This is a genomic window from Staphylococcus sp. GDX8P54P (assembly GCF_017893165.1).
In the GTDB taxonomy this organism is placed as follows: domain Bacteria; phylum Bacillota; class Bacilli; order Staphylococcales; family Staphylococcaceae; genus Staphylococcus; species Staphylococcus borealis.
The window spans coordinates 1-55638 of sequence record NZ_JAESMM010000001.1; the positions used below are offsets into that span (position 1 = coordinate 1).

General features: G+C 33.0%; 54 protein-coding genes. 14 read left to right on the forward strand and 40 right to left on the reverse strand.

Annotation, left to right across the window (positions count from 1 at the left end):
* Positions 1-635: 635 nt before the first annotated feature.
* The 3 genes from perR to bcp form a co-directional block, all read right to left on the reverse strand.
* The gene (perR, locus tag KA909_RS00005) at positions 636-1088 is read right to left on the reverse strand and encodes a peroxide-responsive transcriptional repressor PerR (protein WP_053030348.1); all 453 of its coding nucleotides are present in this window, start codon (positions 1086-1088) and stop codon (positions 636-638) included.
* 93 nt (positions 1089-1181) lie between these two features.
* Positions 1182-2132, reverse strand: a complete 951-nt coding sequence (locus KA909_RS00010) for an NAD(P)-dependent oxidoreductase (protein ID WP_210129863.1) — start codon at positions 2130-2132, stop codon at positions 1182-1184.
* Positions 2133-2136: 4 nt separating this feature from the next.
* A complete protein-coding gene (gene bcp, locus KA909_RS00015) occupies positions 2137-2592 on the reverse strand; it encodes a thioredoxin-dependent thiol peroxidase (RefSeq protein ID WP_053030350.1) in 456 nt (151 codons plus the stop codon).
* Between the two features lie 81 nt (positions 2593-2673).
* On the opposite strand from bcp, the gene KA909_RS00020 reads away from it, so the two are divergent.
* Both KA909_RS00020 and KA909_RS00025 read left to right on the forward strand, forming a co-directional pair.
* Complete coding sequence (locus KA909_RS00020; protein ID WP_193839164.1) at positions 2674-3963, forward strand: glutamate-1-semialdehyde 2,1-aminomutase; 1290 nt, start codon at positions 2674-2676, stop codon at positions 3961-3963.
* A 153-nt stretch (positions 3964-4116) separates the two neighbouring features.
* Entirely contained in the window at positions 4117-5211 is a 1095-nt protein-coding gene (locus KA909_RS00025; RefSeq protein ID WP_053030352.1) for an FUSC family protein, read from the forward strand.
* A gap of 49 nt (positions 5212-5260) precedes the next feature.
* On the opposite strand, the gene KA909_RS00030 is transcribed toward KA909_RS00025, so the two are convergent.
* The 3 genes from KA909_RS00030 to mutY form a co-directional block, all read right to left on the reverse strand.
* Positions 5261-6997: an ABC transporter ATP-binding protein gene (locus tag KA909_RS00030; RefSeq protein ID WP_075108594.1), complete on the reverse strand. Its 1737-nt coding sequence runs from the start codon at positions 6995-6997 to the stop codon at positions 5261-5263.
* A gap of 163 nt (positions 6998-7160) precedes the next feature.
* Positions 7161-7703 (reverse strand): nucleoside tri-diphosphate phosphatase, encoded by a 543-nt coding sequence (gene ntdP, locus KA909_RS00035; protein ID WP_053030354.1) that lies wholly within the window; start codon positions 7701-7703, stop codon positions 7161-7163.
* Positions 7704-7816: 113 nt separating this feature from the next.
* Positions 7817-8863, reverse strand: a complete 1047-nt coding sequence (gene mutY / locus KA909_RS00040) for an A/G-specific adenine glycosylase (RefSeq protein WP_193839163.1) — start codon at positions 8861-8863, stop codon at positions 7817-7819.
* Between the two features lie 144 nt (positions 8864-9007).
* Between mutY and KA909_RS00045 the strand changes: the two genes are divergently transcribed.
* A complete protein-coding gene (locus tag KA909_RS00045; protein WP_053030356.1) occupies positions 9008-9985 on the forward strand; it encodes a metal-dependent hydrolase in 978 nt (325 codons plus the stop codon).
* A 57-nt stretch (positions 9986-10042) separates the two neighbouring features.
* Here KA909_RS00045 and KA909_RS00050 read toward each other — a convergent pair whose 3' ends face one another.
* From KA909_RS00050 to KA909_RS00080, 7 genes are all read right to left on the reverse strand, one after another.
* Positions 10043-10834 carry a teichoic acid transporter gene (locus KA909_RS00050; protein WP_193839162.1) on the reverse strand — a complete coding sequence of 264 codons (792 nt, stop codon included), beginning with the start codon at positions 10832-10834 and terminating at the stop codon, positions 10043-10045.
* Between the two features lie 8 nt (positions 10835-10842).
* Entirely contained in the window at positions 10843-12354 is a 1512-nt protein-coding gene (locus KA909_RS00055; protein ID WP_193839161.1) for an ATP-binding cassette domain-containing protein, read from the reverse strand.
* 15 nt (positions 12355-12369) lie between these two features.
* A complete protein-coding gene (locus tag KA909_RS00060) occupies positions 12370-12684 on the reverse strand; it encodes a YfhH family protein (RefSeq protein ID WP_075108589.1) in 315 nt (104 codons plus the stop codon).
* The gene (gene recX, locus KA909_RS00065; RefSeq protein ID WP_193839160.1) at positions 12677-13480 is read right to left on the reverse strand and encodes a recombination regulator RecX; all 804 of its coding nucleotides are present in this window, start codon (positions 13478-13480) and stop codon (positions 12677-12679) included. The genes KA909_RS00060 and recX overlap by 8 nt, the downstream gene beginning before the upstream one ends.
* A gap of 168 nt (positions 13481-13648) precedes the next feature.
* Complete coding sequence (gene sgtB / locus KA909_RS00070; RefSeq protein ID WP_193839159.1) at positions 13649-14461, reverse strand: monofunctional peptidoglycan glycosyltransferase SgtB; 813 nt, start codon at positions 14459-14461, stop codon at positions 13649-13651.
* Positions 14462-14733: 272 nt separating this feature from the next.
* Positions 14734-15252, reverse strand: coding sequence for a type 1 glutamine amidotransferase domain-containing protein (locus KA909_RS00075; RefSeq protein ID WP_070854230.1), 519 nt, complete (start codon positions 15250-15252; stop codon positions 14734-14736).
* Between the two features lie 88 nt (positions 15253-15340).
* Positions 15341-15502, reverse strand: coding sequence for an SE1561 family protein (locus KA909_RS00080; RefSeq protein WP_107630250.1), 162 nt, complete (start codon positions 15500-15502; stop codon positions 15341-15343).
* Between the two features lie 156 nt (positions 15503-15658).
* Here KA909_RS00080 and yfkAB point away from each other — a divergent pair, with 156 nt between their 5' ends.
* Positions 15659-16798, forward strand: coding sequence for a radical SAM/CxCxxxxC motif protein YfkAB (yfkAB, locus tag KA909_RS00085; RefSeq protein WP_210129867.1), 1140 nt, complete (start codon positions 15659-15661; stop codon positions 16796-16798).
* Between the two features lie 122 nt (positions 16799-16920).
* Here yfkAB and KA909_RS00090 read toward each other — a convergent pair whose 3' ends face one another.
* From KA909_RS00090 to KA909_RS00100, 3 genes are read right to left on the reverse strand one after another with little or no spacing between them, the layout of a single operon-like run.
* On the reverse strand, positions 16921-17454 hold the full coding sequence (locus KA909_RS00090; RefSeq protein WP_053030364.1) for an acyl-CoA thioesterase: 534 nt from the start codon (positions 17452-17454) through the stop codon (positions 16921-16923).
* Between the two features lie 32 nt (positions 17455-17486).
* Positions 17487-18734, reverse strand: coding sequence for an aminopeptidase (locus tag KA909_RS00095; RefSeq protein ID WP_193839158.1), 1248 nt, complete (start codon positions 18732-18734; stop codon positions 17487-17489).
* A gap of 13 nt (positions 18735-18747) precedes the next feature.
* Positions 18748-18957, reverse strand: coding sequence for a DUF1128 domain-containing protein (locus tag KA909_RS00100; RefSeq protein WP_210129864.1), 210 nt, complete (start codon positions 18955-18957; stop codon positions 18748-18750).
* Positions 18958-19098: 141 nt separating this feature from the next.
* Between KA909_RS00100 and KA909_RS00105 the strand changes: the two genes are divergently transcribed.
* The 3 genes from KA909_RS00105 (at position 19099) to KA909_RS00115 (ending at position 21253) form a co-directional block, all read left to right on the forward strand.
* Positions 19099-19563 carry a low molecular weight protein-tyrosine-phosphatase gene (locus tag KA909_RS00105; RefSeq protein ID WP_193839157.1) on the forward strand — a complete coding sequence of 155 codons (465 nt, stop codon included), beginning with the start codon at positions 19099-19101 and terminating at the stop codon, positions 19561-19563.
* A 5-nt stretch (positions 19564-19568) separates the two neighbouring features.
* Positions 19569-19853 carry a YtxH domain-containing protein gene (locus KA909_RS00110; RefSeq protein WP_053030367.1) on the forward strand — a complete coding sequence of 95 codons (285 nt, stop codon included), beginning with the start codon at positions 19569-19571 and terminating at the stop codon, positions 19851-19853.
* Between the two features lie 188 nt (positions 19854-20041).
* Positions 20042-21253, forward strand: a complete 1212-nt coding sequence (locus KA909_RS00115; protein ID WP_193839156.1) for a YihY/virulence factor BrkB family protein — start codon at positions 20042-20044, stop codon at positions 21251-21253.
* 716 nt (positions 21254-21969) lie between these two features.
* Here KA909_RS00115 and vraR read toward each other — a convergent pair.
* Genes vraR through KA909_RS00135 form a run of 4 tightly spaced genes read right to left on the reverse strand, consistent with a single transcriptional unit; the run spans position 21970 to position 24744 of the window.
* Positions 21970-22599, reverse strand: coding sequence for a response regulator transcription factor VraR (gene vraR, locus KA909_RS00120; RefSeq protein ID WP_070855030.1), 630 nt, complete (start codon positions 22597-22599; stop codon positions 21970-21972).
* Positions 22589-23635: a sensor histidine kinase VraS gene (vraS, locus tag KA909_RS00125; RefSeq protein WP_075108581.1), complete on the reverse strand. Its 1047-nt coding sequence runs from the start codon at positions 23633-23635 to the stop codon at positions 22589-22591. Before vraS ends, vraR begins: the two co-directional genes overlap by 11 nt.
* Positions 23632-24333: a cell wall-active antibiotics response protein VraT gene (vraT, locus tag KA909_RS00130; RefSeq protein ID WP_053030371.1), complete on the reverse strand. Its 702-nt coding sequence runs from the start codon at positions 24331-24333 to the stop codon at positions 23632-23634. The genes vraS and vraT overlap by 4 nt, the downstream gene beginning before the upstream one ends.
* Positions 24334-24357: 24 nt before the next feature.
* Positions 24358-24744, reverse strand: coding sequence for a hypothetical protein (locus tag KA909_RS00135; protein ID WP_075108579.1), 387 nt, complete (start codon positions 24742-24744; stop codon positions 24358-24360).
* A gap of 187 nt (positions 24745-24931) precedes the next feature.
* Between KA909_RS00135 and KA909_RS00140 the strand changes: the two genes are divergently transcribed.
* Positions 24932-25942 (forward strand): HoxN/HupN/NixA family nickel/cobalt transporter, encoded by a 1011-nt coding sequence (locus KA909_RS00140; RefSeq protein ID WP_193839154.1) that lies wholly within the window; start codon positions 24932-24934, stop codon positions 25940-25942.
* Positions 25943-26324: 382 nt separating this feature from the next.
* Here KA909_RS00140 and map read toward each other — a convergent pair whose 3' ends face one another.
* Positions 26325-27077, reverse strand: coding sequence for a type I methionyl aminopeptidase (gene map, locus KA909_RS00145; protein WP_193839153.1), 753 nt, complete (start codon positions 27075-27077; stop codon positions 26325-26327).
* Between the two features lie 147 nt (positions 27078-27224).
* On the opposite strand from map, the gene KA909_RS00150 reads away from it, so the two are divergent.
* Positions 27225-28214, forward strand: a complete 990-nt coding sequence (locus KA909_RS00150) for an FUSC family protein (RefSeq protein ID WP_075108577.1) — start codon at positions 27225-27227, stop codon at positions 28212-28214.
* Positions 28215-28277: 63 nt separating this feature from the next.
* On the opposite strand, the gene gatD is transcribed toward KA909_RS00150, so the two are convergent.
* Positions 28278-29000 (reverse strand): lipid II isoglutaminyl synthase subunit GatD, encoded by a 723-nt coding sequence (gene gatD, locus KA909_RS00155; protein ID WP_053030376.1) that lies wholly within the window; start codon positions 28998-29000, stop codon positions 28278-28280.
* A 2-nt stretch (positions 29001-29002) separates the two neighbouring features.
* On the reverse strand, positions 29003-30313 hold the full coding sequence (gene murT, locus KA909_RS00160; RefSeq protein WP_070855033.1) for a lipid II isoglutaminyl synthase subunit MurT: 1311 nt from the start codon (positions 30311-30313) through the stop codon (positions 29003-29005).
* A gap of 194 nt (positions 30314-30507) precedes the next feature.
* Between murT and ftnA the strand changes: the two genes are divergently transcribed.
* Together ftnA and KA909_RS00170 are read left to right on the forward strand one after the other, a co-directional pair.
* The gene (ftnA, locus tag KA909_RS00165; RefSeq protein WP_053030378.1) at positions 30508-31008 is read left to right on the forward strand and encodes an H-type ferritin FtnA; all 501 of its coding nucleotides are present in this window, start codon (positions 30508-30510) and stop codon (positions 31006-31008) included.
* Positions 31009-31363: 355 nt separating this feature from the next.
* Positions 31364-31915 carry a 3'-5' exonuclease gene (locus tag KA909_RS00170; RefSeq protein ID WP_193839152.1) on the forward strand — a complete coding sequence of 184 codons (552 nt, stop codon included), beginning with the start codon at positions 31364-31366 and terminating at the stop codon, positions 31913-31915.
* 61 nt (positions 31916-31976) lie between these two features.
* Here KA909_RS00170 and dinB read toward each other — a convergent pair whose 3' ends face one another.
* The 7 genes from dinB to gatC form a co-directional block, all read right to left on the reverse strand.
* Positions 31977-33047: a DNA polymerase IV gene (dinB, locus tag KA909_RS00175; RefSeq protein WP_193839151.1), complete on the reverse strand. Its 1071-nt coding sequence runs from the start codon at positions 33045-33047 to the stop codon at positions 31977-31979.
* 101 nt (positions 33048-33148) lie between these two features.
* On the reverse strand, positions 33149-33697 hold the full coding sequence (locus KA909_RS00180) for a DUF3267 domain-containing protein (RefSeq protein ID WP_053030381.1): 549 nt from the start codon (positions 33695-33697) through the stop codon (positions 33149-33151).
* A 129-nt stretch (positions 33698-33826) separates the two neighbouring features.
* Positions 33827-35188: a 23S rRNA (uracil(1939)-C(5))-methyltransferase RlmD gene (gene rlmD, locus KA909_RS00185; RefSeq protein WP_193839150.1), complete on the reverse strand. Its 1362-nt coding sequence runs from the start codon at positions 35186-35188 to the stop codon at positions 33827-33829.
* Positions 35189-35289: 101 nt separating this feature from the next.
* Positions 35290-36282, reverse strand: a complete 993-nt coding sequence (locus KA909_RS00190) for a diacylglycerol kinase (RefSeq protein WP_053030383.1) — start codon at positions 36280-36282, stop codon at positions 35290-35292.
* Positions 36283-36642: 360 nt separating this feature from the next.
* Positions 36643-38070, reverse strand: a complete 1428-nt coding sequence (gatB, locus tag KA909_RS00195) for an Asp-tRNA(Asn)/Glu-tRNA(Gln) amidotransferase subunit GatB (RefSeq protein WP_070855034.1) — start codon at positions 38068-38070, stop codon at positions 36643-36645.
* Between the two features lie 12 nt (positions 38071-38082).
* Positions 38083-39540 (reverse strand): Asp-tRNA(Asn)/Glu-tRNA(Gln) amidotransferase subunit GatA, encoded by a 1458-nt coding sequence (gene gatA / locus KA909_RS00200; protein ID WP_210129865.1) that lies wholly within the window; start codon positions 39538-39540, stop codon positions 38083-38085.
* A 1-nt stretch (position 39541) separates the two neighbouring features.
* Positions 39542-39844 carry an Asp-tRNA(Asn)/Glu-tRNA(Gln) amidotransferase subunit GatC gene (gene gatC / locus KA909_RS00205; RefSeq protein WP_011275356.1) on the reverse strand — a complete coding sequence of 101 codons (303 nt, stop codon included), beginning with the start codon at positions 39842-39844 and terminating at the stop codon, positions 39542-39544.
* Positions 39845-40308: 464 nt separating this feature from the next.
* On the opposite strand from gatC, the gene putP reads away from it, so the two are divergent.
* A complete protein-coding gene (gene putP / locus KA909_RS00210) occupies positions 40309-41847 on the forward strand; it encodes a sodium/proline symporter PutP (RefSeq protein ID WP_075108572.1) in 1539 nt (512 codons plus the stop codon).
* Between the two features lie 60 nt (positions 41848-41907).
* Here putP and KA909_RS00215 read toward each other — a convergent pair whose 3' ends face one another.
* The 10 genes from KA909_RS00215 to KA909_RS00260 all read right to left on the reverse strand — a co-directional run bounded on the left by KA909_RS00215 (position 41908) and on the right by KA909_RS00260 (position 53381).
* On the reverse strand, positions 41908-43113 hold the full coding sequence (locus tag KA909_RS00215; protein WP_210129866.1) for a CamS family sex pheromone protein: 1206 nt from the start codon (positions 43111-43113) through the stop codon (positions 41908-41910).
* A 12-nt stretch (positions 43114-43125) separates the two neighbouring features.
* On the reverse strand, positions 43126-45129 hold the full coding sequence (gene ligA, locus KA909_RS00220) for an NAD-dependent DNA ligase LigA (protein WP_075108570.1): 2004 nt from the start codon (positions 45127-45129) through the stop codon (positions 43126-43128).
* A gap of 3 nt (positions 45130-45132) precedes the next feature.
* Complete coding sequence (gene pcrA / locus KA909_RS00225) at positions 45133-47325, reverse strand: DNA helicase PcrA (RefSeq protein WP_053030389.1); 2193 nt, start codon at positions 47323-47325, stop codon at positions 45133-45135.
* Positions 47322-48017: a heptaprenylglyceryl phosphate synthase gene (gene pcrB / locus KA909_RS00230; protein ID WP_193839148.1), complete on the reverse strand. Its 696-nt coding sequence runs from the start codon at positions 48015-48017 to the stop codon at positions 47322-47324. The genes pcrA and pcrB overlap by 4 nt, the downstream gene beginning before the upstream one ends.
* A gap of 280 nt (positions 48018-48297) precedes the next feature.
* Complete coding sequence (locus KA909_RS00235) at positions 48298-48600, reverse strand: YerC/YecD family TrpR-related protein (RefSeq protein ID WP_011275350.1); 303 nt, start codon at positions 48598-48600, stop codon at positions 48298-48300.
* 93 nt (positions 48601-48693) lie between these two features.
* A complete protein-coding gene (gene purB / locus KA909_RS00240) occupies positions 48694-49989 on the reverse strand; it encodes an adenylosuccinate lyase (RefSeq protein ID WP_193839147.1) in 1296 nt (431 codons plus the stop codon).
* Between the two features lie 269 nt (positions 49990-50258).
* Complete coding sequence (locus tag KA909_RS00245) at positions 50259-50429, reverse strand: NETI motif-containing protein (protein ID WP_070855045.1); 171 nt, start codon at positions 50427-50429, stop codon at positions 50259-50261.
* A complete protein-coding gene (locus tag KA909_RS00250) occupies positions 50410-51015 on the reverse strand; it encodes a DUF2179 domain-containing protein (RefSeq protein ID WP_053030392.1) in 606 nt (201 codons plus the stop codon). Before KA909_RS00250 ends, KA909_RS00245 begins: the two co-directional genes overlap by 20 nt.
* 82 nt (positions 51016-51097) lie before the next feature.
* Positions 51098-51919 (reverse strand): ammonia-dependent NAD(+) synthetase, encoded by an 822-nt coding sequence (gene nadE, locus KA909_RS00255; RefSeq protein WP_075108567.1) that lies wholly within the window; start codon positions 51917-51919, stop codon positions 51098-51100.
* Positions 51912-53381 (reverse strand): nicotinate phosphoribosyltransferase, encoded by a 1470-nt coding sequence (locus KA909_RS00260; RefSeq protein WP_075108566.1) that lies wholly within the window; start codon positions 53379-53381, stop codon positions 51912-51914. The genes nadE and KA909_RS00260 overlap by 8 nt, the downstream gene beginning before the upstream one ends.
* Before the next feature lie 178 nt (positions 53382-53559).
* Between KA909_RS00260 and KA909_RS00265 the strand changes: the two genes are divergently transcribed.
* Entirely contained in the window at positions 53560-54627 is a 1068-nt protein-coding gene (locus tag KA909_RS00265; RefSeq protein ID WP_193839963.1) for a nitric oxide synthase oxygenase, read from the forward strand.
* 29 nt (positions 54628-54656) lie between these two features.
* Complete coding sequence (locus tag KA909_RS00270) at positions 54657-55457, forward strand: prephenate dehydratase (RefSeq protein ID WP_075108564.1); 801 nt, start codon at positions 54657-54659, stop codon at positions 55455-55457.
* The last annotated feature ends 181 nt before the right edge of the window (positions 55458-55638 follow it).

Genomic DNA, 55638 nt, shown 5'->3' on the forward strand with positions numbered 1-55638 from the left:
AGTTTTCAATGTTCATTTAAAGCAATTACATTTATTAATTATATCAACAATCAATATCTAATGTCAAGAACTTTTTTAAATTTATTTTTTAAAATTTTCTGTTCAAAACTTAATTGATTATTTCAACAAATAATATCTTATAATGTCTTGCTAAGTTTTTCAATAGTCAAAATTACACTTTCTTAACATTAAATTAATGATATTAATTTGCCGGAAAAGAAAGTTTACATTCGTTTTTGACGACTTTTATATAATATCAAGTTTAGAAATGAACGTCAATCATTTCCTCATAAGAATAATGACTAATTTTTCACATCTAATGTATTGTTTTGAATTAAGGGTATAATTTACGCATTTTATTGTTAATTTCATATCTAATATTCAACTATAATGCCAATACTTCATTATATTCACTATATATTAAGGTAGCTACTTTGAAATTGCTACTACATATTTAGATCAATATAAGAAAGAGGCTGGGACATAATAAAATGTTCCAGCCTCTTTAACATTTAGGTAGTAGATAACTAATTTGAAAAGTGCTTATATCAAACTTTTGCACTCTTAGTCATCTTTACTAGGAGTAAACAACAAGTTTAATTCTTTCTGACCTACTCCATTTAAACTTCTACTTATTATTCTTCTTTATCTTTGCATTCTTTACAGATACCATATATTTCCATACGGTGATGTGTTACGTCGAACTCTGTAATGTGTTGAGCAAGTTGTTCAACTTCATCAAGTTGTGGATAGTGGAAGTCTACTATCTTGCCACATTTCTCACAGATAACGTGATAATGATTATGAGTATTAAAATCAAATCGACTTGATGCATCTCCATATGTTAATTCTTTAACTATGCCAATACTTTTAAACACTCTTAAATTATTATATATTGTCGCAACACTAATATTTGGAAAATCAGGTGAAAGTGCTTGATAAATTTCATCCGCCGTCGGATGTGAATGAGATGCAATAAGATAACGAATGATAGCTTGACGTTGTGGTGTAATTCTAACACCAGCTCTTCTAAGGGCTGCAATTGATTCTTCTAGTTCATGATCAATGGACTCTACTTCTGCACTCATTGTTTTCACCACTTTCTAGTTAATAATAATTATTACTTGATATTAATATAACTGTTTAGAAAGTATAATGTCAATAAGTACGAACCTTTTCCATTAATAACCATGATATAAATCGACTTTATTCTCAATTACATCATTCTTATTGAGAAAATGGTCTAAATTCTTCTTAAAAAGTTTCGTTGCGTCTCTTTTAATGTTTTTATCATTACCACTGATATGCGTAGTTAGCGTTACATTATCTAACTTGTACAGCGCATTGTCTGGTTTCAATGGTTCATTTTCAAATACATCAATATAAGCATGTCGAATTTGATTCTGTGATAAAGCCTTTATGAGTGTTTTTTCATTTACAACAGTTCCCCTACCTACATTAATAAATAAACATTCATCATTCATAAGCTCAAAATGTTTCTCTAATAGTAAATGATATGTTTCATTAGTTTCAGGTAAGGTGTTAATGATGATATCAGCTTTATTTAGATGTTTTTCAAGTTCTTCTATTTTATAAATACAGTCAAATCCTTCTTTGGATTTACCTGACCTACTAATTCCAACTAGAGTCATATCAAATGGCTTAAGTAATTTAACGGTCTGTTGTGCTAATGATCCTGTCCCTAATATTAAAACACGTTCTCCACTCAATCGCTTGCCAGTTAGTCTAGAGTCATATACTTTATTGATTTGATTAATGTATGATGTACGCATTTTCTTATAGTCATCAAGTATGAATGCAAGAACAAACTCTGAAACTTGTTTTGCTTGCACGCCTCTACTATTGGTTAAAATAATGTTTCTTTTCTTAATTGTTTCTAAGGGTAAACTATTTACGCCTGTTGCGTACCAAGCAATCCATTTTAAATTTGGGCACTCATTAATGAAGTTTGCATCTACCCCACCATCATAACCAATCAATATATTCAATTCTTCCTTTAATGCTTTAGGTATGTCTTCGGCTTTTTTGAAAAAGTAAAATTCTAATTCTGGATAGTCACTTTTAAGTACTGATTCTATTTCTCCAAGTCGCTTTAAACTAACTATTTTCATTTTTTCACCCCAAAATTCGATTTAATTCTTCCATTTGTGTTTTAACTTTAACTTTTTCAATAACATCAATGATGATACCTTCTTCATCTATTATAAAAGTTGTTCGTACAATTCCCATGGATTCTTTACCGAATGACTTTTTCAATTGGTAAACACCAACTTTTTCAGATAATACATAATCTTCATCTACTAATAAGTCGAAATTAAGATTATGTTTAGCAATAAAGTTTTGATGCTTTTTCTTAGTATCTGCACTGACACCATAAACTTGTACATCTAATTCATTAAATCTATCTAAATTATCTCTAAAATCACATGCTTCAGTCGTACACGTTGGCGTATTATCACGTGGATAAAAATATAAAATTGTTTTGCTTCCTTTTATTGTTTCATTTGTAATACATTCTCCATTTTGATTCTCTAATTTGAATTCTGGAAATTTGTCACCTTTTTTAAACATCTTATCACCTATTTCTTAATCGTATTAATTATATGATACGATAGTAATGAATAATATTAAAATAAGAGAGGTTGAAATAAGATGAAATTCACTGAGAGTGAACGTCTGCAACAATTATCAAATGAATATATTTTAGGTGGCGTTAATTCACCATCACGTTCATATAAAGCGGTAGGTGGAGGTGCGCCTGTAGTTATGCGCGAAGGTCATGGTGCATACTTATATGATGTAGATGGCAATAAATTTATTGATTATTTACAAGCTTATGGCCCAATTATTACTGGTCATGCACACCCTCACATTACAAAAGCCATTCAAGATCAAGCAGCTAAAGGTGTATTGTATGGTACACCAACAGAGTTAGAGATTGAATTCAGTAAAAAATTACGTGAAGCAATCCCATCACTTGAAAAAATACGATTCGTTAACTCTGGTACTGAAGCAGTAATGACAACAATACGTGTTGCACGTGCTTATACAAAGAGAGATAAAATTATTAAGTTTGCGGGCTCTTATCATGGTCACTCAGACTTAGTATTAGTTGCTGCAGGAAGTGGTCCATCACAATTAGGCTCTCCTGACTCAGCGGGTGTTCCCGAAAGTGTTGCAAAAGAAGTAATAACAGTTCCATTTAATGATATTGAATCATATAAAGAAGCTATGAAACACTGGGGAAATGAAGTTGCAGCAGTATTAGTAGAACCTATTGTTGGTAACTTTGGTATGGTAGAACCACAACCTGGATTTTTAGAAGAAGTAAATAAAATCACACATGATTATGGTGCATTGGTGATTTATGACGAGGTTATTACAGCATTCCGTTTCCATTATGGTGCTGCACAAGACTTATTAAATGTATATCCTGATCTAACAGCTTTCGGAAAAATCATTGGCGGTGGTCTTCCAATTGGAGGCTATGGTGGTCGACAAGATATTATGGAACATGTTGCACCTTTAGGTCCTGCATACCAAGCAGGTACAATGGCCGGCAACCCACTTTCTATGAGAGCTGGTATTGCATTATTGGAAGTATTAGAGCAAGAAGGCGTTTATGAAAAATTAGACAAATTAGGGAAAAGACTTGAAGATGGCTTATTAAAATTGATAGAGAAACATCATATCACCGCTACTATAAATCGTGTATACGGTTCATTGACGCTTTATTTTACTAATGAAACGATTACGCACTATGAACAAGTTGAAAATTCAGATGGTGAAGCATTTGCTAAATTCTTTAAATTAATGCTAAATCAAGGTATTAATTTAGCACCTTCTAAATTTGAGGCATGGTTCTTAACTACAGAACACACTGAAGAAGATATTGATGAGACATTAAAAGCTGCTGATTATGCATTTAGTCAAATGAAATAATCAACTGATGGCCTACAATAAAGCTGTTCAAATTTGAAGAACAGTTTTATTGTAGTTTTTTTATTAGAAACAAAAACTTGTATCATTTCAGTCTTCAAGTGTATACTAGTTTAAAATATTATTATCAAAATTATATTTAAAGGAGCGTTATAGTTGAGGCTAGGAGCTCGTATACTAAAGACTGGTATTGCAATTATTCTCGCTTTGTTTATAGCTTCTTTTTTACCTGATAATGTCGGATTAAAATCTGTAGCGGGTATTAGTGCGATTGTTGCTATGCAACCTAATATATATCGTTCCATCAAAACGATTTCAGAACAGGCTACAGGTAATGTCATTGGTGCTTTATTAGCAGTCATCATGGTAACCATTTTCGGTAAAAATATTGTGATTATGGGCGTCACTGTTATTTTATTAATTGCTATTTTATATAAAATAAATTTAGCTCATGTTGCTACACTTGCAGGTGTCACTGCACTCATTATAATGGGGCAACATACAGGATCATTCTATGTAACAGCGGCTTTTAGATTCATTCTAGTAATGATTGGTGTCGTAAGTGCTTCTGTAGTTAACTTAATATTTTTACCACCTAAATTTGAAACCAAGATATATCACAACTCGGTAAATATTGCTTCTGATATATTTATTTGGTTTAAGCTTGTATTAAATGACGCTTCTGACTATCATCAGATAAAAGAAGATGGAGAACAAATTGAATCACGCATTTCAAAACTTGAACAGATTTTTAATTATTACAATGAAGAGAAAGCACTAACTAGAAAAGCAGCCTTCCAACAAAATAGAAAGAAAATTTTATTTAAAGAAGTTGTAGGTACAACCAGACAAGCATATGAAGTGCTTAATCGAATGGCTAGATATCAGAATGATCTTCATAACTTAAATTACAATTTGATATTTCAAATCAAATTAGAATTAGATTCTTTAACAGCGTATCATGAACAAATTCTAAAAAGTTTGTCGAAGAAGGCACGATATAATGTAGAACATTTTGATAATCAAATCATGAATCCTCAAAAGAAAGACCTAATGGATGCTTTTCAACAACAATTAATTCAAAATCCTTACCAAGTCGACTATTCTTATTCTAATATTATGCAAATTATTGCTACAATTGAAGAATATCGTTATTATCTAGAACATTTAGATCGTTTAAGATTAAGTTTCTTCACGTATCATCGAAATGATACTGAAATAGATATAGCCGATGAAGATTTTGACTTATAATAATAAGCGTTCACTGAATCAATAAAGTTCAGTGAACGCTTATTTATTATTATAAATTTTGTATACTATAGAGATGCTCATAAGCACCTTTTTTATCTATTAGTTCTTGGTGTGTGCCTGTTTCAACGATTTGACCGTTTTGCATTACAATTATCTTATCCGCATGTGTAATCGTTGAGAGTCTATGTGCAACAATAAGTGTTGTTCTATCTTTACTAAGCACATCCAACGCTTCTTGAATTATCGCTTCACTCTCTAAATCTAATGCTGAAGTAGCTTCATCTAAAATTAATATAGGTGGATTATTTAAAAAGATTCTTGCAATTGAAAGACGTTGTTTCTGTCCACCAGATAGTTTAACGCCACGTTCCCCTACTTCAGTATCATAGCCATCATGAAGATTCATAATAAAATCATGTGCATTGGCCATTTTAGCCGCTTCAATTATTTCTTCTTCACTAGCATCTGGGCGTCCTAATAATATATTTTCTCTAACTGTATCTGAGAAAAGAATATTATCTTGCTGTACTAAACCAATTTGATTTCTTAAACTACCGGTCAAAAAGTCTTTAACATTGTGATCATCTATTCTTATTTCACCTTCAGTTACATCGTAGAAGCGTGGTATCAAGTTAATTAAAGTTGATTTACCACCACCACTCATACCAACAAAAGCTACGGTATCTCCTTTGTTTATATTGAGATTGATATTTTTTAATATTGTTGATTCATCTTCATTATATTTGAAACTAACGTTTTTCAATTCTATATGACCTTGTTTAATTTCAATAGGCTGAGCGCCAATACCATTTTTTATATCATAATCTTCATCCATTAACTGAAACACCCTATCCATTGACGCAAAACTTTGAGTTAATGTTGTAAATGAAGCAACTAGTCTTCTTAACGGTCCAAATAATTGTTCCAAATAGCCAACAAAAGCTGCAAGTGTACCAACAGTAATTGAACCATTGATTGCTAAATATGATCCAAAGCCAATAACAATTATAGGTCCTAAATCTGTAACTGTATTAATCGCCGCAAATGAGTATGCATTCCATGACGTATGTTGAAATGCACGATTTAAGAAATGTTTATTTTTATGGTCGAAATTTTTAGCTTCATTATCCTCAATTGCAAAACTTTTAATTACTGACATCCCTTGTACACGTTCATGTAGAAATCCTTGTACTTCAGCTAATGCTTGCGAACGTTTACGCGTCAATTTTCTTAAGCGTCCAAAGAAGAAATAGACTGTGAGAATATAGAATGGGAAAATAATGATTGCCGCGAAAGTTAACTTCACATCTAGGAAGAACATAATAGATAGTGCAATGATGATTGTTATGCAATCTAGCCAAATGTTCATTAAACCAGTTAATATAAAGTCTTTCGTTTGCTCAACATCATTAATGACTCTCGATATCACTTGTCCAACTTGATTATTTGCATAAAATCTTGCACTTAGCGCTTGCAAATGATCATATAGACGTTTTCTAATATCATATAGAATTTTGTTACTCGTCCATTGTGCAAGATATTGTCGTAGATATTCTATTGGTGGTCTGACAATTAAGAAAATAAATAACGCTATGCCGATAGCTACACTTAAATGTTGAAACTTTTCATTCGTTGAAAGTGCACTATTATTAATAACGCCGTCAATTGCATATTTGATAAGTAGAGGAATTAACATAGGAATGCCGAATTTGATAATCCCAATAATTATCGTAGCTATTATTCGATATTTGTATGGTTTAACAAATTCTAAATAGCGTCGTATCATACTACTCCCCCCTATGATGATCACAATTATATTTTTAAAAAATTAATAGAGGTTGAAACTTTGATCCCAAACAATACATTTGTATCATCAAAGTAAATTCAACCTCTTGTTATTATCACTCAAGTACTATAAAACAAATATGTAACAATTACATCTTTTATGCTTAATAATTACGGATTTTTTTATATCGCTCTTTCCAAACTTTTATAAAATCTGGAGCGAATGGTCCTTTTTTCTGTTCAATCCACTGTTGTAAAATATCTACATTACGGCGTAAAATAACATCTATATCATGTGGATAATTCATCTGATTCATATGCTGTTCATACTCATCTTCATCTAATAAATGATATTTTCCATTAGGATATACCTTAATATCTAAATCATAATCAATGTATTTCAAAGCTTCTTCGTCACAAACGAAAGGCGATGATAGATTACAGTAGTAATAAATGCCATCCTCTCTAAACATACAAATGACATTAAACCAATATTCTGAATGAAAATACACGATAGCTGGTTCTCTCGTAATCCATGTACGACCGTCACTTTCAGTAACTAAAGTGTGATCATTCCCTCCAATAATCACATGGTCTGTGCCTTTTAAGATTGTTGTTTCAGACCATACTCTATGGATGTTACCGTCGTGTTTGTAACTTTGAATTTTTATATTTTCGCCTTCTTTAGGTATGGATTCTTTTACCATACTCCACACCACCCTTTTAGTAATTTTCGCACTTTAGATTATATCATATTTTTAAATAAGTCTTTACAGATGCGTTGTTATTTTCACTCAAGTTATACACAAATTAGAAAGTCTTAGCCGTTAATGTATTGGTATATCTTATCCATAGAAACTGGTAACGTATATGCTTGTCGCTGATTTAAATCCATCCATTCCAGATGGTTATCTTTCATAAATGATTCTGACAGTGTCACGGTCTCAATGGTACTATAGACACTAATATCCCAAGTCATATGTGTGAATTGGTGTTTAAGCTTAAATACAATTCCCTCAGCTATCGATAACGACAATCCCAATTTTTCTTGCAATTGTTCTAAAGCATTTGGTGTTTCAAACATTGGAAATTGCCACATGCCATTTAACAATCTTTCTTGACGTTGCTCCATTAAATATTGACCTTTGGCATTTCTAACTAAGAATACCGCTTGTTGAATAGTTTTTTTCTTAATGTTCTTCGTTTTTACTGGTAATTCAAATACAGTGCCTTCTTTAAAAGCACGACAGTTCTCTTGTACTGGACAAAATAAACATAGCGGTTTCTTAGGTGTACAAACTAGCGCACCTAATTCCATCATTGCTTGGTTAAATGTACCCGCCTCTTGATACACATAAGGCTGTAATTCTTGTTCATAACTTTTTCTCGTACTTTGCAACTTTATATCTCTTGAATCATTATTCAATCTAGACCATACTCTAAAGACATTGCCATCAACAGTTGCTAATGGCTGATTAAACGCGATGCTTAAAACTGCTGCTTGAGTATAAGGACCTACCCCTTTTAATTTCCCAAATTGTTCTGGTGTAGAAGGAACGACACCATGATATTCTGATGCTACTTCTTTCACAGCAGTATGAAAGTTACGTGCGCGACTATAATAGCCCAATCCTTCCCAATATTTAAGAACTTCTTCTTCATCTGCCTGACTTAATTCCTCTATTGTTGGAAAACGTTGAATAAATCTGTGATAATAGTCCACAACTGTTTTAACCTGTGTTTGTTGAAGCATAACTTCACTTAACCAGATATAATATGGATTCGAAGTTTCACGCCATGGCATTTCTCTCTGATTCTTATTAAACCATTGTATTAAATTCTTTTTAAAAGTAGAATCGTTTATCATAATTATTTCCTTTCAATACGCTTTATTTACTTCACTACGAGCACTTAATATTAAATGAACAGTATTTTAATATGTTTCTTAATTTCGTTATTCCAATTTTTAGATTATAATATATATTAAATTAACATGAAAAGAGTGAACGTTATGGATACAGCCACGCACATTGCAATCGGTGTTGGATTAACTGCTTTAGCAAGTCAAGACCCAGCTATGGCAAATACTATGGCAGCCACAGCCACGACCTTAATTGCAGGGTCGTTAATTCCAGATGGCGACACCGTTTTAAAATTAAAAAATAACGCCACATATATTTCACATCATCGTGGTATCACTCATTCTATACCATTTACAATTTTATGGCCGATATTGATTACATTTTTGATTTACGTAATCTTTCCAGGCGTAGATACTACGCATATATGGTTATGGGCACAGTTAGCGGTATTTTTACATGTCTTTGTAGATATATTTAATTCATATGGTACCCAAGCACTACGCCCACTAACAAACAAATGGATTCAACTAAGTGTTATTAATACCTTTGATCCAATCATTTTTATCATACTTTGTTTAGGTATTGTGATTTGGCTTCTAGGTGTTCATCCATTTGCAGTGTTCTTTCCAATTATAGGTGTACTCATCATTTATTACATTGTTCGTTTTAAAATGCAAAGTATTATAAAGAAACAAGCATTAAGTCAAATTAAAGAACAACACAATCCTGTTAAAATTTTTGTAGCACCAACTATGAAATTTATGGAATGGCGTGTTGCGATTCAAACTGAAGAACATGATTATGTAGGCCGATCATTTGGTAGAAATGTTGTTTTTAGTGATAAAGTTAAGCGACAACCATTTTCACCAGATACGTTATTGTGGCAAATCAAAGGTAATAAGGATATTAGAACATTTTTAAACTTTTCGTCTATTTATCGTTGGCAAACTCGAAAGCTAGACGATGATACTACAGAAGTTCGTCTGGTTGATTTACGTTATTTAAATAAAGGCCATTATAGCTTTGCAGCAATTGCACATGTCGATAATGACAATAATATTGATCATTCATACATTGGATGGGTTTTCACAGAAGAAAAATTACAAAAGAAATTATATTCTAAATAAACTTTTAAAAAGAGTGAACCAGAGTCATAATCTTATCTATGATTCTGGTTCACTCTTTTATTTATTTTTTGTTGCTATTGTTTGAGATGAATATTTATATTTTGAGTGTGCAACATATCTCATTAACATAAAATTAACCGCACCTATAATTACTAAAATAATAACAAAATAGATATGGTAAGTAATGTTGTACAAATTTACTACACCATATATTGCAGAAGTCGCAATACCGTCAATTAAATAAAATAGTGGATTCAATTTTAGAATTTGAATCATTAAATTCTCATTTGCAGATGGAATAAATATGACAGGTATAATGAAAAAGCAAATAATTCCAATTAAGAAATATAACTTTGTCATATTCTTGTTTATAATATCTAATAATCCTAAAGTAACGGATATAAATACAATAAATAAGACCATCATGATAAAAAATACGATAAATGCAATCAGTGACTCATCGAAATTCACTGGCTTAAACAGTACGACGATCAACGTTAATATACAACAAATAAAACTTCCAAGAAGTGCATTTGCAATGGCTGTAACCAATGGTGTTGCTTGGAATGATTTTGTTATTAAATAATCTTGGCTGTACGCTTTAAAAGATTTAAATATCGTTGCGAATAGAGTAATAAATGTCATCATAGCAATGAGTCGATATAGCCATCTTGCTTTGCTAATATCCTCAATCCCTATAAAAGATAATGTCATTAGTGCAATCACTAATACAACTAATTGCGCAATTAAAAGCATAGCAAACCATTTCCAAGTATCTATGATGCGTTGTTTTGTAAACTCAATTAGTGATGGAAAGCGTTTAATATATAATAAAAAGTTATCTATCATTTTTACACCTACAATTCAATGTATATCCACTTGCTATTTTTCATGTCTGCGATTAAATATCCATCCCCCGACTTAACAATCCATAAATCCTGTGTAATATGATATTTATCTTTGAGCTCATCTTTATTAACTATTGGAAAAACAAATCCAGTTAATTTATTTTGATCATTAAATAACATATCGATTGGTTGTTGTGTTACTTCAACAACATATCTTGAATCTTTATCTGGCACTAATGTTTTTTTAACTTGATCGTGTTTCTTATGTAAGTGGCTATTAAAATAATCTACATAATTACTGTAATTTGATTTCATATATGGAGATAGCGCTTTGAAAGAATGTGACTCATATAGTGCCGCTGGGTTAAAATATTCTAATTTATGTTTTGCTACCACATAATCTTTATCATCACTGCTGACGCGATAACTTTTTGAATTTTCACCTGTGATTGTTAAAAACGTATATTTAGGGACGTTGATATTAGAATCCCCTTTTAAAGTGATTGAATCATCTAACACAATGCCATATGCAAGCTTTTCTTCAAATGGGTCTTTATTCTCTACTTTCTTTTGCGCTTCAATAATTGGAACGTCAAAACGTCCTACATTATTAATCACTAATGCGCCTACAATGAATAAGCAAATTAAACTCGTAATTAAAATCGTCCAAAATCTTACAACAAAATCAGGTACTTTCGCATGTCTATATCGTTCAACTCTTTTGAAATTATAGCTCATTTCCGGAAGTCTACTACGGCTTTCTTTCCAATCTAAATCAAAATTAAGTTGTTCTTCATCATTTGCTATGCTCATTCTATCTTGCTCGTGCTCTTTAAATACAGGCAAGACTTGGTTTAGTGAGCCTTCCATACGTACTTGTCCATGTGAAATCCAAGCAACATAGTTACTCACTTTTTCAACTTTTGCCAAGTCATTATCTATAAATACTAATGACTTATTTTCACTAATATAGTCTTTTGATAATTTTTTTGCTTTTTCTAAAAAGGCTTCATCGAGATGTTCAATGATATGATTTAAAATGATTAAATCCTTTCGACATACGCGTGCAATACTTAAAATTAACTGTGCAAAATCTGAATGGCTAAGTGCATTAATATGAACCGAAGACTTATCATCTAAATGTGCGAACTTAATGATTTGATCAACATTATGAGAGGTTGTTTCATAAGTAAATAATCGTTGAACTTCAGTTACATACTGTCTTACAGTCATATGTATTAAATGTTTATCTTTTATATCACCATAATACGTAGAAACCGATTGATTAATCTTACCTCTATCTGGCTTAATGTCACCAGCCATAATTCTACCTATTAAAGTTTTTGAAGATCCTGGTTCACCAATGATAGCTAATGCTTCCCCTTGGTATATATGTAGCGATATATTGTTTAATTCTATGTCTTCAGCGGCATAGCCAAATGGTAGATACCACTTTCTGTTTTTTTTACTTCTATAATAATGCGTGACATTGAGCATTTTTAAGATTATTGAACTTCCCATTCGTGTTACTTCCTTCTAAATTTTTAATAAAGCGAGTGGCAATCCTTCTTCAGGGGTCTTACTATTAATTCTATAGCCCCATGCAAACACACCTTTTAATCGTTCAACTTTAAAGTATTGCTCGCTTCCATCATTAAGTTTATACATTCTACCAAGTACAACTTTGGTACGATCAACTAAGTAACTTTCTGCAATAATGACCTTACTTTGATAAACATCATATTCATTCATTATGCCGTTCATTTCAGCTTTACGCATCTTTTCTTTATATATCTGTATTTCATGTCTTAATTCCTGTTCAGACATTTCACTTAGCTTTTTATCATTCATCTGAAATACCACTTTCTTCTAATTTTGCTTTAATTTTATCATATTTATAGCCTTTTCTCATAAGCGACTCTATAGTTTTCATTACTAATTGTTGTCCATCATATTTACGTTGTTGCTTTGTATATATTTTTTCAAGATCTTTTTGTAACAGATCCTCCAACAAAGCTTCATCTTGTTCAAAATCTAATTCAGATATTGCTTGTTGTGCGATATCCATAGAATAGCCTTTTTGAATTAAGCTTTGAAGTACTTTTTGACGTACTTTAATTTCAGGACCTTTCTTCGTTCTCATAATTTTATTTGCAACATTTATAACCGCTTCAAATGGTTGTTCTTCTTCATAAATTTGAACATATGTATTAATAATCTTAGGTTCAATTCCAACTTGATATAATTTTTGTTTGTAAATTTCAGGACCTTTATCAGTAGTATGTATCATTGTATTTTTTAAGCTTTCAGCATAATCTTCATGATTAATATATGCCTCTTTATAACAATAATCTATAACTTGTTGAATCGCGGATGCACTAATCTCGTTTTTTTGTAAATGTTGTCGCACTTCTTTTTCAGTTCTCTTTTTATAAGATAAGTATTGTATAGCCATATTAATACCTAAACGGTAATGCTCATACTTCTGTATCTTCTCCATATCAGATGGCTCAAAAATTTGCCCTTTTTTTAAATTAAATTTTACAAGTGTATTAATATCGATTCCCATTTCAAAAGCGCCGTCCAAGAATAAGTTAAATCGCTCTTTATTGTTCTTCTGTACTTCTATTTTAGTAATTTTAGGCAATTCCTCCACCACCTTTACTTTGATTTATCTAACACACATTATTTTATATCACTTAACGCATTACACAAAATGTTTTACCCATAAAAAAACCTCATAAAGGTTATTATTAAAATGACTCCTTTATGAGGACTTACACAAATATAAAATTTATTTTTTCAAGATTTACAATCAATAGTTATTTAATTGACTTAACGCTTCTTGATATTGACTATCTGAAATATACGCCTGCTGTTTCATCTTTTCAAGATTGGTTTTAATTCTATTTTTAAAATTGTCAGACATATTACTTATATCATAAACACTCGGTGCATTGACTTTACTTGCTAGAATCGCACTTTGTAAGACAGTGATTTGAGGCATATTGCTATTATTCTTATTTACTGTTGTTCCATAATAATAGTTCGCAGCACCCTCAATTGTATATTGATCACTACCATAATAAATGTTATTTAAGTAGAAACTCAATATTTCATTTTTACTATATTGTTGTTCTACTTTATGTGCTACAAACAATTCCTTTAATTTCCGAGTAAAGGAACGCTCATTGTCGTAATAATAATTCTTCACAGTTTGTTGTGTAATTGTACTTCCGCCTTGAACGTCTCTATCACCTATCGTTGAGAATAATGCTCGTGTTGTTCCTTTGACGTCAAATCCATGGTGTTTATAAAAACGTTCATCTTCCATCGAAATAAAAGCACCTTTTACATAATCCGGCATATTGTCTGAAGAAACATAATTACTTTTGTTTTCAATTGTTTTAAGGTCATCAACATTTGCTCTCGAAGATAAGAAATACATTAACCCAATAAACAATGCAAATATGATGATAAATATAATAAATATTCTTAAAAATATACGTTTACTCTTTTTCTTTTTGGGTGGTTTACCTACAGGTTGATAATACGTATTGTAATGAGGTTCATTACGGTAATGTGAATGTCTCTCAGGCGAGTTGTTCATTCTTTGGCTTCTTTTCATGTGGTAGCTCCTTTACTAAAACTCACTCTATAACTGTGAGTTTAACAGTAGTTTTTAGATTAAGCTATACCTATCATGAAAAATCAGTCCCAAGGTGTATGAGGAAAGATTGTTTAAAGCCATTTTAAATCAATCGTTGACGAACATCCTAATCACAATAAAAAAGAACTGAGAGAAGCTTTACAGCCTCTTCTCAGTTCTATGACTTATACATTTGCTTTATAGCAACATGCATGTTTCAAATTAATTTTAAGTCTAAGAAACAATAAAATTTATGCTTGAAGTTGTTTAACAATTTCTCTATTAAAATCATCTAAGTCGTCTGGTGTACGACTTGTAACGATATTATTATCAACTACAACTGATTCGTCTACGACATTTGCACCTGCATTTGATAAATCTTTACGTACATTTAATACAGCAGTAAGTGTGCGTCCATTTAAGTCATCTGTATCTATTAAAATTTGAGGGCCGTGGCAAATCGCAAAGGCTGGCACATCATTTTTAGTGAAGTATTTAGCAAATGTGCCATAACGACCTTCTGCATCACCGCGAAGATGATCTGGTGAGAATCCACCAGGAATAAGTAGTCCATCGTAATCTTCTGGTTTTGCATCTGCAATACTTACATCAACAGTAACTTTTTCACCGTGTTTACCTACTACTTCTGCATTTGCAGTGTCACCAATAATTTCAGTTTCGAAACCAGCTTCTTCAATTGCTTCTTTAGGGCTAGTTAATTCGATATCTTCGAATTCATTTGATAAAATAATTGCTACTTTTTTAGCCATTAGTCAATCACCTTTCTTGTTCGAATTATACTAATTATATAGACGAAATTAAGTGATATTAAACATACATAGATTGAAGTATTTCAATTTATTTAGAAACTTGTTTAACTTTTTCTTCTAATTGGTCTAGTAATCCAATCCATTCATCTATATCTTCAACGCTTACTTCATCGGGATTTACATGGTCAATATCTTCTAAAAATTTTGATAATCTTGTTTTAATTTGTTCCATTGTTTGTTGTTCATTCATAACTATTTCTCCTCGTTAATTTATATATTTATTAAACTATACGTTAGTTTTATCCTAACAGAATTTGACAAAAAGCGATATAATCTTAATAATGTTTACTGTACTTTTGCAACGGATTAAGGAATATTTTTATGTTTAGGAGTAATAAATATGTGGATGACAAATCAGAAAAAACCCATTTCAATTAACAACGATCCATGGGAAGCATACAACGATGTTAAAACACACGGCCAGTTAACACTAAGTAATATAGAGTTTACTACTACTACATTATGTAATATGAGATGTAGTCACTGTGCTGTTGGCTATACTTTACAAACTAAAGATCCAGATGCTTTACCTATGGATATCATTTATCGTCGTTTAGATGAAATACCTCACTTACGAACTATGTCAATAACAGGTGGCGAACCAATGTTCTCAAAAAAATCAATTAAAAACATTGTTAAACCTCTGTTAAAATATGCACAAGATCGTGGTATATATGTTCAAATGAATTCTAATTTAACACTACCGCAAGATCGTTATTTAGATATAGCTGAATACATAGATGTTATGCATATCTCTCATAACTGGGGTACAATTCAAGAATTTACTGATGTAGGTTTCGGCGCAATGAAGAAGCAACCTCCTTTAAAAGCAAAATTAAAATTATATGAACAGATGTTAGAGAATGCAAGTACATTATCAAGTCAAGGTATGTTTGTTTCAGCTGAAACGATGTTAAATCAAAGTACATTACCTTATTTAGATAAAATTCACAATGAAATCGTTAATGACATGAAATGCAGTCGCCATGAAGTTCATCCAATGTATCCTGCAGATTTTGCAAGTCAATTAAATGTGCTTTCTTTAAAAGAAATGAAACAAGCGATTCATCATTTATTAGACATTAGAGATGAAAATATATGGATGTTATTTGGTACATTACCTATTTATCCATGTATAAATGATGAAAACGACCAAGCATTGTTACAGCGTTTAGGCAATGCTAAAAATGTTACGACACGTAATGATCCAGATGGACGTAGTCGCCTGAATGTTAATGTCTTTAGTGGGGATGTGATTGTGACTGATTTCGGAGATGAAAATGGTACAATTTCAAATATTAAAACTGACAAATTAACAGACGTATTTAATAAATGGCTTACATCAGATTTAGCGCAATCGCTCAATTGTCATTGTGAGGCGTTTCACTGTTTAGGTCCTAACGTTCTAGTTAAAAATATGTACTATCCAAACACTGATTTCAGAAAAAATGAGATTGAAATGCATACTGAAAATATTTTCAGTTAATTCATTTCAAGCAAATATAATAAGCACCACATAAAATAAATTTACGCTAATATTATTTTATGTGGTGCTTATTTATACTCTTTTAAACTATACTATCTATATTGCAAGCCGCTTCACACAGTTTAAATTTCTTCAATATGTTGCGCGTTTGATAAAAATTCGATAGTACTTTTACTTTCTTCTCTTCTATCTTTACGACGTTGAACACGTTTAGGTGCACTTTCATAAAACCATTTTTCTATTTTTGTTTCTGGATAAACATCTGGTACTTTGACTGGTTTCCCATTATCATCTAATGCAACGAAAGTAAGGAAACTTAAGGCTGCTAAATGCTTTTCTTTATTTAAAACATCTTCAATGATAATTTGTACACAAACTTCCATTGAACTCGTACCTGCATAACTGACCATTGCTTCATAAGAAGTTATATCTCCTGTTTTGATTGGTCTTAAAAAATCAACCGAATCTGTTGAAGCTGTTACTACTTGAGCGTTAGCATGTTTCATTGCTGTAATAGCTGCTATTTCATCTATATTAGCCATCAATGACCCACCAAACATTGTGTGATGATGATTGGTGTCTTGAGGAAATACTTGCTTAGCTTTAAAACTTTTCGATTCAGACATTGATTTTCGATTATCTTGAGAATTTGACATGCGTTATACCTCTTTTATATTAATTTCTATTTTTATTGTGCCCAATTACCATTTTTAAACACTAATTCTTTAGAGCCATCCTGTTTAATTCCATAAATTGTTAAATCAGCACTACCTATCATGAAATCAACGTGCACATTTGAGTCATTTAAGCCACTGGCAACTTTTTCTTCCGTCGTCATTTCTGTACCACCTTCAACATTAAAGCCATATGCCGAACCAATAGCTAAATGGCACGATGCATTCTCATCAAAAAGTGTATTGTAAAAAATAGTATTACGATTTGAAATTGGAGAATCGTCAGGTACTAAGGCAACTTCACCTAATCGTTTAGCCCCTTCATCTGTGTTAATCAGATCTCTAAGTACCTCTTCGCCTTTTTCCGCTTTGAAATCTACAATTTGTCCATCTTTAAACGTTAATGTAAAGCCATCAATAATTGTACCATTATAACTTAGTGGTAATTTATTCGTCACGTATCCATTGACATTATTACGATCAGGGGCTGTAAAGACTTCTTCAGTTGGTATATTCGCTATAAATGCTTGTTGATTACCATTTACATAGCTTGTAGCATCTTCCCATATATGCCCTTTAGGAAGACCAACGACTAAGTCTGTTCCATCTGATTGATAGTGTAAGGCTTTATAATTTTTGTCTTGCATTTGTTTAGCATGTACACTTAAGTTTTCGATATGATGCTTCCAATTTTCAATAGGATCATTTCCATCAATTCTTACGATATCAAATACTTCATCAATAAATTTCTCCAGTGCAGCTGTTTCGTCTAATTCTGGATAAACACGTTTCGCCCAATCTTTAGAAGGAAAGGCTGCAACTACCCATGGAAATTGATTCTTCTGACTTCCTTCCATATAACCTTTGAATGCATGACTATAACTCATTTGATATGCTTTCAGTTTTTCTGCATCTATACCGTTTAATAAGTTAGGGTCTCCGCTTAATAAGGCTAAATTAGCTGCACCACGATTAGCATAATCCATTCGTTCATCTACTTCATATGATTTTACAGCTTGATGTTCAAAATAATCGACCGATTCATATTCGAACTTAAGTCTATTTAATCTAGAATCAGCATATACAACTTTAACGTCAGAAGCTCCTGCTTTATATGATTCTTCAACAATTAATCGCGTCAACTCGATAGCATCCACTGAAGATCTAATAAACACAGGTTGTTTAGGTTGTACGTTCATGCCAATTTTCACTAATAATTCTGCATATTGTTGTAATTTCTCGTTATAACTTAATGAAGTCATATGCGCATCCTCCTTAATCTTGACGTAAGTTGCCTAATTCGTCAGCAATCGCTGTCACTTCACTTGGTGAAAAAGAATCTTTAGACATTACAAAATTGTATATTTCCTCTACATCTTGTTGATTGGCTTCTTCAAATTTATCAGGATTTAATAATCCTTGATTAACGATGTTTAACTTTTTTCTAATCCCTGCAATCATTTCTTTATTATTATTTTGAGTCACGTTATCACCTCTTTAATACAATATTTTATCAAAGTATGACGATTTAACAAACTTTTATCGAATAAAGTAATATTATGTCTTTATAAAATTTTAAAATAACTATAAAATGGTTTATATATAACAGATTAGGGGGAATAGAGTATGGTAGATATAGCATTTGTATGTCTTGGAAACATATGTCGCTCTCCTATGGCTGAAGCAATCATGCGTCAACGCTTGAAAGATAGACATGTTTCAGGTGTTAATGTTTATTCAAGAGGCACTGGCAAATGGAACCTTGGAGAACCGCCTCATGAAGGTACTCAAGATATTCTTAATCGCCATAATATACCTTTTGATGGTATGATTAGTGAGTTGTTTGAACCGAATGATGATTTTGATTATATTATTGCCATGGATCAAAGTAATGTTGATAATATCAAAAACATCAATCCTAACCTAAAAGGAAAATTGTTCAAATTACTTGAATTTAGTAATATGGAAGAGAGTGATGTACCAGATCCTTACTACACAAATAATTTTGATGGTGTATATGAAATGGTACAATCATCTTGTGATAATCTAATTGATTTCATCGTTAAAGATGCAAATTTGAAAGAGGGGTAAATGAAATGGAAAACAAATTAATTCCTGGTATTCTAATAGGTGCACTTGTTGGTGGTGCTGCTACGTTAGCAGACAAATCAACACGTAATGCATTAGTTCAATCTGTAAAAGATATTAAAGAAGGTAATCGTTCACGTAAACCTTCTAAATTTAATTCTATTAAAGACGAAGTTTTATATTGGAAAGATACAATTGAAGAAATTCGTCGTAATAATCCAGAATTAGAAAAATCAATTAAAGATGCGAAAGATACTTTCGTTAACCGTAAGAATAACCGCATTGGTCAATAATTGATTGCTTACGATTGCTACATCGTCTAACATGTTAGCGATCATAAGCAATAACTAAAAGTGAATCATATCAATTTTGATTTTCACTCATAGTAAAGCGGGACAATGAAATCTTCTAATATAACAGGTTTCTGTCCCGCTTCTTTTACTTTTTATTTATGTATGTGGTTAAAGCAAAGGAGATTGTTATGTCAAAAGAAAATAAATTGAACTCAAAATATCTTAACTCTATTAAAGAAGAACAAGAGAAGAATCAAGATAAAATAAATGTTGATCGTACATATGTCGAACCACAAGAATTTCAATCTAAAGAACCCAAAAAAGATAATCAAGTCTTTTTTGTATCACGATTAAATAAACCAGCTAAATATACAAAGAAATCTAATTTTCTCTCATATTTAATCTATCGTATAGGAAAAGATGATGCATCAGGTTTAGCTGCACAAATGACTTATCATTTTGTATTAGCTATGTTCCCTATGCTAATCTTTTTATTAACTTTATTACCACTATTCAACTTAGATCAAAGCCAAATTACTGGTTTACTAAGTAACGCACCCGCTGACACGTCTAGTCTAATTCAAGGTGTCATTAGCGATGTCACTAAAAATTCAAGTGGCGGTTTACTATCTATCGGGTTAATCTTAGCAATTTGGTCAGCTTCAAATGGTATGACTGCAATCATGAACTCATTTAATGTTGCTTATGATGTAGAAGATAATAGAAACGGTATTCTATTAAAGTTATTAAGTGTTGTATTTACAATTGTGTTAGGTGTAGTATTTTTAGTAGCTATGGCACTACCAACAATGGGTTCAGTTATCGCTCATTTCTTATTTGGTCCCCTAGGATTAGATGATCAAGTCAAATGGGTTTTCAGTTTAATTAGAATTGTACTTCCATTAATCATTATTTTGATTCTTTTTACAATTCTATACTCAGTAGCGCCAAATGTTAAAACGAAATTAAAATCTGTATTACCAGGGGCGATATTCACATCGGTTATCTGGTTAATTGGATCTTTCGCATTCGGTTTCTATATTTCTAATTTTGGAAACTATTCAAAAACATACGGCAGTATCGCAGGGATTATCATCCTTTTAATTTGGTTATATTTAACAAGTTTTATCATCATCATAGGTGCCGAAATTAATGCAATTATTCATCAAAGACATGTGATTAAAGGCCAAACGCCTGAAGAAGCAGCATTAGACCATGATGATAATAACCAAAACCACTACAACGAAGATACAACTTATGAATATAAACAAACAGCAACTGGTAAAGATGAAAACTACAAAGTTGATAAAGATCCAGAAGATAAAAATGAAGAAGACGCTTCATTAACTGAGAAAATCAAAGATAAATTCACTAACAACGACGATGATACTAAGAAGTAATATTCATTAAACAAAAAGAGACTGGGACATCATTCCTAGAGAAATAGCCAGTAAATGAGTTTTAACTAATTCATTTACTGGCTTATTTATTTACAATACTCTGAATTGTTGGCTCGCAAGGCTCGTGCCTGTAGTCCTCTAAAGAAATGCTTAGATGAACATTTACTCATTCTGTTGTGATGCTTGCCTAGGGGGCTGGGTCGAGCCTTGGTCTTGTAAAATAGTTCTTAGATAGATAAACACTCACATAAGTTACTTCGCGTTCCTGGGGTGCTGTCTCTAAAGTAGTTCTTAAATGAATTTTCATTTCACTTAAGTTGAGACGCTTGCCTAGGGGGCTGGGTCGAGCCTTGGTCTCGACACTCATCCTGCTCCCTCAGGCGTCGCTCAACTACGTTCCATTACCCATTTTAGAACTACTTACCTAAGTGCTATTGCGCTTAGGTTCATTAAAATTACTGCTCCCCTAGGAGTCTCCGCAACTCTGTTTCGTAATCTATCTTAGAACTATTTACGTAAGTGTGTAAACACTTAAGTTCCTCAACCCCAGCTTGCTTTGTTTGTATATTTTCATGTTGAAAATCTCTTTGCTGGGGCCCCGCACACAACGTCACTCGTAGTTCATCTTTAGCATTTCATACATAAGTGTGCTAGCACTTATGTTCATTAATAATCAACGCAAGCGTCTCGTTAAAATACTTTGTATTTATATGTTTTTATTGAATTAAATTATGTTGGAATGCATAAATTACAGCTTGCGTTCTATCTTGTACTTCTAATTTACTCAATATATTACTTACATGTGTTTTTACAGTTTTAATTGTTATATGAGAAGCACTTGCAATTTCTTGGTTAGAATAGCCTTTAGCAATTAATAATAAAATTTCCATTTCTCGTTCAGTCAACATTTCATATAGCTCTGCACGTTTTTTCATTCTATTACGCATTTTAACTAAAACTTCAGGTTCGAATACAGATTCTCCATTATACGTTTTACGTACTGCATCTGCAATATCGCTCGCACTGGTTGTTTTTAATATATAACTATCTACACCAGCATCTAAGGCTCTGTATACCTCTTTATCTTCAATAAAACTTGTTAGCATAACGACTTTAATATGTGGTAAATCTTTTTTTATTTGAGTAGTAGCTTCTACCCCATCCATGTCATCCATTAATAAATCCATGAGAATTAAATCCGGTTTAAGTTCATGCGCTTTCGCAATTGCATCTTTACCAGACGCCCCTTCTCCAACTATTTCAATGTCAGATTGTGTTGATAAATAACTTGATATCCCAATTCTAACCATTTCATGGTCATCTACGAACAAAACTTTAATCGCCATAATTATCATCCTCCTTATTTAATGGTGCCTTTACTTCTATTCTTGTTCCAGAATCTGGCAATGATACGATATGGAATGTCGCACCGATTTCTAATGCACGTTCTCTCATATTTTTCAATCCATAGCTTTGTTCTAATTTCTCATCAACATTAAAACCTTTACCATTGTCTTGAATTCGAAGTAATAAATAATCTTGTTGGTTAAATAATTCAACCGTCACTTTTGTACCGTTAGAATGTCTCAATGTATTAGAAATCGCTTCTTGCGTTATTCTAAACAAATGATCTTCTATGCCTTTAGGCACCTTGAAATCTTGTATATCGTGAATCACTTTCATAGGCACTTTCTTCTGTAAATCGATGACTAAGTCTTTAATACCTTCACCTAAAGATTTATCTTTTAAGCCTAAAGGTCTTAAATGAAGTAGCAGTGCACGCATTTCTAATTGTGATTCTTGAACCATTTTCTCTAAGACTGGAATCTGTTGGTCAAGTGGTGCCTCTAATTTTGTTTCTTTGATTGCAGATAACATCATACTTGCTGCGAAAAGTTGTTGACTAACGGAGTCATGTAACTCTCGAGCTAACCTTTGACGTTCATCTTCAATGATCTTTTTAACTTTAACATCATTCATATTGTAATTTTCATTAGTTAAATTTTGTGTTTTCATTCGTAAACGATGTAGTTCTTGGTTTAGCGGAACTAACGTTTGATAAATATCAATTGTTTCATTGTAAAGCTCAATATTTTGATCGTTAATACCTACCGTTTCACCTTCTATAGCATGTTCAATCTGTGATTTAATCCACGTATTTTGTTGATTAATTTTGTATGCGAGAATTGAACCTACGATGATACAAAGTAAAATGATAACTAAATTTAAAAATAAGAATACAGGTATACCAAAAATTTGTGTATAAAACATACCTTGAAAATAGATAATATTAACAAATACTTTATCTATAAATAAGAACGCGGTTAACATGCTATAGACGAGTATAAGCATTGAACCGATAGCTCTTAAATAGTGATTCATCGATAAATCACCTCAACATCTCCGATAAATGTTGAAACATAGATATTGACGTTATAATTTTCTTCTTTGGGCTTCTCTTCAACCTGGATATGGTTATTCTCAACTTTATAAGATTGGCCATTTAAGTATGCATTTCCATATAAAGCAGCCATGTGTAAGTTAATATTATAATTCAATGGTACCACTAACTGAATTTTCCCTAAAATATGTCTTACAACAATTGTATTATTTTCTTTAATATTCGCAGCTTTAGTCATATCAATGTGAATGTCCCCAACACCATGTTGAATTTGCACATCTTCCCATTTATAGACATACACTGGCGTGCGTTGCTCACCAAACCATTTTTGCTTTATAAACTGAGGTGATGTTACTTCATCCTCTGAAGCAATTACTTTCAATGGTTTAAATTTAAAAATAAGATATCTTATAATAACAATTACCAGAAAGACAAATAAAATAATAATAGTATATTTATTTGAAAGTAAAGTAAACGCTATAAGTAAGGCGCCAATCCAAAACGCTAAGAGACCCCTTACTTTATGAAAGTAAAGGTAGCCTACATAAACTAATATACATCCTAAAAGCAATACGAATAGATAACCTATTTTTTCAAAAAAGATGTAATAAAAATTTGCAATAATCATTAAAGCGGTAAATATGATTAATAATTCTGTCGAAATATATTTTCGAGTCAATGTGTCGCCTCCTATCCCTCTTAATTAAGCTACTACACTCATTTGTTCAATTATGTCACATTCGCCTTGAGTTGTAATTTTTTCTTTAGAACAGCGCTGTATATCTGCTTCAATTCTTGCACAATACGCTTCGAATAAATCCAGTTGTTTTTTAAGGCTTTCAATTTCATAATTATTAATTTCCTGAGCATGTTTAATGTTATAAGTATTAGTTATATCAATATATTTATTTTCTAATGTTGCAGATAAACTGTCAATCAACTTATTCATTTGCGTTTTCTTAGCTTTTAAATATTCAATATAATTTTCAATGTTTTTTAATTTTTCATCTAAACTAATTTGATAATCACTAATGTTTCGTTTAATAATCACTTTAAGAAAATGTTTTAAATATAAGTCCATATAATTCATAGAACCACCTTGTCCTTGATTAAGGTTAATTATAGTTCAAAGTGGTATAAACGCCCATAGGCTATGGGACCATCTTGTTCTCATACTTTAGTACGATGTTTCTTCATTTCATTATAAACTTAATTTTATTTTTACCATTTTTAAGTGTATGATTAAGTATATTTATTCTAGAAAGAAGGTAACATCAATGACTCAAGCACATCATCGTCTGAATTGGCTCCCCTACATTCTTATCGTTATTTTTCTGCACATTTTAGGTTTCAGTTTCCTTTGGTTAGCAAATTCTAACCATCTACTTCTAGGTATGGGTATCCTTGCATATACGCTGGGATTGCGTCATGCATTTGATGCCGATCACATTGCTGCGATAGACAATACTGTACGTAAATTATTACAGCAACAACGTAGTCCTGTCGGCGTAGGCTTTTATTTCTCCATTGGACACTCTACAGTCGTCTTTCTTATGTCTGTTTTCTTAGGCATTTCTGTAAAATGGGCAAAAGACGCGTTGCCACATTTTCAAGAAATTGGTGGTATTATTGGTACAATCGTTTCAGGAAGTTTTTTAATTCTAATTGGTATATTGAATCTAATCATATTAGTATCCTTAATTACGCTATTCTTAAAATTAAAAAATGAACGTATAGATGATAATAAGTTAAATGATTTATTAGAGGCACGTGGATTGATTTCTCGTATTGTTGGACCCTACTTTAAACTCATAAGTCGTAGTTGGCATGTCTTGCCTCTTGGTTTTTTATTTGGCTTAGGATTTGATACTGCAAGTGAAATTTCTTTACTTGCGTTATCTTCTGGTGCGTCTCAACAAGCAATTTCATTTATAGGTATCTTATCCTTGCCCATACTATTTGCTGCAGGCATGAGTTTACTTGATACGTTAGATGGTATATTGATGACCTCTGCCTATAATTGGGCCTTTTTCAATCCTATTCGGAAAATTTATTACAACATTACAATTACTGCCATCTCAGTTATCGCTGCATTGTTAATCGGTACTACAGAGTTGCTTCAAATCATAGCAGAAAAATGGCAATTAAGTGGTACTTTCTGGACATTCATCGCAAATATCCAGTTTGATTATTTTGGTTATATTCTGGTCGTTTTGTTCTTAACAAGTTGGCTCATTTCCTCTTTAATATGGAAATTTGGCAAAGTTGAACAACGATGGACCAAGTAAGCATGTTTCAATACGTTTGTATTATGAATACAAAGGTTGTTTAAATTACCTGAGTCGACAAGTGAAGGTCGCATAGTTAACATATCTTTAATTGGCAGTCACATTATCCATCTCTTAATGAATGATACAGGCACATAAATGCGGATGAATACACACGTTTATACCAGTCATTGATAAGTGGCATTAAATCGCACTTAAGAAAATGAATAAACCCGTTTGCATTTTAAAAGCAAAGTAAATATAAAAAAGACAATTTCTATAGTGAATGCACTCATAAAGTTAGATTTTAAGATTAACTATTAAGGTGCGTATCAAAACTCACTAGAAATTGTCTTTTTACTTATCTATTCACGTTTAGCCAATTAAAGATTTACTTCTAAAATTAGTCTATTTTAGTCGTTAATAATGGACCATCTTTAGTAACGATAACCGTATGTTCAATTTGGGCTACGTAACTTTTATCTCTTGTTTCAAATGCCCATTCATTCTTACCTTCTGTTACGAATGTTGCTTTAGAAGAAATAAACGGTTCTACTGCGATTACAACCCCTTCTTTAAGCAACGTTTTATCTTTAGGGTCATAATAGTTCATTACATGATTAGGTGCTTCGTGTAAAGATTGACCTACGCCGTGTCCTGTTAAATTTTTGATGACAGTTAAATCATTTTGACGTGCAGTTGCATGCACAGCTTTACCAATATTACTTAATTTAGTTCCTGGTTTAACCTTTGCCATCGCATTTTCAAATGCCCTTAATGCAACGTCACATACTTTTTGTTTAAGCGGATCACTTGCTTCACCCACAACAAACGAAATACCAGTATCTGCGTAATAGCCATTTTTTAATGCTGATACATCAATATTAACTAAATCGCCTTCACGAATGATTCGTTTACCTGGAATTCCATGTGCAACTTCTTCATTAACACTAATACATGTTTGTCCAGGGAAATTCTCATCATGAATAGGTGCTGAAATAGCGCCATGTTCTTCAAATAAATCTTTAGCAATATTGTCTAATTCTTTAGTTGTGATGCCAGGTTTAGTAGCTTCTTGCATCGTATCCCTAACCTTAGCACAAATGTAACCTATTTCTTTTAAGGCTTGTAATTCTTCTTCTGTTTTTACAATCATAATATCCCGTTCCTTTTTAATTGTGATTACATCTTATTATACCAAAAAAATTTTGATATACTAAACATACAAAAAATGAAGTGAAAATAATTTACTTATTAAAGAAACATATTAATGTTATTTTCGTACAACGAGAGGATTTATCATATGGATAAATGGTACAAAAGAATTATTGGCGCTAGAACCATTAAAACTGGTTTAGCCACTTTTTTAACATCGCTATTTTGTTTGATGCTTAATTTAACTCCTATCTTTGCGATATTAACAGCTATTGTAACAATCGAACCCACAGCCAAAGCATCATTAAAAAAAGGGTACAGAAGATTGCCAGCGACAGTCATTGGCGCATTATTCGCTGTTATTTTTACATTTATTTTTGGAGATCAATCAGCATTAACCTATACATTTAGTGCACTGTTCACCATTTTAGCTTGTACAAAATTAAATTTACAAGTTGGTACGACCGTTGCGGTATTAACATCAGTTGCTATGATACCTGGTATACACGATGCCTATTTCTTTAACTTCTTCTCAAGATTATTAACAGCGTTGATTGGTTTGGTCACAGCGGGATTAGTTAATTTTGTTGTTCTTCCTCCCAAATATTACCAACAAATTGAGGATAATCTAACACAATCAGAATATAAAATGTATGAGTTATTTTCATCAAGATGTAATGAATTATTATTAGGAAAATTTGATTCAGATGATAGTAATAATTTATTAAATAAGCTAATGGGTGTGATTAACAAATCTGAGACATTAACTGGTTATCAAAAAGATGAATTACGCTACCATAAGAACAAGGAAGATGAGTGGAAACGGTTGAAACAGATTTCGAACCGTTCATATATTGACCGATTACTCGCTACCCATCTATCAAATATCATTTATTTACCTAAGCATATTCATTTAGTATTTACGCCTGAGGAAAAAATGGCAATTATTAAAATCAGTCATAGTGTCAATAATATAGTCAATAGCGATCATTTCGAACCACATCGTTCATCTGCATCAACACTTAAGTCTTCTGTCAAGCGATTAGAAGAGTTTGATCAAAATCAAATAAAAAGTCATATCATTTATGAAATACTTTTAATTTATAAATTATTAGATAGTAGATACAATGACAAATAAATAAGACGTACTGGCTTCATACGAAGTTCCAGTACGTCTTTTTACTAAGTTAATAGTCAACTATTATTTATTCTTAGATGAACGTTCAATAATAACACGCTTAGCTGCTTCTTCTTCAGTGTTATCTAGTTGTTTAGGTTCAAACGGTATACCTTTACGTTCACAAGCTTTTTCTAATAAATAATCCGTGATTTCATGATTTTTAGGTAAAATAGGTCCATGTAAATAGGTACCTAATAAGTTTTTATAGTGGATACCTTCTTGTTTATCCTCATCATTATTTCCATATCCTACTGTAACGTGTCCTAACGTACCGTAATGATGATGTGTACGTCCACCATGATTCTCAAAGCCAACTATTGTACCAAATGTATCACTCTCAATGACGATATCGCCAGTTAATCGTTCAGTACGTGATTCAGTATAAAAATCTAATATACCTAATCCTTCAAGTTCAGTGCCATCAGGAGTAATATATTTTGTTCCTAAGAATTGGTAGCCGCCACAAATTGTCAAACCTGGCATACCATCTTCAATTGCATCTTTAAGTGTGGTCTTCATTTTGCTTAATTCTTTAGTCGCAATACTTTGTTCTCTATCACTTCCACCACCAATAAAGAAGATGTCACAGTTATCAAGCGTCACACCTTCAGTTTGGTTAACCTCAACAACATTTAATTGAATATTACGTTTCTTTGCTCTTTGTTTGAGTGCAATAATATTTCCAATATCACTATATAAATTTAATTTGTCTGACATAAAATGATAAACGGTTAATTCATTCATATTTATTGCCCTCCTGTAAATGAACGATTAAGTTGTTCTAACATCGGAGATAATGACGTGTAGTTAGGAATTGCGACTGTAAATCCTTCATAGTTCATAGTCAATGCTGTTGCTTTATAGATATCCTTTTCAAGGATAATAGGCACAGTCACTTCAGCCAATTTCAGACGTAATTGCAATTCTTCAGCTCGAGTTCCTGTTACTATAATCGTTTCTATATTTTGTTCGCTTAACTTCTCAAAATCAGCGTCATAAATCCATGACGTATCGCGACCATCTGCCGCATTATCATTCAAACTAATAACATATACCTTCTTACCTTCCAATTGTTCGCCCACAGACAAACTTGCATTCATACCAGCGGGATTCTTAGCAAGGTTAATCATAGCCTCTTTATGATTGAGTTTGAAATACTGCATACGTCCATTATCTGATGTGTATGATTCAAACCCTGTTCGAATTGAATCATCATTAAGACCTAATTCTCTTAATACTGTATATGCCGCTAATGCATTATACGCATTAAAGTCACCGGCAATTTTCATATTAAACGTAGTATCACCAATATTTAATCCTAAGAATGGAGATGCAGAGAATGATGTTACTTCGTATTTCGGTAATTCTCGTTTGAATCCACATGAACAATGGTAATGACCAATTTGGTTATAATGAATGTAATCATATACTAATAGTTTGCCACAATTAGGACAATATTTACTCTCATTCATTGTACTTTGCTCAAATTCATGTGCATGTGCTTTCATGCCATAATAAACAATCGAATCACTAGCGATTTTGAGTCGACTAACAAAAGGATCATCTGCATTAAGTAACAATTTGATTCCCTTATTACTAATAGACTTCGCAATATTATTTACCATTATATCGATTTCACCAAAGCGATCCATTTGATCACGGAAGAAATTTGTAAAAATCATCATTGATGGTGTCACTTCTTTTAATACACGTGGTATTGAACCTTCATCAATTTCAATGACAGCTACTTTAGTATCTTTAGTGCTTTGCATGATAAAAGCAGATGTTATACCTGCCGCCATATTAGCACCTTCATTATTATGTATGATATCAATGTGATTTGCTTTTAAAGTATGTCCTATAAGATTAGATGTAGTCGTTTTACCGTTCGTTCCGCTAATAAAAACGATATCATCAACTTTTGCAGCTAATTTTCTTAATATATTTTGATCCACTTTGCGGGCAACTTGTCCAGGTAAGTCAGTACCTTTTTTCCCGGCAGCGATACTAGCCTTACGTGCCAATTTCGCTAAGTGCGTTGCAGTCCATTGTCTCATGTGCTTCCTCCTCATATAAATCACTTGAATAATTATAACACGTAACGGGTATAACAAAAAACATTCTCAATTAAAAATAACAAGTTACATCCTAGATTATAATAATTATTATTTACTAATGAGAATAGATTTGTTATACTCTTTATGAACAAAGACAAAATAAATGACAAATTTTTAATAGAGGTGACTTAATTATGTTAAGTAAAGACTTGTTAGAAGCACTTAATGATCAAATGAACCATGAATATTTCGCAGCACATGCTTATATGGCAATGGCAGCTTATTGTGATGACGCTTCATATGAAGGTTTCGCTAATTTCTACATTCAACAAGCTAAAGAAGAACGTTTCCATGGTAAAAAAATCTATGATTACATTAATGACCGTGGTGAACACGCTGAATTCAAATCAATTCCAGCACCTAAAACTGAATTCAAATCAATCCTTGAAACATTTAAAGATGGATTAGCACAAGAACAAGACGTAACACGTCGTTTCTATAATTTATCTGAAATTGCTCAAAAAGATAAAGACTATGCTACTATCTCATTCTTAAACTGGTTCTTAGATGAACAAGTGGAAGAAGAAGCAACTTTTGAAACACACATTGATTATTTAAATCGTATTGGCGATGACTGCAATACATTATATTTATATGAAAAAGAATTAGCAGCACGTTCATTTAATGAAGAATAATGCTTTCCTTATTAAATCTAGACACGATATAGATAAGACTATATCTGAAAATAATCGATAGTTGACTGCTACTGGAAAGGCACTTAACTCAAGCTTTTTCAGTTCTAGTCAACCTTGCATGCGGGCCCTAGCTAAAAGCATTTCACTAAGAAATTCTACAAGCTAAGCAAGCTGGGAGTCGGGGCCCCAGCAAAGAGAATTTCATTATGAAATTCTACAAGCTAAGCAAGCTGGGAGTGAACACGAATTTTAAAAGAATTCTGTCCACTCCCTTTTTTAGTTGTGCAACATCCTGGAAATGTTTTTATACTACTACTAAAATGAAAGCATCTATACATGAAAGGATGGTGTAAATATGGATAATGCTTTTATTGCATTAGACTTTGAAACAGCAAATGGTAAACGTACAAGTATCTGTTCTGTTGGTATGGTTAAAGTTGTCAATAATGAGATTGTTGAATCCTTTTACACTTTAGTCAATCCATTTGATTATTTCTCAAAGACGAATATAAATGTTCATGGTATTACACCTGAAGATGTCAATGATGCGCCGAGTTTTGACTATGTATATCCCTATATGATGCAATTTATTGATAACTTACCTGTTGTTGCACATAATGCTGCCTTTGATATGAATGTACTTCACCAAAGTTTAAAACAATTAAATATTGAAACTCCGTCAATGATTTACTTTTGTTCATATCAACTTGCTAAACGTACAATTGATGCATATCGTTATGGTCTTAAACATTTAATGAATCATTATCAATTAGACTTTCATGGTCATCATGATGCGCTCAATGATGCCAAAGCATGTGCAATGATTACATTTAGATTATTAAAGCATTATGATAATTTGCAAAGTATGCTCCAAATTTATGGTAAAAATTTAAAAGATAAAGGCTAGCGCATGATGTGAAATGTATTTTGATAAGCAAAGTACATTTTATCGGCATTGACCTTTATCTTTAAATAAAATCATAGATTGTCATATTTTTATATGTTGATTGTTCTAAATTCCCTACTGTGACACCAATTAACCTTATTGGAATATCGGGATCCTTTAATTCGTTATATAAATCATAAGCAACATTGTATATATCAATATCACTATTAACCGGTTCTCTTAAGCTTCTTTGTTTTGAAAATGTTTCATACTGATATGTTTTTAATTTAACTGTTACAGTGCTACCTGATTTTTGCAATTTAGTTAAACGTTCTGCTGTTTTTCCAGATAGTTCCCATATCTTCTGCAATATGACTTCATCATCATTGACATCAGTTGAAAACGTGCGTTCAGTTCCCACGGATTTACGCACTCTCTTCGCTTTCACTTCACTATGATCAATACCTCTGGCTTTCTGATATAAGCCACGACCTCTTTTTCCAAACCAACGTATTAAGTCAAATTCTGTTTTATCATATAAATCCTTCCCTGTGTAGATATCATGATGATGCATTACTTTTTTCGAGGCTTTGCCCACACCTGGAAAGTCACCAATATCTAAATTCATTAAAATATCATTTACATTATTATAATCTATAACCATCATGCCATTCGGTTTGTTCATACCACTTGCTAATTTTGCTAAGAATTTATTATACGAAACACCTGCAGATGATGTTAAACCTGTTTTTTCAAAAATATCACGACGAATAAAGCTTGCAATTTTTGATGCCGGTAAGTCAGATCTGACTAAATGTGTAATATCTAAATATGCTTCGTCGAGTGACATTGGCTCAACGATATCTGTATAACTTTTAAATATAGACATAATAATAGCAGAAGCTTCTCTATAGGCATCAAATCTTGCGCTGACATAATAACCATTTGGGCATAATTTATGGGCTTGAGACATTGGCATTGCAGAATGAACACCATATTTTCGCGCTTCATATGATGCAGTAGAAACCACGCCGCGTGTACTCGCCTTTCCACCAACGATTACTGGTTTCCCTTTTAATTTAGGATTATCTCGCATTTCTACTTGTGCAAAAAAGTAATCCATATCTATATGTATAATTCTTCTTTCAGCCATTGTCTCACCTCTTTAAAAAATAAGCCTCAACGTAATTATAATGTGAAATCCTTCAAAACTCATGAAATGTGCACATATATAATCATATTGAGACTTATGATTTATTCAAACTCATTATTAACTTGTATAGGACGCTGGTAATACATAATTAATCCTTCATCGGATGGATGAATGTACTCAAATTTATTCGTAAACGTAATACCTACTAGATATAAATCTATTAGACAATACCCGAAATGAATACTTAACATGATGATAATTGAAGAGTACGTATAATAACTAAATATCAACATTAATAGACCAGTAATGATGACCATTGGAGCTAACATAATTGTGCAAAATTGCCACTTGTTAAAACATTTTTTTGAAATATGTACTAATAGAAATCCTTTTTTATATTTTAATTTAGGCTGTTCACCCTTTGAAAAAATAAAAAACGAAAGTCTGTGAATCAATTCATGTAATCCTAAAATAACAACAAAACCTAAAAATCCGTAGAGTAAATTAGCTAAAAAAGTTTGCTCATGAATAGTTGTAAACATAAACGCCCACTTGTATGTAAACAATATCATAAATAAAACCACGACCAATTGGGTTGTAATAAACTTAGGTAAATTGATTCGACTAGGCGAAAAATCAAATTTTTGCACAAAAATGACCTCCAATCTTTCTTAATTTCAACCATAGTATACACAGTCTATATCGAGAAAAAAACCTTTTCTATAAGATTTAATGCGCTGTAATCATTTCTTAATATTCGTATTATGAAATATCACGTATCATTTTCTTTCAAACAATGCTACTGTTTCTACATGTGTTGTTTGTGGGAACATGTCGACCGGCGTAATTTCTTTCAACTCATATTGTGTGGCTAAAATTTGTGCATCCCTTTGTTGTGTTGAAGGGTTACACGAAATATACACAATACGCTTAGGATTAAGTTTCAGTAAAGTTTGTAAGAATGTTTGATCACAGCCTTTACGCGGCGGGTCTACCATTACAACATCTGGTCTGATACCTTGTTGTTTCCATTTTATAATGACCTCTTCAGCTTTACCACAGACAAAAGTTGTATTTTCAAATCCATTTAAAGTCGCATTTTGCTGTGCATCCTTAATCGCAGATGGCACAACTTCAACACCATACACATGTTTAGCTACTGGTGCCATGTATAAACCTATCGTACCAATACCACAGTATGTATCGAGCACTGTTTCTTCTCCTGTTAACTGCGCATACTCAATTGCTTTTTGATATAATTTCTCAGTTTGAGATGAATTAATTTGGTAGAATGATTGATCACTAATCTTAAATGTTGTATCGCTAAGTTGATCTACAATTCTGTCTTTACCATATAGTGTTATAGATTGTTGACCCATAATAACATTAGAATGGCTGTTATTAATGTTTTGCTTAATACTCGTAATGTTAGGAAATGTTTGTTTTAACTTTTCCACTAGAATTGAAGCGTCTTTAAAATGTTTTCCATTGGTTACAAAGATAACCATCATATCATCAGTATAATAGCCTGTGCGAATAACTAGATGTCTTAACAATCCACTTTTAGTACGTTCATTATAGATACTAATACGATATTCTTTAATCCATTGTTTAACGTGATTCATAATATCTTGATGTATATCATCTTGGATTAAACAACTATCCATATCAATAATATCGTGACTTCGTTGTCGATAATATCCCATGATTGCTTGTCCATTTTTATCGGTACCAATAGGTAGTTGTGATTTGTTTCTATACTGCCATGGATTATCCATTCCAACAGTTTTATGAATGGTTGTATCGGTAAATTGTGCTTTTCTATGGAAGAGATTAATCACTTGTGATTGTTTCATTGCCAATTGCGCTTCATAAGTCATATGTTGTAATTGACAACCACCGCACTTCCAATAATATTTGCATGGTGGTTCAACGCGATGCTCACTCGGTTTCACAACTTGAAGTAGTTTACCTATCGCGAAATTTTTCTTTACTTTGATAATTTTGTATTCAATTTCTTCTCCAATTAACGCATTTGGCACAAAAATTGGGTAACGATCGATTTTGATAACACCATGCCCTTCGTGCGTTAAATCAACAACATTACCATAGTTAATTGCATTTTTACTTATTGTTTCCATTATTTCACCCCACATAAAAAGAGGTTGGAGTAGTTTAACCTAGGTTTGTTTTTCATACCCAAGATATTAAAACTATTGCTCAACCTCTTCAACTGTATAAATTACTCTGATATTTCATTATTTCTTATAATCTCTTCATTTGATGGTTTTTCTTCAATGATACCATCTTCAACTTGCTGATCTTCAGTTAACTCCTCGTTGTATATATCCTTTGGTGTGCATACTTCGATATGACGCTTTAAATTCAAGAAATTAGCTGGTAATTTACCGCCATATTCTCCATCTACATTCAATTGCATTTCTGTAAATGATGAAATATTAATAGATGTTGCCTTTTCATAGATGACTTTTGGATGTTTGATGTGTTCTCCGCGAGACGCTAATGTCATGATATGTCCTAATTCAGCCAAGTTAGCCTTTTCAACAATAATCAATGTAAAATGACCATCGTCTAATTTCGCGTCCGGAACTAATTTCTCAAAGCCTGCCATAGAGTTCGTAAGTCCTAATAAGAACAATAATGCTTCACCTTGAAAGACTTGATTATCATATTCTATTCTTAAATCTACCGCTTTCATTTGAGGTAACATTTCAAAACCTTTAATGTAATACGCGAAAGGACCCACGATAGACTTTAAGCGACTTGGCGTTTCGTAGGACACTTGCGTTAATTGTCCGCCGGCTGCTAAATTGATAAAGTAGCGGTTATTCATCTTACCAATATCAACTTTCGTTGTATGATTATCAATGATGACATCAACCGCCCCCATAATATCGCTTGGTAAATGTAAGGCTCTACCGAAATCATTCACCGTCCCCATAGGAATAATGCCTAATTTGGGGCGATTAGGTTGCTCCGCGATACCATTTACCACTTCATTAAGCGTGCCATCTCCACCAGCAGCTATGATAATATCATAATCTCTTTTAAGTGCACGTTCCGCTTCAAGTGTTGCGTCTCCTTCACGCTCTGTTGCATAAGCACTTGTTTCGTAACCGGCACGTTCTAATTTTATTAAAACATCTGGTAAAGTTCTTTTGAAGAGTTCCTTTCCAGAAGTTGGATTATAAATGATTCTTGCACGTTTTCTCATAAATTATCCCTCATCTTTTTATACATATTCTTATATTAAATGATTTATAAGAGAGTTGGAAGTATTTAAATCAATAAACTTTGAAATACATCCTATATATTATCAGTCATATGGTGATTGTAAATCTTATATTACACCGGGTGCTAGCGCTTAAAATGTACCAAAATTAAAAGGGAGCGGGACAGAATTCTTTTGAATTCGTCGTCCCACCCCCGCAAGGATGACTAGAACTGAGAAAAGCTTGATTTAAGCGCCTTCTCAGCTCAGTCAGCTACTGCGAATTTGCTAAATAGCATTATTATATTATTTTTTCGCAGACTGTTAATTAATCATTGAATGACATACAAATGCATAATCTAATTAGCGTTTATCTAATTCTTGTTTTAAAATTTGGTTTACTTTTTGAGGGTTAGCTTGGCCTTTAGATGCTTTCATAATTTGACCAACTAAGAAGCCCATCGCTTTGCCTTTACCATTCTTATAATCTTCAACTGATTGTGGATTATTGTCTAACGCCTCTGTAACAAATTGAGTTAAAGTAGCCTCATCAGAGATTTGTACTAAACCTTTGTCTTCCATAATTTGTTTAGCATCTCCACCATTTTCAGCTAACTCTGGGAAAACTTTTTTAGCGATTTTACTACTCATTGTACCGTCTTCAATAAGTTTAATCATACCAGCAAGGTTTTCTGGCGTTAATTGAGTATCTTGTAACTCAACTTGATTTTTATTTAAATATTCATTAACGCCACCCATTAACCAGTTAGATGTTAATTTAACATCGGCACCTTGGTCTATAGCACCTTCAAAGAAATCTGACATTTCTTTAGTAAGTGTTAAGACGTGGGCATCGTATTCTGGTAATCCTAAATCATTAACGTATTTCGCTTTACGTTCGTCTGGTAATTCAGGAATTGTTTCACGTACGCGTGCTTTCCATTCATCATCAACGTATAAAGGTACGATATCAGGTTCTGGGAAGTAACGATAGTCATCTGAACCTTCTTTAACACGCATTAAGATTGTTTTGCCAGTTGATTCATCGAAACGTCGTGTCTCTTGTCCAATAGTACCACCGTTTAATAATTCTTCCTCTTGGCGTTTTTCTTCATATTCTAAACCTTTTCTTACATAGTTAAATGAGTTAAGGTTTTTCAATTCAGTTTTAGTACCGAATTCTTTTTGTCCATAAGGACGTAATGAAATGTTGGCATCACAACGTAATGAGCCTTCTTCCATTTTACAGTCAGATACGCCAGTGTATTGAATGATTGAACGTAATTTTTCTAGGTAAGCATATGCTTCTTTTGGAGATCTGATATCCGGTTCAGAAACAATTTCGATTAATGGTGTACCTTGACGGTTTAAGTCAACTAATGAATAACCATCTTTATGTGTTGATTTACCAGCATCTTCTTCCATGTGAAGACGTGTGATTCCAATACGTTTTGTTTCACCATCTACCTCGATATCAATATATCCATTTTCGCCGATAGGTTGATCAAATTGAGAAATTTGATATGCCTTTGGATTGTCTGGATAGAAATAGTTTTTACGGTCAAATTTAGAATTTGTCGCAATGTCCATATTTAAAGCCATTGATGCACGCATAGCCCAGTCTACAGCACGTCTATTAACGACTGGTAATACACCAGGATATGCTAAGTCAATAACATTTGTATTTGAGTTAGGTTCAGCTCCAAAATGTGCTGGTGATGGAGAGAACATTTTTGAGTCTGTTTTTAGCTCAACGTGAACTTCAAGTCCGATAACTGTTTCAAAATGCATTATTTCCACTCCTTATAATTTTTCATATGCGTCATGTAAGTTGAATTGTGTTTCATATTGATATGCCACACGATATAACGTCTTTTCATCAAAAGGTTTACCGATAAATTGTAAGCCGATTGGTCTACCGTTTGATTGCCCACAAGGAACAGAAATACCTGGTAAACCAGCTAAGTTAACAGGTGTAGTTAATAAGTCATTAGCATACATAGTTAAAGGATCATCAATTTCATCACCTAAGTTAAATGCAGTCGTTGGTGCTGTTGGTCCTACAACTACGTCATAGTTTTCAAATACTTTATCAAAGTCATTTTTAATCAATGTTCTAACTTTTTGTGATTTTTTATAGTATGCATCATAATATCCAGAACTTAACGCGAAAGTACCTAAGAAGATACGGCGTTTAACTTCAGCTCCAAAACCTTCAGATCTAGACATTTTATATAATTCTTCTAATGTTTGAGCTTCTTTAGAATGGTAACCATAACGAATACCATCAAAGCGAGCTAAGTTTGCTGATGCTTCAGATGACGCAATAACATAATATGATGGAATACCATATTTAGTATTTGGAAGTGAAACTTCTTCAACTTCTGCACCTAAAGATTTAAGTGTCTCAACTGCATTCTTAACAGCTTCTTTAACATCTTCATTGATACCTTCACCTAAATACTCTTTTGGTAACGCTACTCTTAAACCTTTAATATCTTTACCAATATCTGACGTGAAGTCAACGTCTTCAACTGGTGCACTTGTAGAGTCATTTCTATCAACGCCAGAAATCGTTTCTAAAACGATAGCGTTATCTTTAACATTACGTGTAATTGGTCCTATTTGATCTAGTGATGATGCAAATGCAACTAATCCGAAACGTGAAACACGTCCATAGGTTGGTTTCATTCCTACGACACCACAATATGCTGCTGGTTGACGAATTGAGCCACCAGTATCTGACCCTAAACTAAACGGTACTAATCCCGCTGCAACTGCTGCTGCTGAACCACCAGATGAACCACCTGGTACAGCTTTATAATCGAATGGATTAACTGTTTGTTTAAAGTATGATGTTTCTGTAGAACCACCCATAGCAAACTCATCCATGTTAAGTTTACCGATTAAAATGGCATTTTCATCATGTAATTTATTCATTACAGTTGATTCATAAATAGGAACAAATCCTTCTAACATTTTACTTGCACATGTTGTTTCCACGTCTTTAGTAATAATGTTGTCTTTGATTCCCATTGGAATACCAAACAATTTACCTTCCATTTGGCCTTTTGCTTGTAATTCATCTAATTCTTTAGCTTTTTTAATTGCATTATCTTTATCTAATGCTAAAAATGATTTAATTGTAGGATCCGTTTCTTCAATTGCATCATAGATGTCTTTGACAACTTCTGAAGGCTTAATCTCATTGTTTTTAATCATTTCTGATAATTTTTCAACTGATTCATAACGAATACTCATCTTAAGCTTCCTCCTCATTCATGATAGCTGGTACTTTGAATTGACCATTTTCTGTCTCTTTAGCATTTTTTAATGCAAGTTCTTGAGGAATGCCCTCGATTGCTTCATCATCACGTAACACATTTTGTAAATCTAATACGTGATACGTTGGTTCAATACCTTCTGTATCTGCTGTATCATTTTGCTTAGCAAAATCTAAGATACTTTCAAGTGTATTAGCCATTTCTTCAGTTTCTTCTTCAGAAATTTGAAGTCTTGCTAAATGTGCTATATGTTCAACCTCTTCGCGTGTAACTTTAGTCATTTATTAAAAGCCTCCTTATTACTCATTCATCATAAAATTGTATCAAATTTTCACTTAAAAATCTAAATATTTATTGAATCAACACTACGGTAAACCATTGTGAATGGTTCATTGATAGAAAAACAAGATCTTTTTGCACCACAAATGATGTAACTCAATTATAATTTTCGAGATATATGTGGTCTATATTTTGCATTTAAGGACATTAAACATTTAAATATTCACATCAAACACAATAAGATTGTTAAATTTCACTTTTTAAAAACCCTTTATTATTAAGTGTTTAAAGTGTTTTTCTTTTTAAAAATAAAAATTAACACTTCTCTAAACCATTCATCACATTGTATAATATTACATGTAACTAAATTAATTAAAAAGGTTGCATACATATGTATTTAAAATTTATCAAAGTTTATTGAACATCTATGCATCTACTTCATTAAAATCAAAGGGGGTATTTCTATATGCTTATTTTAGGAGCAAGCTTGCCTAGTCAAGTGAATACCAATTGGCAAACATACATAATGATTGCGGTTTATTTTATTATTTTGCTTATTATTGGTTATTACGGCTACAAGCAAGCTACGGGTAACTTAAGTGAATATATGCTTGGTGGTCGAAATATCGGACCATATATTACAGCATTATCTGCCGGTGCATCAGACATGAGCGGTTGGATGATTATGGGGCTTCCAGGTTCAGTCTATAGCACAGGCTTATCAGCAATTTGGATAACAATCGGACTTACATTAGGTGCCTATGTCAACTACCTTATTGTGGCACCAAGATTGAGAGTGTATACAGAAGTGGCAGGCGATGCAATCACCCTTCCTGATTTCTTCAAAAATCGACTTAATGATAAAGAAAATATTATTAAAATTATTTCTGGTTTAATCATTGTAGTATTCTTCACATTGTATACTCACTCTGGCTTTGTATCGGGTGGTAAGCTGTTTGAAAGTGCATTTGGATTAAACTATCACTTTGGATTACTACTCGTTGCTGTCATCGTGATTGCCTATACTTTCTTCGGAGGTTACTTGGCTGTATCGATTACCGATTTCTTCCAAGGCGTCATTATGTTAATCGCGATGGTTATGGTTCCTATCGTTGCTATGTTGCAACTTAATGGTTGGGATACTTTTTCTCGAGTAGCTGAAATGAAACCAACGAATATGGACTTATTTAGAGGTACGACTACACTTGGTATTATTTCTCTATTTGCTTGGGGTCTAGGTTATTTTGGTCAACCTCACATCATTGTAAGATTTATGTCTATAAAGTCACATAAAATGTTACCTAAAGCACGTCGATTAGGTATTAGTTGGATGACTGTTGGCCTACTAGGTGCTGTAGGCGTTGGTTTAACTGGTATTGCGTTTATACCAGACAATCACGTTAAGATGGATGATCCTGAAACGTTATTCATCATTATGAGTCAAATTTTATTTCACCCGTTAGTAGGTGGTTTCTTATTGGCTGCCATTCTTGCAGCAATTATGAGCACGATTTCATCACAATTATTGGTTACTTCAAGTTCCTTAACAGAAGACTTCTATAAATTAATTCGTGGTGAAGAACGCGCAAAATCACATCAAAAAGAATTCGTATTGGTTGGTAGACTTTCTGTATTAGCGGTTGCCATTGTTGCTATCGCAATTGCATGGTCTCCTAATGACACAATTCTGAATTTGGTTGGTAATGCTTGGGCAGGCTTTGGCGCATCTTTCAGTCCATTAGTATTATTCTCACTTTACTGGAAGAAGTTAACTCGAGCTGGTGCGATTAGTGGTATGGTAGCTGGTGCGCTCGTGGTCATTATTTGGATTGTATGGATTAAACCTCTAGCTGGTATCAATGAAATTTTTGGCATGTATGAGATCATTCCAGGTTTCTTAGTTAGTGTTATTGTTACCTATGTTGTTAGTTTGTTAACGCAACATCCTGGTGACTTTGTTGAACGAGACATTGAGAAAGTTAAATCAATTGTTCGTGAAAAATAGCATGATTATATTAAAAACTACGGATAGCCTATCATTTAGGCATTATCCGTAGTTTTTTAATTAATTATTATAAATATGAACTTGAGGTTCTTTGTCCTCTTTAGATATACTAATTAGAGCTCTTGGCGTATTGCCATCTTTAATGCGAATTTCATAACTATCGATATTATCAAAATATTTCTGCGCTTGTTCTGTAACATACTGCGTAATACCAATCGTCTCAGCTTGACCATAGTAATCAATCGGTAAGTCTATTGTTAATTGGGTTGGTTTCTTACCTTCAAATTTCACTTTACCTACTGCTTGCGTAAAATTAGTAAAGTAAGATTGTAGATTATTATTGAATTGCTTGAAATTATTATTTAAATTCTCATTATACTTTTCAGCTGTTGATGAAGGTAAGAGTGCTGAAACTTGATCAATTTTATTCCATTTATTAATTTTAGTTTGGTCATCATCCACTGTAGTATTGGCGATGAATTCACCTGGAGTAATTGAATTTTGATCTGATTGTTTATAAATCGCAAAATGAATAGGAATATCTTTAAGGTCATCATTGGCTCTTAATCTCGTTAAGATTTCGGATGCCATTTGTTTACCTTGTTTTTCAATTTCCTTATCATCAAGTTCTTTACTATAAGTTTCTCCATCTTTTTCTTTTTGATAGTAATAAACACTATTCATGGCTAAACCAATTGTCATACCTTTTATATTTTTGCCTTTAGTATCACTACTATCATAGAAATCTTGTTCAAGTATGTTAGATAAATACGCAGGTGATTGTTCTGCGATTTTTTCTGGATCATCCTCACCTTTATGTGATGGATTCAAACCTAAATTTTCACTCGCATTGTTTGATTCCTTCTCTTTATCACTCATCTTATCTATTTCTTTTTTAGTGTATTTAGGATTTAAGTAACTATTAATTGTATCTTTATCTAAATATTGACCGTCTTGATATAGATAGTCGTCAGTTGGAAAGACATCTTTACTTAATTTCAATAAACCACTTTCAAAATCATCACCATTGTAGCTATTTGCCATATTATCTTGTAATACGCCACGCGCCTTGCTTTCTTTAAATGGCAGAATCGTACGGTAATTATCACCTTGTACATTTTTATCTGTTGCTATTGTCTTAACATTATTTGAGTCTGATTTTGTTTCTTGCTTATTTACAGATTGATTATTTTTATTATCATTGTCATTGCCACATGCCGCTAACAGCACAAGCGACGTTAAAATTAAAAATAGGGTCCGCTTCATTGCCGTTCTCCTCTAACTTGATATTTCATTTTGTTTTGCCACAAATTGTTCTTCTGTCCAAATTTCAGTACCAAACTTTTCAGCCTTAGTTAATTTAGAACCAGCATCTTCACCCGCAATTACTAAATCCGTATTTTTTGTTACACTACTTGTAACTTTCGCACCTTGTAATTCTAACCAAGCGGATGCTTCTTTGCGTGTTAACTGTTGTAATTTTCCTGTTAAAACGATGGTTTTATCTTTAAAATCAGGGTGACCTTCTATGTCCGACGTCTTAATTCCATTATAAACCATATTGACATCTTTGTTTTTTAATTTTTCAATCAATGCTTTTATATCTTCATTTTCTAAATAAGTCACTACTGATTGTGCCAATTTATCACCAATGTCATGTATACTAATAAGTTCCTCTTCGGTCACTTCAAGCAAACGATCCATTGTTTCATATTTCTCAGCTAAAACTTGACTCGCTTTTACACCTAGATGGCGAATACCTAAACCAAATAGCAAATGCTCTAATGAATTGGCTTTAGCATCATCAATAGCTTTAAGTAAATTGTCTACTTTTTTAGAACCCATGCGCTCTAGTGGTAATAAATCATCTTCAGTTAAGTAGAAAATGTCAGCCACATCTTTAATCACTTCATGATGATAGAGTTGTTGGATTATTTTTGTGCCTAAACCATCTATATTCATTGCCTGACGTGATACAAAGTGAATTAACCCTTCAACTAGTTGTGCTTGGCACTTTGGATTAATACAACGTAATGCAACTTCACCCTCGATTCTTACCAATTCATGACCACAACTTGGACAATGCGTAGGCATAGAATAAGGTGACGTACCTTCAGGACGACGCTCCGTGATACTTCTTACAACTTCTGGAATGATGTCACCAGCTTTTTTAACTACGACGCTATCTCCAATTCTAATATCACGTTCACGTATTAAATCTTCATTATGTAGTGATGCTCTAGAAACTGTTGTTCCAGCAACACGTACTGGATTGAGAATTGCCGTTGGTGTCACAACGCCTGTTCTACCAATACTTAACTCAATATCTTGTAATGTTGTAACTACTTCTTCTGCTGGGAACTTATATGCAATAGCCCATCTTGGAGATTTCTGTGTGTATCCCATTTCATCTTGTTGCTCTATGTCGTTTACTTTTATTACAATACCATCAATATCATAAGGTAGTTGTTCACGTTGATTTGTCCATTTTTCTATGTATGCTAATACACCTTCAATATCATCAACACGTGCACGTTCATGATTTGTCTTAAATCCTAAGCGATCTAACTCATCTAACGCACCACTTTGAGTGGTTGCTTTAAAATCTGTAAAATCATTAACACTGTATAAAAATACGCTCAATTTACGTTTAGCAGCTAGTTTCGGATCGAGTTGTCTTAATGAACCTGCTGCAGCATTACGTGGATTCGCAAATGGTTGTTCATCATTTTTTTCTTTTTCTTCATTGAGTCTTATGAAAGAACTACGTGGCATATAAGCTTCACCACGCACTTCAAAACTAAGCGGCTCATTAATTTTCAATGGAATCGCATGTATGGTACGTAAATTTTCAGTGATATCTTCCCCTGTCGTTCCATCACCTCGTGTCAAACCTTGAACGAAACGACCATCTACATATTTGAGTGATACAGCTAGACCATCAATTTTCAATTCACACATATATTCAACTTTACCAACTTGTTCACGAATACGTTGATCAAATCGACGCAGCTCTTGCTCGTTGAAAGCATTACCTAAACTTAACATTGGTGTATCATGGTTCACTTTCTCGAACGATGATTGCACCTCTCCACCTACACGAACGGTAGGTGAATCAGGTGATTTTAATTCAGGGTGTGCTTCTTCAATATCGATTAATTCACGTAATAATTTATCGTATTCACTATCAGGTACAGAAGGATTATCTTGTACATAATATTCATAGCCATATTGATTCAATAAATCATGTAACGCTTTCACACGATTTTGGATATTGTCCATACATTAATCCTCCTTTTTCTCGATTGGCGCAAATTGTGCTAAGAGACGTTTAGGCCCCTCTGATTTAAATATAATGTCCAATTCAACAGAACCATTTTTCTCATTGACATTGCTTACCATGCCTTCGCCCCATGCTTTATGAGTCACTTTATCTCCAACATTCCAGTCAGAAGCTGAAACTTGTTTTTTTGATGATGTAGTACGTTTGCTAAATCCACGTTTAGGTTGTTTTGATGTTTTAGGCGTAATCGTTTGACGTTGTTGCTTAGCTGGCGTTTCTAATAAATCTTCAGGAATTTCACGTAAGAATCTTGAAGGCATATTAGATTGTGAACGACCGTACAACATACGGGATGTCGCATGCGTAATATACAATACTTCTTCAGCTCTAGTTATGGCCACATAACAAATACGACGTTCTTCCTCCATTTCATGGTCGTCATCACTCTTAATTGCACGAATATGAGGAAATAGTGATTCTTCCATTCCCATTAAGAATACGACTGGGAATTCTAATCCTTTCGCTGAGTGCATTGTCATAAGTGTTACGCCATTTTCAATTTGCGCTTCATCAATATCCGCCACTAATGATAAATCTGTTAAAAAGTTAATAAGTGATTGTTCTTCTAAAGGGGTATTCTCTTCATAATCTTTTGGTACGGACATAAACTCATCGATATTCTCTAATCTACTACGTGACTCTATCGTTTGTTCACGTTCAAGCATGTCTCTATATCCTGATTTATCTAAGATTTCAACAACAATTTCACTTACTTCTAAAAATTCCTGTTCTTTGATTAAGTTTTGAATCAGTTCATAAAACTTAATACATTCTTGCGTTACCTTTTTCGAAAGACCAATAAAGTCTACTTCTGCCAAAGCATCAAACATACTAATATTATTATCCATCGCATAGCGTTGAATTTTCTCAACAGATGAAGGGCCAATGCCGCGTTTAGGCACATTAATGACACGTTGTAAACTGATATCGTCATTACTATTGGCAACTATTCTTAAATAACTTAGTAAGTCTTTGATTTCTTTACGGTCATAGAACTTTTGACCACCAACCATCGTATAAGGAAGATTAGATTTCATAAATGTTTCCTCTAAGACACGTGATTGAGCATTTGTTCGATAAAGTATTGCCATATCACTATAATCTTTTCCAGCTTTACGGTGCTTCATAATTTCTCTAACTACATATTCAGCCTCATCACGTTCTGTCATTGCTTCATAGTATTTGATTTTTTCGCCACCTGTATTTGCTGTCCATAACCCTTTTGGTTTTCTCTCTGAATTATGTTTGATGACCTCATTGGCTGCAGTTAAAATCGTCTTAGTCGAACGATAATTTTGTTCTAAAAATATTGTTTTAGCATTAGGATAATCTTCTTCAAATGATAAGATATTTTGAATATCTGCACCTCTCCAGCCATAAATAGACTGATCTGAGTCACCAACTACGCAAAGATTTTTGAATTTACTAGCTAATAACTTCACTAAAGTATATTGCGCTTTGTTCGTATCTTGGTATTCGTCTACATGAATGTATTGGAATTTGTTCTGATAGTATTCAAGTGCATCTGGAATACGTTCAAATAGCTGAATTGTCTTCATAATCAAATCATCAAAATCAAGTGCTTCATTACGCGTCAATTGACGTTGATATCCACTATAAACCGTAGCAACCATTTGTGAATGGAAATCATTCGCCTCATTAATTGCATCTTCAGGTGTTTTGAGTTCATTCTTCAAATTACTAATTGCACCAATAAACATTCTTGGTTCAAAACGTTTACTGTCGATATTTTCATTTTTTAGGACATCTTTAATGACAGATTTTTGATCGGTTGGATCAATAATTGTAAAATTACGTTCAATGCCTATTCTATCTGCATCACGTCGCAATATTCTTACGCACATAGAGTGGAAGGTAGACATCCAAATCACTTGTGCCTCTTCACCTACTAATTGTTCAACACGTTCTTTCATTTCTTTAGCGGCTTTATTAGTAAAAGTGATCGCTAATATATTGTAAGGAGAAACGTCTTTTTCATCTAATAAATAGGCGATACGATGCGTTAACACTCTCGTTTTACCTGAACCAGCGCCGGCCATAATTAACAATGGACCTTCTGTCGTTCTTACCGCTTCACTTTGCTCTTTATTCATATGATCAACTAATGAATTCATTTATTAGACTCCTTTTTTATTTTTACTGTTTTTATCGCTTTTTTAATGTCTTCATAAATAATATTACCTACTACAATAGTGTCTGCATGTTGTGACATTTCTCTAGCTTGTTCAATAGACGTAATACCACCGCCATACACCAGTTGCGTATTCGTTAATAAACGTGATGCAGCTTCAACCGTCGCAACATCACCATATTCTCCACTATATTCAATGTACATCATTGGCAATTTATACATCTCATTAACCATTTGTGCATATGCCTCTACATCTTCAATATCTAAATTCGTATTAGCCTGTGTTAGTTGTGCTACTTTACTATTTGGATTAAGCACGAGATAACCTTCTAACACAACTTCATCAAAATTAACCATAAAACCGAATTGTTTCAAGGCTTGATGCATTATCCCGTTATGATATGTCGTATCCTGACTATTTAACACTGTAGGTACAAAATAAAAATCAAAGCCCGGAATAATACTTTCAATATTAGATATTTCAAGAACTAATGGTAATGGATATCTTCTTACTCTACTCATCAAATGAATGACATTATCTTCAGTAACATTATCTGTGCCACCAATCATGATAGCATCTGTATTTGACATACATAGTGTATCTAAATCGTTATCACTAATTTCTTTTGCAGGATCTAATTTGAACACATGTTGCCACGCTTTAATGTCATACATAATCCCTTAACTCCTTTTTTTAACATACACCAAATTATATCATTTTTAGGGTGCCAATTCTAAATAGAATCATTGGAATTTATACAGTTTATAAGGAAAACAAATTATAATTATTTGCAGTTACACTTGTGAAAAAAATTAATTTTAAACCTATATTTATAAACAGTTATCCCTTCGCATTGAACGTACAGATAAAATGCTCCCTCCAAAACATTCATATGAATGACCGTTTCGAAGGGAGCAATTCACGTTATAACTTTGCGTTTAACGTTATGATATATTATTTTTTCGTTTCTATATTTAGTCGTTCCAAAATCATCGTATACGCATCATTACCCCATTGTAATGAACGTTTCACTCTGGAAATTGTTGCTGTTGAGGCGCCAGATTCCTTTTCGATAGTAGCATAGGTATAGCCCTGTTTAATCATCTTAGCAACTTGTAGTCTTTGAGATAACGATTGAAGTTCATTAACAGTGCATAAATCATCAAAGAATTGATAACATTCTTCTCTATTTTCAAGTGTAAGAATTGCATCAAAAAGTTCATCTAACGCTTGTCCTCGTAATTTCTCTATTTGCATCTCAAACAACCCCTATAATCCGTTTTCAATATACTCTCATTTTAACGCATTAAATAGTTAAAGTGTAGTATTTTAAATGAAAACAGTCACTTATTATTCTAATCCTGCACGTTTGAAAATAGTATCAACTTGATTTAAATGGTGTTCAGGGTTGAAACATTCATCTAATTCATCTTTAGAAAGTACATTTGTAATCGTTTCATCTTTCTCTAACAATTGACGGAAAGGTGTTTTCGTTTCCCAAGATTCCATCGCTTTAGGTTGTACTTTATCATAAGCTTCTTCACGAACCATGCCTTTATTGATTAATGCTAATAATACACGTTGTGAGAAGATTAATCCGAATGTTTTATCGATGTTATTTCTCATATTATCTTCAAACACAGTCAATCTATCTACAATGTTTGTAAAACGATTTAATGCATAATTCAGCGCAATTGTAACATCTGGTAACATGATACGTTCAGCTGAAGAGTGAGAGATATCACGTTCATGCCATAATGGCACATTCTCGTATGCAGTAGTAATATACCCTCTGATTACTCTAGAAATACCTGTGATATTTTCTGAACCAATAGGATTACGTTTATGAGGCATTGCTGATGAACCTTTTTGGCCCTTTGCAAATGCTTCTTCAACTTCTCGTGTTTCAGTTTTTTGTAAATTACGAATTTCGACAGCAAATTTTTCAAGTGATGTAGCTATTAAAGCTAACGTAGCGATATAGTATGCATGACGATCACGTTGTAATGTTTGTGTTGAAACTGGTGCTGTATCAATACCTAAGTGTTCACATACATAGTGTTCTATTTCAGGTGGAATATTAGCAAACGTACCAACTGCGCCACTCATTTTACCCACTTCAATTTCTTTTCGAACTTCTTTGAATCGTTTTAAATTTCGTTTCATTTCAGTGTACCACAATGCCATTTTAACACCGAACGTCGTTGGTTCTGCGTGTACACCGTGAGTACGCCCCATCATCAATGTATATTTATATTTTTTTGCTTTTTGTTCTAAAACATCTATGAAACGCTCAATATCTTTTTCTATAATTTCGTTAGCTTGTTTAATTACATAACTTAGTGCTGTATCAACGACATCTGTTGAAGTTAAACCATAGTGTACCCATTTACGTTCTTCACCTAAAGTTTCTGAAACTTGTCTTGTAAAAGCAACAACATCGTGACGTGTTTCTTGTTCAATTTCTTGTGCGCGTTGCACATCAACTTTAGCGTTCTGTCTTATCTTTTGTACATCTTCTTTAGGAATGTGGCCTAATTCACTCCAAGCTTCACAAGCTAAGATTTCAACCTCTAACCAAGCTTCGTATCTGTTTTGATCAGTCCAAATATTTGCCATTTCTTCTCTTGAATAACGATCAATCATTTCTAATCTCCTATTCTATGTATAAAATTTATAATTCAAAACTGTACATTAAACGTAAATTATCTAAAATAGTTCGTCTTTAAGACTTCAATTTTAGTTTAACAGATTATATATCAAATGTATAAATCTTTTTTTACAAACTTAGTATAATAGATTTCTTTTAAATAATACACTCATCTATTAACAATAGAACTATAAAAAGAGTGAAAAGAAGTTTTGAACACCCTTCTTTTCACTCTTATTCAAGCTATATTTCATTAATTTTAATATTAAAGTTTCTTACCAACAAATTGAATATCTTGTCTTAGAACAACGATATTACCCTCTTCATCTTCAGTATATATTGGTTTTTCAATTCGTTTAACTGGCATATACCCTTCTTCACGCATACGTGATAGACATTCTGAGATGGTTTCATTGTCATTTACTTTGAATTTCATCATGTTCCACAACACTTTCAATTTCTTCAACTTCATATGCTTTAACTTTTCGAGTACGAACACCTTTCGTCCAGAAGCCACCATGAATCGCTCTAGGTTCATACGCTATGATGAATGCTTTCGCATCTAAATTGCGCACTGTTTCCATTAATTTACGTTCATAACGTCTTGGCGTTAATATTTGCATTACCATTCGACTACCATCACGACCGTGTGCTGCGTAGTGTGTAACACCATAACCTAAATTTCTCAATTCATTTGGTAAATCAATCTCATACTCCGATGATGTCACGTTTACTACTGTATAACCCAAAGCGAGTTTTTCTTCGATTTTCATTCCAACTAAAATCCCTATAGAGAAACCAAACGCATAAGCAAAAATATTTTGAATTTGGTCTAAACTAGACATCACCATACCAAGACCAACTACATATACTAATACTTCAAGGAAGCTGACTGCCGCCGCCATATAACGATACCCTTTTAACGTTAATATCGTACGCATAGTTAAAAATGTGACGTAGAAAACGTTGATAACGAATATCGCTAATACCATTGACCATGGATTTGAAGTTATCACTGACATACTAATCCCCTTTTCTTACATGGATATCTAAAATCGAAATAATTTTATCAGTGAATGTTTATTTTGTCACTAGTAAATGTTTTTAATTTTTTGGCCAAGTGTAACGTGTATATGCTAATTCACGTTTATGGGCATTTTTGATATAGTGATTTTCAATCGTATCACGTGCTTCGCTTGACACGTCCTTGCCTTCTAAATAATCATCTATTTCATCATACGTAACACCCAATGCTTCTTCATCAGGTAGTTGAGGTTTATCATCCTCTAAGTCTGCTGTAGGGATTTTTTCGTATAAATGTTTTGGTGCATCTAAATATTTCAATAATTGTCTTCCCTGTCTTTTATTCAGACCGAAGATTGGCGCAATATCGGCAGCACCATCACCATACTTCGTATAGAATCCGGTAATATTTTCAGCTGAATGATCAGTTCCTATGACGATGCCACTTCGATTAGATGCAATTGAAAATTGAACTTTCATACGTTCACGGGCTTTTTCATTACCACGTTGAAAATCTGTTAATGTAATGCCGGCTTCGCTTAACGATTGAACACTTTGATCAACAGCTGGTTTAATGTTAACGGTTATGATTTCATCAGGATGAATAAAGTCTAGCGCGTCTTCGACCTCTTCAGCATCTTTTTGAACACCATAAGGTAATTTCACAGCGATAAATTGACACGCTCGCCCTTCTTTACGTAATTCCTCAACCGCTATCTGTGCCAATTTACCAGTCAACGTTGAATCTTGACCACCGGAAATGCCTAATACTAAAGATTTAATAAATGAATGTGATTGTACATAATTTTTTATGAATTGTATAATGTCACGCGTCTCTTGTTCACTATCAATCGTTGGTTTCACTTTCATTTCTTTGACTACGATATCTTGTAAATTAGTCATTGTCCTCCTCCATTTCTTTCACGTGTTCTGCAACTTCAAATATACGTTTATGTTTGTTATCCCAACAAGCAGTACTTAAATCAACCGGATATTCTTGAGGATTTAAATAGCGTTTATTTTCATCCCACAATTTAGATAGCGCATGCTTAGAATAGTCTTGTGCTTCTTTTTCACTCGGTAATTGATAAACCAATTTACCATTTTCAAAAATGGAGTGATGTAAATCAATCGCCTCAAAGTGTTTAATATGTTTCATTTTGTATGTGTGAACTGGATGGAACATTTTTAAAGGCTTCTCTGTATTAGGATTTTCATGTTCTAACGTAATATAGTCGCCTTCAGCTTTACCTGTTTTTGTATTAATGATGCGATATACCTTTTTCTTACCTGGTGTAGTTACTTTCTCAGCATTGTTAGAAAGTTTGATTCGATCAATATATTGACCGTTATCATCTTCAACTGCTACAAGCTTATACACTGCACCTAAAGCGGGTTGATCATAACCGGTAATCAATTTAGTGCCTACACCCCATGAATCAACTTTAGCGCCTTGAGATTTTAAACTCATAATTGTTTGTTCATCTAAGTCATTAGATGCAATAATTTTAGCATCTTTGAATCCCGCTTCATCTAACATTCTACGTGCTTCTTTAGATAAATAAGCAATATCACCAGAATCTAAACGTATCCCAATGAAATTGATTTTATCCCCTAATTCCTTAGCCACTTTAATCGCTGTAGGCACACCGGATTTCAATGTATGGAACGTATCTACTAAGAAAACGCAATTTTTATGACGTTCTGCATAGATTTTAAACGCCTTATACTCATCACCATATGTCTGAACGAGTGCATGTGCATGCGTACCAGAAACAGGTATACCAAATAATTTACCTGATCTCACATTACTCGTAGAATCAAAACCGCCAATATAGGCAGCACGTGCCCCCCATAGTGCTGCATCCAATTCTTGTGCACGTCGTGTTCCAAATTCCATTAAAGTATCATCAGGTGCAACTTGACGGATTCGACTTGCTTTAGTTGAAATTAACGTATGGAAGTTAATTATGTTTAATAATACTGTTTCTATAAGTTGTGCTTGAATTAATGGTGCTTCTACTCGAAGTAATGGCTCATTACCGAAGCACAATTCACCTTCTTGCATTGAACGTATATTACCAGTGAACTTTAAGTTCTTTAGATAGTTCAAGAAATCATCTTTATAACCAATCGACTGTAAATACGCAATATCAGAATCACTAAAATGAAAATGTTCTATAAATTGAATTACTCTTTTTAATCCATTAAATACTGCATAGCCACTCTCAAAAGGCATATTTCTAAAATACAAGTCAAATACTGCATTTCGTTCGTGAATACCATCATTCCAATAGCTTTCTGCCATATTAATTTGATACAAGTCATTATGTAACATTAAACTGTCATCTTCGTATCGATACACCACAATCTCTCCTAACGATGTTTTAGTACATTTTATCATAATTCATTAGAAGTGCGTATTCACATCTAATTGATACTTTTAAAATAAAAAATATATCAATTAGACAAATTCGTGACAATATATGTAATTGAATGAGTTAATTGATTGTCTAGATTATAATATGAACCGAGGTGGTCTTATGTTATTAGAAGAAGCGAGACGTTTTATCGAAACGATGTATCACGAACTTAATTACAATGCATCGCAACGCGATAATAGATTAAAAGAAATAGAAGAAGAGATTCAATATACAGGTACATATACACATACGTTTGACGAATTAGCGTATGGTGCAAAACTTGCTTGGCGTAATTCTAATCGTTGTATTGGGCGCTTATTCTGGGATTCTCTCCATGTAGAAGATGCAAGAAACGTTGACAATGAGCTTGATTTTATTAATGCTATCAACCATCATCTAAAACATGCAACGAATGATGGTAAAATCAAACCATATATAACGATTTTTTCACCTGATCAAGCACCACGTATATTTAATAATCAACTTATTAGGTATGCAGGCTATGAACATTGTGGTGATCCATTTGAACGAGAAGTAACACAATTGGCCGAACATTTAGGATGGAAAGGTGCAGGCACAGACTTTGATGTACTACCACTCATTTACCAGTTACCTAATGATTCAATTAAACTATATGAGTTACCCCATGAATTAGTAAAAGAAGTTAATATAGAACATGATCAGTACCCAAAATTGAAACAACTAAATTTAAAATGGTACGGTGTTCCTATCATTTCGAATATGGATTTAAAAATTGGTGGTATCACGTATCCAACTGCTCCATTTAATGGGTGGTATATGGTAACTGAAATTGCAGTGCGCAATTTCACAGACCCTTACCGTTATAATTTACTTGAAAGTGTTGCAGAAGCGTTTGAATTTGGTACACTTAAGAATAATTCTTTTAATAAAGATCGAACGCTAGTTGAATTAAATTATGCAGTGTATCATTCATTCAAATCTCAAGGTGTCTCAATTGTAGATCATCTAACTGCATCTAAACAATTTCAATTATTTGAAGAAAAAGAACACGCACATCATCGTGATGTTACAGGAAAATGGTCATGGTTAGCACCACCACTTTCACCAACCCTAACTTCAAACTATCATCATGGTTATAATAATGAAATCAAGGATCCTAATTTTCACTATAAGACATCACAGTCAATGAAGTGTCCGTTCCACTAGTGTTCAATCATTCGAGGTGATGAACAAAGATGCGTTTATATTATTTAGGCCCTAAAGGGACTTTTTCATACTTAGCAGCTAAAACTTATTTATCAGAGGAAGAGGTTACATATTCTCCTAAATCCAATCTCTATGAGGTAATTAAAGCAGTTAACAGTCATAGCAATGCTGTGGGTATCGTCCCTATTGAAAATTCAATTGAAGGAACAATTAATATTGTTGCAGATGCGCTTGCACAAGAAGACATTTATGCTCATGGTGAAATTCATTTAGATATAAATTTTGGCCTATACGCGCTTAAAGGTACTTCACTGGAGGATATTGAAAAGGTATATTCTATCGCACCTGCGATTAGTCAGACCAGCCAATATATACACCGACATCATTTCTTATATGATTACGTCGACAGTACAATACAAAGTTTGGAGAAAATCGATACACATGTTGCTGCTATTGCGCCACTAGGTAGTGGCGAAGCATATGGTTTCGAACCAATTGATGCACACATTCAAGACTATCCGCACAATGTTACGCGTTTTTTAGTTGTTAAAAGTGATGAACACTATAGTGAAACAGCTTCTAGCACGTTGTTATTAATCACACCGAAACATGACAAAGCTGGCCTATTAGCTAGTATACTTAATACTTTTGCATTATTTGATATTAATTTATCATGGATAGAATCTAGACCGCTTAAGACGCAACTAGGAATGTATCGTTTCTTTGTTCAAACCGATATAGGTAAAAGTGAAGCACTTGATAAAGTTATTTCAATTTTAGAAACATTGGACTTCAGTGTTAAAATTATAGGCGCATTCAATCGCCAATAGAAATTAGGAGTGGGCCTGGGACATAAATAATATGATCATGCTATTTTGCAAATTCGCAGTAGCTGACTGAACTGAAAATGCGCTTAAATCAAGCTTTTTTCAGTTCTAGTCATCCTTGCGGGCGGGGCCCCAACAAAGAGAATTTCACTAAGAAATTCTACAAGCAAAGCAAGTTGGGAGT

Coding starts and splice junctions, on each gene's coding strand:
- KA909_RS00055 (WP_193839161.1), bottom strand. CDS start 12,354: ATGGGAAGTTCAATAATCTTAAAAATGCTCAATGTCACGCATTATTAT.
- sgtB (WP_193839159.1), bottom strand. CDS start 14,461: ATGAAAAGAAGCCAAAGAATGAACAACTCGCCTGAGAGACATTCACAT.
- KA909_RS00010 (WP_210129863.1), bottom strand. CDS start 2,132: ATGAAAATAGTTAGTTTAAAGCGACTTGGAGAAATAGAATCAGTACTT.
- KA909_RS00020 (WP_193839164.1), top strand. CDS start 2,674: ATGAAATTCACTGAGAGTGAACGTCTGCAACAATTATCAAATGAATAT.
- KA909_RS00170 (WP_193839152.1), top strand. CDS start 31,364: ATGGATAATGCTTTTATTGCATTAGACTTTGAAACAGCAAATGGTAAA.
- murT (WP_070855033.1), bottom strand. CDS start 30,313: ATGAGACAATGGACTGCAACGCACTTAGCGAAATTGGCACGTAAGGCT.
- putP (WP_075108572.1), top strand. CDS start 40,309: ATGCTTATTTTAGGAGCAAGCTTGCCTAGTCAAGTGAATACCAATTGG.
- KA909_RS00090 (WP_053030364.1), bottom strand. CDS start 17,454: ATGTCAAATTCTCAAGATAATCGAAAATCAATGTCTGAATCGAAAAGT.
- mutY (WP_193839163.1), bottom strand. CDS start 8,863: ATGATAAACGATTCTACTTTTAAAAAGAATTTAATACAATGGTTTAAT.
- KA909_RS00270 (WP_075108564.1), top strand. CDS start 54,657: ATGCGTTTATATTATTTAGGCCCTAAAGGGACTTTTTCATACTTAGCA.
- KA909_RS00105 (WP_193839157.1), top strand. CDS start 19,099: ATGGTAGATATAGCATTTGTATGTCTTGGAAACATATGTCGCTCTCCT.
- KA909_RS00245 (WP_070855045.1), bottom strand. CDS start 50,429: ATGAAATTCAAAGTAAATGACAATGAAACCATCTCAGAATGTCTATCA.
- vraR (WP_070855030.1), bottom strand. CDS start 22,599: ATGGCGATTAAAGTTTTGTTCGTAGATGACCATGAAATGGTTAGAATT.
- gatB (WP_070855034.1), bottom strand. CDS start 38,070: ATGCATTTTGAAACAGTTATCGGACTTGAAGTTCACGTTGAGCTAAAA.
- KA909_RS00030 (WP_075108594.1), bottom strand. CDS start 6,997: ATGATACGACGCTATTTAGAATTTGTTAAACCATACAAATATCGAATA.
- KA909_RS00150 (WP_075108577.1), top strand. CDS start 27,225: ATGGATAAATGGTACAAAAGAATTATTGGCGCTAGAACCATTAAAACT.
- KA909_RS00215 (WP_210129866.1), bottom strand. CDS start 43,113: ATGAAGCGGACCCTATTTTTAATTTTAACGTCGCTTGTGCTGTTAGCG.
- KA909_RS00075 (WP_070854230.1), bottom strand. CDS start 15,252: ATGGCTAAAAAAGTAGCAATTATTTTATCAAATGAATTCGAAGATATC.
- vraS (WP_075108581.1), bottom strand. CDS start 23,635: ATGAATCACTATTTAAGAGCTATCGGTTCAATGCTTATACTCGTCTAT.
- ligA (WP_075108570.1), bottom strand. CDS start 45,129: ATGGACAATATCCAAAATCGTGTGAAAGCGTTACATGATTTATTGAAT.
- purB (WP_193839147.1), bottom strand. CDS start 49,989: ATGATTGATCGTTATTCAAGAGAAGAAATGGCAAATATTTGGACTGAT.
- KA909_RS00110 (WP_053030367.1), top strand. CDS start 19,569: ATGGAAAACAAATTAATTCCTGGTATTCTAATAGGTGCACTTGTTGGT.
- perR (WP_053030348.1), bottom strand. CDS start 1,088: ATGAGTGCAGAAGTAGAGTCCATTGATCATGAACTAGAAGAATCAATT.
- KA909_RS00045 (WP_053030356.1), top strand. CDS start 9,008: ATGGATACAGCCACGCACATTGCAATCGGTGTTGGATTAACTGCTTTA.
- bcp (WP_053030350.1), bottom strand. CDS start 2,592: ATGTTTAAAAAAGGTGACAAATTTCCAGAATTCAAATTAGAGAATCAA.
- dinB (WP_193839151.1), bottom strand. CDS start 33,047: ATGGCTGAAAGAAGAATTATACATATAGATATGGATTACTTTTTTGCA.
- pcrB (WP_193839148.1), bottom strand. CDS start 48,017: ATGTATGACATTAAAGCGTGGCAACATGTGTTCAAATTAGATCCTGCA.
- map (WP_193839153.1), bottom strand. CDS start 27,077: ATGATTGTAAAAACAGAAGAAGAATTACAAGCCTTAAAAGAAATAGGT.
- gatA (WP_210129865.1), bottom strand. CDS start 39,540: ATGAGTATTCGTTATGAATCAGTTGAAAAATTATCAGAAATGATTAAA.
- KA909_RS00235 (WP_011275350.1), bottom strand. CDS start 48,600: ATGCAAATAGAGAAATTACGAGGACAAGCGTTAGATGAACTTTTTGAT.
- gatD (WP_053030376.1), bottom strand. CDS start 29,000: ATGAATGAATTAACCGTTTATCATTTTATGTCAGACAAATTAAATTTA.
- ftnA (WP_053030378.1), top strand. CDS start 30,508: ATGTTAAGTAAAGACTTGTTAGAAGCACTTAATGATCAAATGAACCAT.
- pcrA (WP_053030389.1), bottom strand. CDS start 47,325: ATGAATTCATTAGTTGATCATATGAATAAAGAGCAAAGTGAAGCGGTA.
- KA909_RS00060 (WP_075108589.1), bottom strand. CDS start 12,684: ATGAATGATAAAAAGCTAAGTGAAATGTCTGAACAGGAATTAAGACAT.
- rlmD (WP_193839150.1), bottom strand. CDS start 35,188: ATGGAAACAATAAGTAAAAATGCAATTAACTATGGTAATGTTGTTGAT.
- KA909_RS00080 (WP_107630250.1), bottom strand. CDS start 15,502: ATGAATGAACAACAAACAATGGAACAAATTAAAACAAGATTATCAAAA.
- KA909_RS00265 (WP_193839963.1), top strand. CDS start 53,560: ATGTTATTAGAAGAAGCGAGACGTTTTATCGAAACGATGTATCACGAA.
- KA909_RS00140 (WP_193839154.1), top strand. CDS start 24,932: ATGACTCAAGCACATCATCGTCTGAATTGGCTCCCCTACATTCTTATC.
- KA909_RS00050 (WP_193839162.1), bottom strand. CDS start 10,834: ATGATAGATAACTTTTTATTATATATTAAACGCTTTCCATCACTAATT.
- KA909_RS00095 (WP_193839158.1), bottom strand. CDS start 18,734: ATGACTTCATTAAGTTATAACGAGAAATTACAACAATATGCAGAATTA.
- yfkAB (WP_210129867.1), top strand. CDS start 15,659: ATGACAAATCAGAAAAAACCCATTTCAATTAACAACGATCCATGGGAA.
- gatC (WP_011275356.1), bottom strand. CDS start 39,844: ATGACTAAAGTTACACGCGAAGAGGTTGAACATATAGCACATTTAGCA.
- KA909_RS00190 (WP_053030383.1), bottom strand. CDS start 36,282: ATGAGAAAACGTGCAAGAATCATTTATAATCCAACTTCTGGAAAGGAA.
- KA909_RS00250 (WP_053030392.1), bottom strand. CDS start 51,015: ATGTCAGTGATAACTTCAAATCCATGGTCAATGGTATTAGCGATATTC.
- KA909_RS00115 (WP_193839156.1), top strand. CDS start 20,042: ATGTCAAAAGAAAATAAATTGAACTCAAAATATCTTAACTCTATTAAA.
- nadE (WP_075108567.1), bottom strand. CDS start 51,919: ATGACTAATTTACAAGATATCGTAGTCAAAGAAATGAAAGTGAAACCA.
- KA909_RS00135 (WP_075108579.1), bottom strand. CDS start 24,744: ATGAATTATATGGACTTATATTTAAAACATTTTCTTAAAGTGATTATT.
- ntdP (WP_053030354.1), bottom strand. CDS start 7,703: ATGGTAAAAGAATCCATACCTAAAGAAGGCGAAAATATAAAAATTCAA.